The sequence below is a fragment of the Vibrio sp. 10N.247.310.24 genome (genome assembly GCF_041467175.1).
Lineage (GTDB): Bacteria > Pseudomonadota > Gammaproteobacteria > Enterobacterales > Vibrionaceae > Vibrio > Vibrio tasmaniensis_A.
The window spans coordinates 1-57671 of record NZ_JBFSUD010000011.1 but is presented as its reverse complement, the minus strand read 5'-3'; the positions used below and the strand labels follow the sequence as shown (position 1 = coordinate 57671).

51 protein-coding genes and 1 other annotated feature (1 of these 52 running past the window's edge) are annotated in these 57671 nt (G+C 44.5%); of the genes, 28 read left to right on the top strand and 23 right to left on the bottom strand.

Annotation, left to right across the window (positions count from 1 at the left end; genetic code table 11):
• Positions 1 to 805: the 3' portion of a formate transporter FocA gene (gene focA, locus AB6E08_RS05500; protein ID WP_009848790.1), read on the top strand. Its footprint begins 38 nt before the window's first position; 805 of the gene's 843 nt are visible here — the last part of the coding sequence; its start codon lies beyond the left edge, outside the window; its stop codon occupies positions 803 to 805.
• Between the two features lie 383 nt (positions 806 to 1188).
• On the opposite strand, the gene AB6E08_RS05495 is transcribed toward focA, so the two are convergent.
• Positions 1189 to 1983 carry an ABC transporter permease gene (locus AB6E08_RS05495; RefSeq protein WP_017100090.1) on the bottom strand — a complete coding sequence of 265 codons (795 nt, stop codon included), beginning with the start codon at positions 1981 to 1983 and terminating at the stop codon, positions 1189 to 1191.
• 436 nt (positions 1984 to 2419) lie between these two features.
• Between AB6E08_RS05495 and torE the strand changes: the two genes are divergently transcribed.
• From torE to torA, 3 genes are read left to right on the top strand one after another with little or no spacing between them, the layout of a single operon-like run.
• Positions 2420 to 2602: a trimethylamine N-oxide reductase system protein TorE gene (gene torE / locus AB6E08_RS05490; RefSeq protein WP_008222628.1), complete on the top strand. Its 183-nt coding sequence runs from the start codon at positions 2420 to 2422 to the stop codon at positions 2600 to 2602.
• 50 nt (positions 2603 to 2652) lie between these two features.
• The gene (gene torC / locus AB6E08_RS05485) at positions 2653 to 3834 is read left to right on the top strand and encodes a pentaheme c-type cytochrome TorC (RefSeq protein ID WP_009848788.1); all 1182 of its coding nucleotides are present in this window, start codon (positions 2653 to 2655) and stop codon (positions 3832 to 3834) included.
• A gap of 24 nt (positions 3835 to 3858) precedes the next feature.
• Positions 3859 to 6321 carry a trimethylamine-N-oxide reductase TorA gene (torA, locus tag AB6E08_RS05480; protein WP_017100089.1) on the top strand — a complete coding sequence of 821 codons (2463 nt, stop codon included), beginning with the start codon at positions 3859 to 3861 and terminating at the stop codon, positions 6319 to 6321.
• A gap of 326 nt (positions 6322 to 6647) precedes the next feature.
• On the opposite strand, the gene AB6E08_RS05475 is transcribed toward torA, so the two are convergent.
• Positions 6648 to 7862, bottom strand: coding sequence for a putative manganese transporter (locus AB6E08_RS05475; protein WP_009848786.1), 1215 nt, complete (start codon positions 7860 to 7862; stop codon positions 6648 to 6650).
• 201 nt (positions 7863 to 8063) lie between these two features.
• Here AB6E08_RS05475 and AB6E08_RS05470 point away from each other — a divergent pair, with 201 nt between their 5' ends.
• Together AB6E08_RS05470 and AB6E08_RS05465 are read left to right on the top strand one after the other, a co-directional pair.
• Positions 8064 to 8969 carry a manganese-dependent inorganic pyrophosphatase gene (locus tag AB6E08_RS05470; RefSeq protein WP_009848785.1) on the top strand — a complete coding sequence of 302 codons (906 nt, stop codon included), beginning with the start codon at positions 8064 to 8066 and terminating at the stop codon, positions 8967 to 8969.
• Positions 8970 to 9118: 149 nt separating this feature from the next.
• On the top strand, positions 9119 to 9508 hold the full coding sequence (locus AB6E08_RS05465; protein ID WP_054541039.1) for a DUF2750 domain-containing protein: 390 nt from the start codon (positions 9119 to 9121) through the stop codon (positions 9506 to 9508).
• A 267-nt stretch (positions 9509 to 9775) separates the two neighbouring features.
• Here AB6E08_RS05465 and AB6E08_RS05460 read toward each other — a convergent pair whose 3' ends face one another.
• From AB6E08_RS05460 to pspF, 7 genes are all read right to left on the bottom strand, one after another.
• Positions 9776 to 10555: a DUF2927 domain-containing protein gene (locus tag AB6E08_RS05460; protein WP_372063457.1), complete on the bottom strand. Its 780-nt coding sequence runs from the start codon at positions 10553 to 10555 to the stop codon at positions 9776 to 9778.
• Positions 10556 to 10591: 36 nt separating this feature from the next.
• Positions 10592 to 11374: an ATP-binding cassette domain-containing protein gene (locus AB6E08_RS05455; RefSeq protein ID WP_009848782.1), complete on the bottom strand. Its 783-nt coding sequence runs from the start codon at positions 11372 to 11374 to the stop codon at positions 10592 to 10594.
• The gene (locus tag AB6E08_RS05450) at positions 11371 to 12372 is read right to left on the bottom strand and encodes an oligopeptide/dipeptide ABC transporter ATP-binding protein (RefSeq protein ID WP_009848781.1); all 1002 of its coding nucleotides are present in this window, start codon (positions 12370 to 12372) and stop codon (positions 11371 to 11373) included. Before AB6E08_RS05450 ends, AB6E08_RS05455 begins: the two co-directional genes overlap by 4 nt.
• Complete coding sequence (gene sapC / locus AB6E08_RS05445) at positions 12372 to 13259, bottom strand: putrescine export ABC transporter permease SapC (RefSeq protein WP_009848780.1); 888 nt, start codon at positions 13257 to 13259, stop codon at positions 12372 to 12374. The genes AB6E08_RS05450 and sapC overlap by 1 nt, the downstream gene beginning before the upstream one ends.
• Positions 13246 to 14208, bottom strand: a complete 963-nt coding sequence (locus AB6E08_RS05440) for an ABC transporter permease subunit (protein ID WP_009848779.1) — start codon at positions 14206 to 14208, stop codon at positions 13246 to 13248. The genes sapC and AB6E08_RS05440 overlap by 14 nt, the downstream gene beginning before the upstream one ends.
• Positions 14208 to 15830 carry an ABC transporter substrate-binding protein SapA gene (sapA, locus tag AB6E08_RS05435; protein WP_372063455.1) on the bottom strand — a complete coding sequence of 541 codons (1623 nt, stop codon included), beginning with the start codon at positions 15828 to 15830 and terminating at the stop codon, positions 14208 to 14210. Before sapA ends, AB6E08_RS05440 begins: the two co-directional genes overlap by 1 nt.
• A 102-nt stretch (positions 15831 to 15932) precedes the next feature.
• Positions 15933 to 16955: a phage shock protein operon transcriptional activator gene (gene pspF, locus AB6E08_RS05430; protein WP_012604358.1), complete on the bottom strand. Its 1023-nt coding sequence runs from the start codon at positions 16953 to 16955 to the stop codon at positions 15933 to 15935.
• Between the two features lie 316 nt (positions 16956 to 17271).
• On the opposite strand from pspF, the gene pspA reads away from it, so the two are divergent.
• The 9 genes from pspA to AB6E08_RS05385 all read left to right on the top strand — a co-directional run bounded on the left by pspA (position 17272) and on the right by AB6E08_RS05385 (position 26194).
• Complete coding sequence (gene pspA, locus AB6E08_RS05425; RefSeq protein ID WP_010440091.1) at positions 17272 to 17943, top strand: phage shock protein PspA; 672 nt, start codon at positions 17272 to 17274, stop codon at positions 17941 to 17943.
• Positions 17944 to 17958: 15 nt separating this feature from the next.
• Positions 17959 to 18192: an envelope stress response membrane protein PspB gene (gene pspB, locus AB6E08_RS05420; RefSeq protein ID WP_009848775.1), complete on the top strand. Its 234-nt coding sequence runs from the start codon at positions 17959 to 17961 to the stop codon at positions 18190 to 18192.
• Positions 18185 to 18571, top strand: a complete 387-nt coding sequence (gene pspC / locus AB6E08_RS05415; RefSeq protein WP_029405178.1) for an envelope stress response membrane protein PspC — start codon at positions 18185 to 18187, stop codon at positions 18569 to 18571. Before pspB ends, pspC begins: the two co-directional genes overlap by 8 nt.
• 157 nt (positions 18572 to 18728) lie before the next feature.
• The gene (locus AB6E08_RS05410) at positions 18729 to 19763 is read left to right on the top strand and encodes an efflux RND transporter periplasmic adaptor subunit (RefSeq protein ID WP_372063452.1); all 1035 of its coding nucleotides are present in this window, start codon (positions 18729 to 18731) and stop codon (positions 19761 to 19763) included.
• Position 19764: 1 nt separating this feature from the next.
• Positions 19765 to 20850 (top strand): efflux RND transporter periplasmic adaptor subunit, encoded by a 1086-nt coding sequence (locus AB6E08_RS05405; RefSeq protein WP_009848772.1) that lies wholly within the window; start codon positions 19765 to 19767, stop codon positions 20848 to 20850.
• Positions 20843 to 23953, top strand: a complete 3111-nt coding sequence (locus AB6E08_RS05400) for an efflux RND transporter permease subunit (protein ID WP_009848771.1) — start codon at positions 20843 to 20845, stop codon at positions 23951 to 23953. The genes AB6E08_RS05405 and AB6E08_RS05400 overlap by 8 nt, the downstream gene beginning before the upstream one ends.
• 78 nt (positions 23954 to 24031) lie before the next feature.
• Positions 24032 to 24598 carry a DNA-3-methyladenine glycosylase I gene (locus AB6E08_RS05395; RefSeq protein WP_009848770.1) on the top strand — a complete coding sequence of 189 codons (567 nt, stop codon included), beginning with the start codon at positions 24032 to 24034 and terminating at the stop codon, positions 24596 to 24598.
• A gap of 109 nt (positions 24599 to 24707) precedes the next feature.
• Positions 24708 to 25730 carry a winged helix-turn-helix domain-containing protein gene (locus AB6E08_RS05390; protein ID WP_017100082.1) on the top strand — a complete coding sequence of 341 codons (1023 nt, stop codon included), beginning with the start codon at positions 24708 to 24710 and terminating at the stop codon, positions 25728 to 25730.
• Positions 25721 to 26194: a hypothetical protein gene (locus AB6E08_RS05385; RefSeq protein WP_009848768.1), complete on the top strand. Its 474-nt coding sequence runs from the start codon at positions 25721 to 25723 to the stop codon at positions 26192 to 26194. The genes AB6E08_RS05390 and AB6E08_RS05385 overlap by 10 nt, the downstream gene beginning before the upstream one ends.
• An 86-nt stretch (positions 26195 to 26280) precedes the next feature.
• On the opposite strand, the gene AB6E08_RS05380 is transcribed toward AB6E08_RS05385, so the two are convergent.
• Together AB6E08_RS05380 and cls are read right to left on the bottom strand one after the other, a co-directional pair.
• Positions 26281 to 27465: a cystathionine beta-lyase gene (locus tag AB6E08_RS05380; RefSeq protein ID WP_372063448.1), complete on the bottom strand. Its 1185-nt coding sequence runs from the start codon at positions 27463 to 27465 to the stop codon at positions 26281 to 26283.
• A 183-nt stretch (positions 27466 to 27648) separates the two neighbouring features.
• A complete protein-coding gene (gene cls, locus AB6E08_RS05375) occupies positions 27649 to 29103 on the bottom strand; it encodes a cardiolipin synthase (protein WP_012604351.1) in 1455 nt (484 codons plus the stop codon).
• Positions 29104 to 29470: 367 nt separating this feature from the next.
• Between cls and AB6E08_RS05370 the strand changes: the two genes are divergently transcribed.
• The 4 genes from AB6E08_RS05370 (at position 29471) to AB6E08_RS05355 (ending at position 34559) form a co-directional block, all read left to right on the top strand.
• Positions 29471 to 30904: a sodium-dependent transporter gene (locus tag AB6E08_RS05370; protein WP_012604350.1), complete on the top strand. Its 1434-nt coding sequence runs from the start codon at positions 29471 to 29473 to the stop codon at positions 30902 to 30904.
• 188 nt (positions 30905 to 31092) lie between these two features.
• Positions 31093 to 32709, top strand: a complete 1617-nt coding sequence (locus AB6E08_RS05365; protein ID WP_009848765.1) for a methyl-accepting chemotaxis protein — start codon at positions 31093 to 31095, stop codon at positions 32707 to 32709.
• A 198-nt stretch (positions 32710 to 32907) separates the two neighbouring features.
• Complete coding sequence (locus AB6E08_RS05360) at positions 32908 to 33606, top strand: TIGR01621 family pseudouridine synthase (RefSeq protein WP_122046352.1); 699 nt, start codon at positions 32908 to 32910, stop codon at positions 33604 to 33606.
• 8 nt (positions 33607 to 33614) lie between these two features.
• On the top strand, positions 33615 to 34559 hold the full coding sequence (locus AB6E08_RS05355; protein WP_372063445.1) for a class I SAM-dependent methyltransferase: 945 nt from the start codon (positions 33615 to 33617) through the stop codon (positions 34557 to 34559).
• A gap of 92 nt (positions 34560 to 34651) precedes the next feature.
• On the opposite strand, the gene AB6E08_RS05350 is transcribed toward AB6E08_RS05355, so the two are convergent.
• Positions 34652 to 35971 (bottom strand): dicarboxylate/amino acid:cation symporter, encoded by a 1320-nt coding sequence (locus AB6E08_RS05350; protein WP_347231067.1) that lies wholly within the window; start codon positions 35969 to 35971, stop codon positions 34652 to 34654.
• A gap of 410 nt (positions 35972 to 36381) precedes the next feature.
• Here AB6E08_RS05350 and AB6E08_RS05345 point away from each other — a divergent pair, with 410 nt between their 5' ends.
• A complete protein-coding gene (locus AB6E08_RS05345; RefSeq protein WP_372063443.1) occupies positions 36382 to 37788 on the top strand; it encodes a nodulation protein NfeD in 1407 nt (468 codons plus the stop codon).
• A gap of 69 nt (positions 37789 to 37857) precedes the next feature.
• A complete protein-coding gene (locus AB6E08_RS05340; protein WP_004729804.1) occupies positions 37858 to 38655 on the top strand; it encodes a slipin family protein in 798 nt (265 codons plus the stop codon).
• Between the two features lie 116 nt (positions 38656 to 38771).
• Here AB6E08_RS05340 and trpA read toward each other — a convergent pair whose 3' ends face one another.
• The 7 genes from trpA to AB6E08_RS05305 all read right to left on the bottom strand — a co-directional run bounded on the left by trpA (position 38772) and on the right by AB6E08_RS05305 (position 45929).
• A complete protein-coding gene (gene trpA / locus AB6E08_RS05335) occupies positions 38772 to 39578 on the bottom strand; it encodes a tryptophan synthase subunit alpha (RefSeq protein ID WP_017080965.1) in 807 nt (268 codons plus the stop codon).
• Positions 39578 to 40768: a tryptophan synthase subunit beta gene (gene trpB / locus AB6E08_RS05330; protein WP_010438034.1), complete on the bottom strand. Its 1191-nt coding sequence runs from the start codon at positions 40766 to 40768 to the stop codon at positions 39578 to 39580. The genes trpA and trpB overlap by 1 nt, the downstream gene beginning before the upstream one ends.
• A gap of 130 nt (positions 40769 to 40898) precedes the next feature.
• Complete coding sequence (gene trpCF / locus AB6E08_RS05325) at positions 40899 to 42350, bottom strand: bifunctional indole-3-glycerol-phosphate synthase TrpC/phosphoribosylanthranilate isomerase TrpF (RefSeq protein WP_372063440.1); 1452 nt, start codon at positions 42348 to 42350, stop codon at positions 40899 to 40901.
• 25 nt (positions 42351 to 42375) lie between these two features.
• Positions 42376 to 43371, bottom strand: coding sequence for an anthranilate phosphoribosyltransferase (trpD, locus tag AB6E08_RS05320; RefSeq protein WP_372063438.1), 996 nt, complete (start codon positions 43369 to 43371; stop codon positions 42376 to 42378).
• Positions 43372 to 43380: 9 nt separating this feature from the next.
• Positions 43381 to 44025, bottom strand: coding sequence for an aminodeoxychorismate/anthranilate synthase component II (locus AB6E08_RS05315; protein ID WP_102507490.1), 645 nt, complete (start codon positions 44023 to 44025; stop codon positions 43381 to 43383).
• 2 nt (positions 44026 to 44027) lie between these two features.
• Positions 44028 to 45617, bottom strand: coding sequence for an anthranilate synthase component 1 (locus tag AB6E08_RS05310; RefSeq protein ID WP_372063436.1), 1590 nt, complete (start codon positions 45615 to 45617; stop codon positions 44028 to 44030).
• Between the two features lie 125 nt (positions 45618 to 45742).
• Positions 45743 to 45857 (bottom strand) — a sequence feature (Trp leader region).
• Positions 45804 to 45929: a trp operon leader peptide gene (locus AB6E08_RS05305; RefSeq protein ID WP_009848753.1), complete on the bottom strand. Its 126-nt coding sequence runs from the start codon at positions 45927 to 45929 to the stop codon at positions 45804 to 45806. (Overlaps the previous feature by 54 nt.)
• 120 nt (positions 45930 to 46049) lie before the next feature.
• Between AB6E08_RS05305 and rnm the strand changes: the two genes are divergently transcribed.
• The 3 genes from rnm to rluB all read left to right on the top strand — a co-directional run bounded on the left by rnm (position 46050) and on the right by rluB (position 48775).
• The gene (rnm, locus tag AB6E08_RS05300; protein WP_286293102.1) at positions 46050 to 46904 is read left to right on the top strand and encodes an RNase RNM; all 855 of its coding nucleotides are present in this window, start codon (positions 46050 to 46052) and stop codon (positions 46902 to 46904) included.
• Positions 46905 to 46966: 62 nt separating this feature from the next.
• A complete protein-coding gene (locus AB6E08_RS05295) occupies positions 46967 to 47587 on the top strand; it encodes an L-threonylcarbamoyladenylate synthase (protein WP_009848751.1) in 621 nt (206 codons plus the stop codon).
• A gap of 159 nt (positions 47588 to 47746) precedes the next feature.
• Positions 47747 to 48775 carry a 23S rRNA pseudouridine(2605) synthase RluB gene (gene rluB / locus AB6E08_RS05290; protein ID WP_004729784.1) on the top strand — a complete coding sequence of 343 codons (1029 nt, stop codon included), beginning with the start codon at positions 47747 to 47749 and terminating at the stop codon, positions 48773 to 48775.
• Positions 48776 to 48936: 161 nt separating this feature from the next.
• On the opposite strand, the gene AB6E08_RS05285 is transcribed toward rluB, so the two are convergent.
• The 3 genes from AB6E08_RS05285 to yeiP form a co-directional block, all read right to left on the bottom strand.
• Positions 48937 to 49428 carry an RNA methyltransferase gene (locus AB6E08_RS05285; RefSeq protein ID WP_004729783.1) on the bottom strand — a complete coding sequence of 164 codons (492 nt, stop codon included), beginning with the start codon at positions 49426 to 49428 and terminating at the stop codon, positions 48937 to 48939.
• Between the two features lie 89 nt (positions 49429 to 49517).
• Positions 49518 to 49847, bottom strand: coding sequence for an HI1450 family dsDNA-mimic protein (locus AB6E08_RS05280; RefSeq protein ID WP_012604336.1), 330 nt, complete (start codon positions 49845 to 49847; stop codon positions 49518 to 49520).
• 10 nt (positions 49848 to 49857) lie between these two features.
• Complete coding sequence (gene yeiP, locus AB6E08_RS05275) at positions 49858 to 50427, bottom strand: elongation factor P-like protein YeiP (protein ID WP_009848748.1); 570 nt, start codon at positions 50425 to 50427, stop codon at positions 49858 to 49860.
• Positions 50428 to 50564: 137 nt separating this feature from the next.
• On the opposite strand from yeiP, the gene AB6E08_RS05270 reads away from it, so the two are divergent.
• Entirely contained in the window at positions 50565 to 51332 is a 768-nt protein-coding gene (locus tag AB6E08_RS05270; protein ID WP_065111105.1) for a nucleotidyltransferase, read from the top strand.
• A 133-nt stretch (positions 51333 to 51465) separates the two neighbouring features.
• Here AB6E08_RS05270 and AB6E08_RS05265 read toward each other — a convergent pair whose 3' ends face one another.
• Positions 51466 to 53829, bottom strand: coding sequence for a DNA polymerase II (locus AB6E08_RS05265; protein ID WP_372063432.1), 2364 nt, complete (start codon positions 53827 to 53829; stop codon positions 51466 to 51468).
• Positions 53830 to 54255: 426 nt separating this feature from the next.
• Between AB6E08_RS05265 and uvrY the strand changes: the two genes are divergently transcribed.
• Genes uvrY through pgsA form a run of 3 tightly spaced genes read left to right on the top strand, consistent with a single transcriptional unit; the run spans position 54256 to position 57352 of the window.
• Positions 54256 to 54900, top strand: coding sequence for a UvrY/SirA/GacA family response regulator transcription factor (gene uvrY / locus AB6E08_RS05260; protein ID WP_004729778.1), 645 nt, complete (start codon positions 54256 to 54258; stop codon positions 54898 to 54900).
• Between the two features lie 15 nt (positions 54901 to 54915).
• On the top strand, positions 54916 to 56748 hold the full coding sequence (gene uvrC, locus AB6E08_RS05255) for an excinuclease ABC subunit UvrC (RefSeq protein ID WP_029225627.1): 1833 nt from the start codon (positions 54916 to 54918) through the stop codon (positions 56746 to 56748).
• Positions 56749 to 56794: 46 nt separating this feature from the next.
• Positions 56795 to 57352 (top strand): CDP-diacylglycerol--glycerol-3-phosphate 3-phosphatidyltransferase, encoded by a 558-nt coding sequence (pgsA, locus tag AB6E08_RS05250; protein WP_012604331.1) that lies wholly within the window; start codon positions 56795 to 56797, stop codon positions 57350 to 57352.
• Positions 57353 to 57671 lie beyond the last annotated feature (319 nt).

Genomic DNA, 57671 nt, shown 5'->3' with positions numbered 1-57671 from the left:
AATGGCTGAGCGCGCTGCAGATATTGGCGTAGGTAAAGCAACCAAAGATCCAATCAAATCTTTTCTCCTAGCGATTTCTGCTGGCATACATATTGGTATCGCGTTTGTGTTCTACACAATCGTGACTACCGGCGCTGGTGATTTACCGTGGGGTATTACTCGCTTATTGGGTGGTCTAGCTTTTAGCTTAGGATTAATCCTTGTTGTTGTTACTGGTGGTGAACTGTTTACCAGCTCGGTGTTGACGCTTGTTGCTCGCGCAAGTGGCAAGATTACCTGGCGTACATTAGTTAAGAACTGGACCACGGTTTATGTCGGTAACTTAATTGGTGCATTGCTGCTGGTGGCCTGTATGCTTCTGACTAAACAGTACATGTTCGATCATGGGCAAGTGGGTTTGAATGCCATGGCGATTTCCCAACACAAAATGCACCATGATTTTATCCAAGCTATCGCGCTTGGCATCATGTGTAATGTGTTGGTTTGTATCGCGGTATGGATGACGTTTAGTGGACGTACACTGACTGACAAAATCGCAGTTATGATTTTACCTGTGGCGATGTTCGTATCAGCCGGTTTTGAGCACTGTATTGCCAACATGTTCCAAGTCCCTTTAGCTATCGGTATCAAAACATTTGCTCCCGCAGAATTTTGGACAATGACAGGCGCTAACCCTGCGGACTACGTTGATCTGAACATGATGGACTTTTTGATGAACAACTTGCTGCCCGTTACCATTGGTAACATCATTGGCGGTGGTATCTTTGTTGGTATGTGGTACTGGTTGATCTACCTACGTGACTAATAAGGGTGGCGTGATCCACCAAGCAAAGGTTTCGTGATTAATTCCGATTACGCGGTTAATCCAGTTTACGAGTTAACTGGGTAACTTGGACTCAGTGAAAACACTGAACTGACTTATGACATTTAAAAGACGGTCTGCATTGCAGGCCGTTTTTATTTGTGGAAAACCTACTTATTCATTTCTTAAATTATCATGTGAACGCTCAATAGCGAGGATCACCGTGTGTGTATATGTCTTTGAAAACACCCAAAGATCAAAGGTAATGATCTTTCCCTAGGTGGGAATGGACAAAAAAGGATCTATATTGATTTGGTTATCCACAATTTCTGTGGATAACCTGTCTCAAATTCAGTGAGTAACCAGATCTAAGTGGGGTAGGGAGGCTATTTCGAAGGCTGTATTTGCGCGAGAACTCGGCCTTCTTTAGTAAGAGATGTCTTCAATGAGAGCTGAAGTGCAAGTGCTAAAGAGCAGCTCATCATCACGAAGATAGCTAACATGATCATCAACTGATACTTAATCGCAATCATCGGTGATGCACCTCCTAAGATCTGTCCTGTCATCATTCCCGGTAGCGTGACTAAGCCTGTAGTTGCCATAGAGGCCATAATTGGTGACATCGCCTTCTGTATCGCATTACGAACAAAAGGCGCGGCTGCATAGGAAGGAGATGCGCCCAAAGCGATAGCCGCTTCGTACTCTGATTTCTGCGTTTCAAAAGCCCCAAACAAGTTCTGCAATGCCACGATATTACTGCTTAAGCTATTACCTAACAGCATCCCTGCAATAGGGATAAGGTACTGTGCGTTAAAAACCGGTGTCGGTTTAATGATGAAAAAGCAGATAAACAAGACAATAGGTACACAAGTTACAGCAAGGCTAACGGCTATAGGACCTAAAAGTAGGTTTTTGGAGAGCCTAGATTTTTCAACAATTGAGCTTGCCCCAACGATGATCATTGCAAATAGCCACAGTAAATTGACCCATAAGCTATTTAAGGTGAACAAGTATTCTAGGTAAAGTCCCACTAGAAATAGCTGAATAACCATACGGATTATGCTGACAGAAGCCTCTTTGCCAAGGCCGAGTTTTAACTTGTAGTTGATGGTAATGGGTAGCAAGAGAAGTGAGCTGAAGAACAATAACTGCCACCAAGATATATCAATAACGTCTTGCATAATGATTCCTTTTAAGTGGTCTCCATCATATCTGAAAGTGCCAAATGATGCATTTCACCTGTAAAGTCGCCAATTCTAAAAATGATCAATCATTTAACAAACAAAACACAAAATAGTGGTTGTTTGAGGCTTTTTTAGCTACTACTTAGTAGGTAAAAAGTTAAAATTGGTTGTCAGATGGTTGCGTGTATGTTGGTTTTTAACATTTGTGAAATATACTTAATTCTTCACATTTGTTAATACTTTTTAATAACTTTGTTTAACTGAAAACAAGTTTGGATGACCTCAAAAAAGTATTGATTAGCAAGGGTTATAACGGGGGATTTGATTGAACCCTACTTTGTGTATGGTCTAAAATTTGTTGTTAGATACTCAAGAACTTTAGCCCCATAGAATGGGTTACTCGAAATTACTAAATACAAAATAGGCAAAATGTATGAGTGATGTTAATAAAATTGAAACTGGCGAAAAACGCTCGTTGGAGTGGAAGTCTTTCCTCTTCATTGCGGTGGTTCTCTTTCCAATATTAAGTGTGGCTTTTGTAGGCGGTTACGGCTTCCTAGTTTGGGCACTGCAAGTGTTTGTATTCGGACCTCCTGGTGCTCACGGCGGCATGTAATGCCCTCTAGTAACAACATTTTTTAAAATCAATATTTAAGAGAGCTAAACATGAAATCATTTTTAGTTAAATTATGGCGCACAATGACTCGCCCTGCAGTACACATCAGTCTTGGTGTACTAACTATGGGTGGCTTTATCGCCGGTGTTATTTTCTGGGGCGGTTTTAACACAGCTCTAGAGCACACAAATACAGAAGAGTTCTGTGTAAGTTGTCACACCATGCGTGACAACGTGTACGTAGAACTACAAGAAACGGTTCACTGGAAAAACACTTCTGGTGTACGTGCTACTTGTCCTGACTGTCACGTTCCACATGAATGGACAGCAAAAATCGCTCGTAAGATGCAAGCATCTAAAGAAGTATTCGCTCAAGTATTTGGTGACCTAGATACACCTGAGAAATTCGAAGCTCGTCGTATCGAACTGGCTAAACACGAATGGGATCGTTTCTCTTCGAACAAATCTCTAGAGTGTAAAAACTGTCACAACTACGATTCAATGGACTTCGAGAACATGCGCCCAACAGCGCGTATCCAGATGAAGAATGCAGCAGAACGTGATCAAAGCTGTGTTGACTGTCACAAAGGTATTGCTCACAACCTTCCAATGGATATGGCATCAGCAAGCGGTATTGTTGGCGAGCTAGAAAATGTAGCAAGCAGCACATCTTACGCAAATGGTTCTGACGTGATCTCTATTCGTCACCTCCCAATGTACACGGATGAAACAGCAACAGTTGAAGCGGGTCTACTCAGCCCTGCAAGTAAAGTTGCGGTTATCGACGAAAAAGGCGACATGATCAAGATTCAAATCGATGGTTGGCGTAAAGCGAAAGGTTTCGGACGTGTAATCCAAGAAGACTTCGGTATGAATATCTCAACTGCAATCTTGACCAAAGAAGTATCTCAAAGTGACGTTATCACTGTTGGTGAGAAGAAAGAAGATGAGCTTACTGGCCTTCCATGGGAAGAAGTTAACCTAGCACTTTGGATGAAGAAAGAGTCTATGGTTGATAACTTCGATCCAATCTGGAACGCAGCGGGTCAAGCGTACCAATCTAACTGTTCAACGTGTCACTCACAGCCAGATGAAGCTCACTTCAGCGCTAACGGTTGGGTAGGCATGTTAGATGGTATGATTGCATTCGTTAACTTCGATACAGATACAGAAGCACTTGTTCTTAAGTATCTACAGAAGCACTCATCAGATTTTTCTGAAGGCCATCACTAATAAGACGTCAATTGGAGTAACACAATGGCAATTACAAGAAGAAGTTTTCTGAAAGGTGTCGCGACTACAAGTGCGGCATCGGTTATCGGTCCAAGCTTATTGGCGTCGGCATCAGTGTCTGCAGCAGAAACAGACGGCGCGTGGAAAGTCTCTGGTTCTCACTGGGGTGCATTCCGAGCTCGCGTTTATGCGGGTAAAGTACAAGAGATTAAACCTCTAGAAATCGATCAACACCCAACTGAGATGTTGAAAGGTATTAAAGGTATTATCTACAGCCCATCACGTGTGCGTTACCCAATGGTTCGCCTAGATTGGTTGAAGAAGCATAAATACAGCGCAGACACGCGTGGTAACAACCGTTTTATTCGTGTGACTTGGGATGAGGCACTAGACCTTGTTTACCGCGAACTAGAGCGCGTACAGAAAGATTACGGTCCATGGGCGCTTCACACAGGTCAAACTGGTTGGAGACAAACGGGTCAGTTCCACAGCTGTACTAACCATATGCAACGTGCAATGGCACTTCACGGTTACTCTGTGAAGAAAATCGGTGACTACTCAACAGGTGCTGGTCAAACGATCATGCCTTACGTGCTAGGTTCTACTGAAGTTTACGCACAAGGTACATCTTGGGAACTTATCCTAGAAAACAGTGACAACATTGTTCTTTGGGGTAACGATCCAGTTAAAAACCTGCAAGTAGGTTGGACATGTGAGACTCACGAGTCATTCGCGTACTTAGAACAGCTGAAAGAAAAAGTTGCTAAGAAAGAGATCAACGTTGTTTCTGTTGACCCTGTTAAAAACAAAACAGGCCGTTACCTAGAAAACGAGCAAATGTACATCAACCCACAAACTGATGTGGCGTTCATGCTTGGTGTTGCTCACGTTCTTTACAACGAAGATCTATACGACAAGAAGTTCATCGAAACTTACTGTCTAGGTTTTGAAGACTTTATCAAGTACGTTCAAGGTGAAACGAAAGATAAAGTTGAGAAGACACCTGAGTGGGCTTCGGCTATCTGTGGTGCAAGCGCGGACTCTATCCGTGAATTCGCTAAGATGCTGGTTAACGGTCGTACGCAGATTCTTGTCGGTTGGAGTATCCAACGTCAACAACACGGTGAGCAGCCTTACTGGATGTGTGCCGTTATCGCAGCAATGGTTGGCCAAATCGGTCTACCTGGCGGTGGTATCTCTTACGGTCACCATTACTCTGGTATCGGTGTTTCTTCAACTGGCTTCGCTGCTCCGGGTTCATTCCCGTTGAACATCGACCAAGGTCAATCGCCTAAGCACACTAACACTGATTACAACGGTTACAGCCGTGTAATCCCTGTTGCTCGTTGGGTAGATAGCTTGCTAGAGCCAGGTAAGAAGATCAAAGCGAACGGTTCAACGGTTACACTACCGGATATCAAGATGATGGTATTCAGTGGTAATAACCCGTGGCACCACCACCAAGATCGCAACAAGATGCGTAAAGCATTCAAGAGCCTACAAACTGTAGTGGCTGTTGATTTCGCTTGGACTGCAACTTGTCGTCACTCTGATATCGTGCTTCCTGCATGTACTCAGTGGGAACGTAACGATATTGATGGTTACGGCGCGTACTCTGGTCGTGGTTTGATCGCGATGCACAAACTAGTCGATCCTCTGTTCCAGTCTAAAACTGACTTCGAGATTATGTCTAGCCTAACTAAGCGTTGGGGTCGTTACGACGATTACACGCGTGGTATGGACGAAATGCAGTGGGTTAAATCTCTGTATGACGAATGTCGTGCATCAAACGAAGGCAGCTTCGAAATGCCTGAGTTTGCTGAGTTCTGGGAGAAAGGTTTCCTAGACTTCGGTAAAGGTAAGCCATGGACTCGTCACGCTTCATTCCGTGAAGATCCAGAGATCAACGCACTAGGTACGCCTTCTGGTTTCATCGAAATCACAAGCCGTACTGTTGGCAACATGGGTTACGAGCACTGTCAAGAACACCCAATGTGGTTTGAGAAATCTGAACGTTCACACGGTGGTCCAGGCTCTGATAAACACCCGTACTGGCTACAATCTTGTCACCCAGACAAGCGTCTTCACTCTCAGATGTGTGAATCTGAAGAGTGGCGTGCGACTTACGCGGTACAAGGCCGTGAGCCAATCTACATCAACCCAATCGATGCTAAGAAGAAAGGCATCAAAGATGGCGACGTAGTACGTGTGTTCAATGACCGTGGTCAACTACTAGCAGGTGCTGTTCTAATGGATAGCTACGCACCTGGTGTTGTTCGTATCGAAGAAGGCGCTTGGTACGGCCCGATCAACGAGAAAGTGGGGGCGCTAGATACATACGGCGATCCAAACACACTAACTCAAGACATCGGTACGTCTGAACTTGCTCAAGCAACGTCAGCAAACACATGTTTGGTTAACTTCGAGAAGTTCCAAGGCAAACTGCCTCCAGTAACTTCATTCGGTGGTCCAATCGAAGTTTCTTAAGTCTTGTACTTAAGAACCAAGATTAAAGCTTGAATTAAAGCCCCTGTAAGCACTCTTACAGGGGCTTTTTGTTTTTCTAGCCTGTGTGCGGGATTTCTAATTAAGCATTGTCATAACGCTAAGAGGGGGCGTTTTTGAGACAGGCGATAACGACGTGCCGTTTGAGATAGGCTGTAGAACTATGAACTATGAACTATGAACAATGAACAATGAAGCAGGAAGGGAGTGTAAAAAGAATCTGTTGTAAGGACTTAGGCAGACGGAAACAAAAAGGCCGATACAAAGTATCGACCTAATAGAGACCTATGGAATTGAATCAGCTTGAGTTAAATCTCGAACATAAACCAATAACCGTATGCACAGATTAATGCGGGTATGCCTGAATATAATGTGGCTACAAGGGCGGCTTTCGGTGCCATTGCGATAGCAGGGAATAAAGCATCACCATCATTTGAAATTGCGTTACCGACCTGAGCTGAAAGTGGCAGTGCACCTGAAAGGTAAAGGCTAGTGACCAACAATTGCGGACCACACCCCGGCAGTAAGCCCATCAACACACCCGCCAGGGGGAGCATCATCCCCCAGCTTGAGAATAGCGTCGCAAAATCGACATTTGCAAGCACAGAGCCAAACTCGAAGAAAAGAAAAGCGACCACCACCCATGCAGTGACAAAGTTTGTATCTTGAGCGGTTTTTTGTAGTGGGTGAGAACCTATACATTTTTCATCTTCACTTACGGCCGATTTGTAATCCTCAATTTCACGAGTAAGCCCCCACAAAAACATCGAGCTGATCAGTAAAATCGTTCCCGTCCATTCCATAGACATCTCAGGCAGTGTCAGCAACTGGTTTACATCGATTTGAAAAGAGCCAAGCAGGGCAACAGCGGCTCCCGGAATAATAAGCACAGACCATAGGTAACCCTGAAGGTTTATCGCTTTTTTAGAGACAGGGCTTTGATCTTGAGGTTGTGAGGTACAGCTGTTTTCCGCTTCATTTCTCTCTGCCTGTTTCGGGCGTAAAAAGTCGTCTGCGTGAAACAAGTTTATGATTCGTCCTGAGGCGGTACCCACGATTACACCCATCGCCATCATGGCTAAACCTGTTTTGGGTTCGCTAGCAATTAACAGGAAGGCCGCGTCACCCATGGTTGAGACGAGTACAGCCACAACCGCACCAAATCCGAGTTTGCCTGAAATAAATTGTGTGGTGACCACAATCGCTCCCCCACAGCCTGGCAATGCGCCCATTAGCGCGGCGAATACAACTTGGTTTGAACGAGATTGATGGACGAGCTTATTGAAGACGTTATCTTTGTTGATGTATAGACTTAACCAGTGGTAAATCGCTAGGGTTAGCGCAACGTAACATGACACTGCCCAGAAGGCGTCAGACAAGGTAGTGACCGTCAATTCTCGCGTAGCAGGAGCTGCAACTAACGCCGCAAGTGAAATAGGTAAAAGCAGGCGCTTAAAAGACAGTGAAAACTGAGTTGTTTTCGCAGCGCTGCTGCTTGGCAAAAAAGAGATTAGTCGATCCATAAGTGTCACTCAAAATTTGTGTATTAAGATAATCATATACGAATGATAATAATTATCAATTGCATTCGTTGTTTTTTTATCTTTTGTTACCATTGGCCAAACCCACGAAACATGACCAATCTAAAAAAATGAGGTAAAGTATGCCTAATAAAGAGAGACTCTAAAGGTAGAGTCATAATTGTTAGTGTAATAGGAAGAAACATGATTTTAGTTGTTGGTCACAAAAACCCTGATAGTGACAGTATTTGTAGTGCGTTAGTTGCAACTGAGCTTCTTAAAGCTCGTGGCGAGGAAGCGACACCAATTCGCCAAGGCGAGATCAACCGCGAAACTCAACACATTCTAGAAGTCGCTGGTGCTGAAAAGCCAGAACTTCGTACTTCTGTTGCTGGTGAGAAAATCTGGCTAGTAGACTACTCAGATCTTGCACAAGCACCAGACGATGTAGCTGATGCTGAGATCGTAGGTATTGTCGATCACCACCGTCTAGGTGACGTGATGACAGTTAACCCTATGGAAGCTTGGATCTGGCCTGTTGGCTGTACAAATACAGTACTTTTCAACATGTTTAAGATTGAAGGTCACGCTATCTCTCAACAAATCGCTAAACTGATGATGTCTGCAATTCTTTCAGACACAGTTGGTTTTGCTTCTCCAACATGTACTCAAAAAGACAAAGACGCGGTTGCTGAGCTTGCTGAAATCGCTGGCGTAACAGACGTTGATGCATTTATCAAAGCGCTTCTAATTGCTAAGACAAACATCGAAGGCCTATCTGCTGCACAGTTAGTAGAAAAAGACCTTAAAGGCTACCCATTCAACGGTCGTGATGTTGTCGTTGGTCAAGTTGAGCTTGCGACTCTTGAGCAAGTAGACGGCATGATCGAAGCTCTAGAAGCTGATCTTGAAGCGCGTTGTGAGAAAGATGGTCTAGCGTTCGCGGCAGTAATGCTGACAGATATCACTACAGCTCAAACTCGTCTTCTATACAAAGGTGAGTGGGCTGATAAGCTGGTTAAATTCGAGAAAGACGGTGTATTGATGATGGAAAATACATTGAGCCGTAAGAAGCAAGGTTGGCCTTGGCTTCAAGGCGAGCTTGTTTAACCAAGTCGCTTAATTATAAACGCCTGCTAATTTAGCAGGCGTTTTTCTTTGAAGTAGGCTTTCTTCTTCATCGATAGTGTTTGAAGTTAAAAACACTCGGCATAAAATAGCTTTAAGAACATAGTTACTGACTAAAGTAGGAAATTGAGATGACTACACAGCTAGACGATAAAAAAATCGCTGAAATCAATAAGTATACGGGTGAGCAACGCCTGAAGTACTGTGTGAAAGAAATCGTAGCGAACCGTGAAGTATGGATCTTAACCGATGAACACGGTTGTGTAATGCTGAACACAGAAGATGAAGACTGTGTTCCTGTATGGCCAAATCAAGAGTTTGCGGAGTCTTGGGCGACGGGTGATTGGTCTGAGTGTAAAGCTGAGTCTATTTCACTAAACAAATGGCATAGCCGTTGGACTAACGGTCTAGAAGACGACGAGCTTGCAGTTGTTGTGTTCCCGAACGAACAGGAAGAAGGTGTTATCTTGTTCCCGGATGAGTTCGATTTTGAATTGAAGAAACAAGCCTCTAAGCGCTAATACTTTTTGTTTAATACCAATCACAGTAAGTAAGTGATCATTAATTGCGAAGGAAAAAAGCTTAAGAACAAGGCTGAAATTTTCGATAAGTAGTTATTCTACAATCAAAATTTCTAACGCAGTTATTGAGCGTTTTAACCAGCTAGGATGAGCAGTTATTTACTACGAGTGGTATAAGTAACACAGTAACATTCTAATTCAGCGTTGCCTTTGAGGCGGCGCTATATTCCTACTGCTCCTGTCTAAGCTATTTTCAACGCATTTTCGTCAGTACCCAATCAATTGATACAAGGGTGCTTGTTGAGCGGCTTCTGAAGCTTGCTGAAGTACACCTGTTTTGCTGTATCTTTTCAGTATTTTTCGCACAACTGGTTTTGCCTGTTCTTTTGTCATTCCCACTTTCAATTGAGGTTCATACAGTAGCTTTAGCAGCACTACATCTAAGGGGGATAACAAGTCTTCTGGCGTGTGATCATTGAAAATAGAAGGGTAGGCTTTATCTGAGTCATTGGGTAACCCAAGTACCTGTGTGATCTCTTCAACAATACATGCGACCAGCTTTCCTCTTGCTCTCGCTTGATCTACTGGGATCACAATTCCTGCATATACAATCTCCCCTTTGGAATTAGTTCGATAACCTGCAGTACAGATAGCGCTGTTTAGATGCTGTGTCGATTTCAGTTTGAGTACAGTTTTGGCTTCAGCTATCCACTGACTCTGCCTTGTGTATATCCATTTAACGTTTGCATCCGATTCTCGTGTGACGATTTTAATCGGATGTTGGGTGACTTGCGATAGGTGCTGGACGTGCAATTCGGTGAGTTCTTGATGAAGCTCTTCGTCGCCGACTCGGTGATCGATCCATATCTTAATAGGTTGTTTCCATTTAGCGAGTAGCTTGTCGCCTTGTGAATATTCGTGTTGAAGTGCGACGTGATAAAAGGCAGTTTCGACGAAGGTTCTATCTAGCCATGTGAGTGGTGTGCTTGCTGCATTAAAGGACAGCAGCGCCAACAAGAGGGAAAGCATTGAAGCTCTTGGTAACATATCTTTCCCCTTTGCGGAATATAGCGCGATCACCGATTAATGGCTTGGTGCTTTATAGAAGTGGCTCTCAACTAACCTTTGTGTGATTTGGTGAGTTGGGTTAGTCAGTACTTCATGTGTTTCGCCACTTTCAACCACATTGCCTTCGTGCATGACGATGATCTTATCTGTGATGTGTTTAACAATGCCGATGTGTTGGGAAACATAAACGAACGATACGCCCATCTCTTCTTGAAGTTCTAGGAACAGATTGATGATTTGCGAACGCATCGCCATATCCAAACCATTCAACGCTTCATCAGCCACAATGATGGAAGGCTGAAGTATCAATGCGCGAGCCAAACAAACCCTCTGCTTCTGGCCTGCAGCAAGCATCTGAGGATAGAAGTAAGCATGTTCTGGTAGAAGCCCAACACGTAATAATGTGTCCTTTACGCGGCGCATGCGGGCTTCTGGTGGCATGTTGGTATTTCGCTTCAACGGTCCTTCAAGGATTCGACCAATCTGGATGCGTGGGTTTAGCGAGGTGTTCGGATCTTGGAAGATCATTCGAATCAGTTTGCAGCGAGTTGAGTAGTCTTTGTGCTCTAGCTTTTCACCGTTCACTCGGATCTCACCTGCTGTTGGTTCCACCATACCCGCTAGCATTCTTGCTAATGTCGATTTCCCCGACCCATTCTGACCGATAAAACCAATAGTCTGTCCCGCTTCAAGGGAAAAGCTGACTGGCTTCACTGCCTGATGAATCTTTTTACGGAAAAGACCAGAGCGAGTCGTAAAGTCTTTAGATAAATCACTGACCTCTAATAATGCACTCATGATTTCTTTTTCTTCTCCATATTCAGAGGGAAATGACAGTTAAATTTGTGGGTCTTTATACGCTTAGTATGCGGGATCTCGACACACTGTCTTTGCGCGTATGGACAACGTGGTCCAAGTCGACAACCAATCGGGAGGTGCTGCAGCGGCGGAATTGACCCTGGTAAAGATTGCAGTTTTTCTTTATGGGGAATCCAGTCGTTAAAATCGGGCATCGCTTTTAGCAGTGCAACGGTGTAAGGATGCTTTGGTACATCCAACAGTTTTGTCGTATCTGCAGACTCAACGGACTGACCACAGTACATCACGGTTATTCGTGTCGCCCATTGAGTGATAGTCGTTAAATCGTGCCCAATGAGGAGAATTGTCGTGTTATGAAGTTGATTCATTCGGCTCAATAAGCGCAATATTTGAGACTGCGTAATCGGGTCTAAATCGTTGGTTGGCTCATCGGCAATTAGCACTTTTGGCTTGGCAGCGATCGCCATGGCGATCATGACTTTTTGACACTCACCATCGGTCAACTCATAAGAATAACTGTCCATTAGGTGAGAGTGATTTTTGATCCCCACTTTATGCAGTAATGCTATTGCTTGCTTTTTTCGCCACTTAAACCGTTGCCACCATCGACCTTCAAATGAACGCGAAGGAATCGCCTCTATTAGCTGGCGTCCCACTTTTTCGGAAGGGTCAAGACACGTCGATGGTTCTTGGAAGATCATCGCGATATCGCGAGCGATCACACGGCGTCGTTCTTTGGGCGTCAGTTGTAGCAGGTCGATATTGCCAAGGCGCATTCGGTCGGCAGACACTTTCCAGTTTTCTTTGCAAACACCAACGATCGCTTTTGCAACCAAGCTCTTACCAGAACCTGATTCACCTACTAAGCCACGAATTTCTCCCTCATTGAGGGTAATACTCATTCGATCTACTGCTTTAACCATCCCTTGAGGGGTCTCAATCTCGATAGTTAGATGTCGAATATCAAGTAACGGCATTATTCGATTCCTGCATTTAGCGCTTGGCGAACACCTTCACCGACAAGGTTAATCACGATCACTGTAAACATAATGGCTAAGCCGGGTAGAGTTACTGTCCATGGCGCAAGGTAAATCAGCTCTACAGAATCACCCAAAATTGAGCCCCATTCGGTACTTGGTGCTTGAGCGCCAAGCCCTAAGAAACCCAAGGCCGTGATATCAAGAATGGCGACTGACAATGCCAGTGTAATTTCAAGTGCCACTACAGTAAGAATATTAGGAAGGATTGAATTCCATAACAGGTAGAAGTCATTCGCACCATCAAGGCGAGAAGCCAAAATATAGTCTTTTTCTACTTCTGCATGCACGGCAATGTATACCGAACGAATAAAGCGTGGAATCAATGCCAAACATAAGGCTAGCAAGATATTAAACTCGCCAAAGCCAAGAAATGCCACGAAGATAATCGCAAGTAGCAACGACGGAATAGACATTACCGTGTCAAGCAAGTGGTTTAGCGTGCTTGATAGCAACCCACGAGTCATACCTGCAAGTACGCCAATCAGACAACCGATGACTGCTGCGATAAAGGTAATCACTACTGCGGCACCAAATGTCAGCTGAGAGCCAATAATCAGACGGGATAGAATATCTCGCCCTAAATCATCAGTGCCTAGAAAATACTCAACTGTTCCAGCCGGATCCCAAGAAGGAGGTGTTAGTAGGTGCCCCGTCTGCTCTTGAGCATCATGTGGTGCTAGCCATGGTGAAGTGATGGTGATCAAAATGATCAAGACCAAACACCATAGTCCAAACATTGCGAGATTATTGCCACGGAAGCTGCGCCAGAAACGCTCGAATTGGGTTGGAATCTGTTCTTCTTGGTAGACGTTATTTGTTAGCATACCATTCCTTCCTTACCAGAGGATTGACCATCGCGCCCAGTAGATCGGACAGTATATTCGCGGTCAAAACCAAGGTTGCTACCACAATTACACCAGCTTGAATTGAAACGTAATCTTGATTGGATAATGCATCCAGCAACCAGCGGCCAATACCCGGCCAGTTAAAGATAGACTCGGTGATGATAGCGAGCGTTAACATACTGGAGAGTTGAACGCCGACCTTAGGAATAATCGGTGGTATTGCATTTCTTAATACGTGTTGAGTGACGATCTCTCTTGTTGAAAGACCTTTGATTCGTGCGGCACGGATGTAGTTTTGAGCCATCACTTCAGCCACTGACGCTCTCATTAGTCGGATAACCTGGGTTGTTGGAGCGAGCGCCAAAACAAGGCAAGGTAACGCCATATGGTCTATTACGCTCTGTAGGGCGTGTGCTCGATAGTTACCTTCGGCAAAGAAGGCATCAATCATTGCAAAGCCAGTCACGTGTTCAATTTCGTAAAGTAGATCGTATCGCCCCCCAACAGGGAACATCTCGAAGTGCAGTGAGAACACCATGATCATTAGCAATGCGACCCAAAATATAGGTGCTGAGTAGCCTGCCATTGAAGTAAACGATATGGTGGTATCAACAAACTTACCTTGTCTCATGCCGGCAATTGTGCCGAAAGGGATGCCGATAAACAGTGCGAGTAGAAAAGCAAAGAAGCACAATTCTAACGTCGCAGGAAATACCACGACAAGCTCTTCGATGATAGGAACACCGTGTTTGCTCAGGCCGAAATTCAGCGTCGATAATTCGGTGACGTAGCTAAGCCAGCCGGGCCAAAAATCTTGAATTGCCCAAGGTGAGGTTTGGTCTAATCGAAGTAGAGCAAAGCCCACTAAAGTCAGAATTCCAAGTGTAATAATGAATAAGTTTACACGTCTTAATGTATACCAAAACATCAGTTCACCTCCCTTCTGACTTGATCAAAAGGTTGAGCATTAAAAGGACTACGTTTAAAACCTGTTAGCGAACGATCGTGCACACGGAATTGCACGCCATGAGCGAGAGGTATCACAGGAACTTCTTCATTAAGAATGTTTTGGGCTTGTCGATACAAGTTCACGCGATGCCTTTGTTGATTAATCTCTAATGCCAAGTCGAGAAGGAAATCAAAGTCTGAGTTGCACCACATAGAGACGTTTAATCCCGCGCGTTCCGAACTACATGATAGAAGTGGACGTAAGAAGTTGTCTGGGTCGCCCGTACTGCCAATCCAACCTGTGAGTAACAAATCTGTTGAGGAAATTGAAGACAGCTGTGTTCGGTCAAATCGGTCGTCGGTATAGAGTTTCAATTCAATACCAATATCAGCCAAGTTTGCTTGGATCAGTTCTGCCGTTTTTCTTGGACTTGGATTGTATGCGCGTGGCTCTAGTGGCACCCACATTGAAAGCTCTAACCCTGGTTCTACACCGGCCTCTCTAAGAAGTGCGAGTGCGTAGTTTCGATCATAGCGAACTTGAACGCTGTCTTTTTGATAAGCCCAAGAAGTAGGGGGAAGTAACGTGTAGGCTTTTGTACCTGTACCGTAGTACACAGAATCAAGAATGTTCTGACGGTTAATAGCCAAGTTCAATGCTTTACGTACTCGTGCGTCACGCAATGCAGGGTGTTCTGTGTTTAGCGCGATGAAAGAGACATTTACTGCAGGTGTGGCAGAAATCTTCAATTCTTCATGAGCTTGAATAATAGGGATCTGGCTAGAAATTGGTGAGTTCAACACGTCACACTCACTGCGGAGAAGCTTGGCAAGTGTGCCTGTACCGCGTTGTGAAGTATCAAATACGACTTGGTCCATTTGTACTTCACCCTTCCAGTAATGCTTGTTCTTTTTCAAGCGAACAAGATCATTAATTTGATATTCATCCAAGTAGAAAGGGCCTGTGCCTACGGGCTTGGAGTCTATTTCATTTTTTTCATCTGTGGTAATCAGCTTGTTGGCATACTCTTTGGAGTGGATGACCGCATAACTGGTGGCGATATTGTTAAGAAATGAATTATCTGGGCGACTTAACTGGAACTTCACCGTTAGGTCATCCTCCGCCGTGATTTCAACAATCAGGTTTTGAAAGTCGATGCCAGCGAACCATGGATATAAACCGCCACCCACATAATGAAATGGGTTTGAACTATCAATAATTCGTTCAAAACTAAAGACCACATCCTGTGCATTCATGGTACGGGTTGGGGTAAACCAATCTGTGGTTTGAAACGCAACATTTGGGCGCAGCTTGAAAGTGTACTCTGTACCTGATTCATCGACAGACCAGCTTGTTGCCAAGTTCTGTTTTGGTCGGTAAGTCATTGGATCAAGAGTGAGCAGGGTATCGAAAATTTGAGGGCTCAGCGATTCTGAGGTAATGCCACTATCAACCAATTGTGGATTGAAGGTACTAGGATTACCTTGGCCGCAATAAATGAAGCCTTTTTCACGGATTTGCTCGTGAGTGACACTTTCACCACATCCAGCTAAAAAGCCAAGCGTGCAGATGCTAAGTGATAGTCTTATTAGTGCTTTCATAAAAAGAAATACTTTTCGAAACGAGGCGTTAGAGGAGCCTCAAGATCCCGACAATTTAACATTTTATTTATTAGGCTCCAAATAATAATCAAGTGTGGACAGCTATTTATCGTTAGCTTGCCCTACAATCGCGTACTTCCTCACCATTCCTCGTAATTGGTTATAGGTTAACCCAAGTAATTCTGCTGCTTGCTTCTGGTTATACTTGCTCTGTTTTAGTGCTTGATTGAGTAATTTAATGTCTTGCTGTTCTTGCCATGCTTTATAATCAAGCGGCAAAGAAAATGAGTGCTCTAATGGAGTATGGCTGTTGGACAGATCATTGCCAGTTTCGTGCGTGGAATCTTGATCTATTTGCCATGTTGGTTTAAAGGGGTTAAACACCAAAGATTCAATAGGATATGGATCTTTACCGTGCTGGTAGATAGCTCGTTCAACGACGTTTTTGAGTTCTCTCACATTTCCCGGCCAAGAATAATCCAATAGTGCCTCAACAGCAGATGGAGCAAAACCGACAAACAGCTCCAATTCTAACTCTCGACACATCTTAATGGCGTAGTATTCTGCTAGCAGCGTGATGTCTTCTTTTCGTTCGCGAAGAGGTGGGATAGTAATGACATCAAACGCCAGTCTATCTAATAAATCGGGTCTGAATTCGCCTTTTAACGCCATGTCTGGTAAGTCAGCATTGGTCGCACACACCAGTCTTACATTGGCACTTAGCGCCTTTTGTCCGCCAACACGCTCATATTGCCCGTATTCAATAACACGCAATAGCTTCTCTTGAACGGCAAGGGGGGTGGTCGCTAGTTCATCTAAGAACAGAGTTCCACCTTCAGCCCTTTCAAAACGACCTTGATGACGACCTTTTGAACCGGTAAAAGAACCTGATTCATGACCAAACAACTCTGAATCAATCAACCCTTCGCTAAGGGTTGAGCAGTTCAGTGAGATCAATGGCTGGTCCCAGCGCCTTGAAAGGTAATGCAGCCTTTGAGCGATTAACTCTTTACCTGTACCACGCTCCCCGATGATCAGAATCGGTCTTTCGATTGGTGCGAGTTGAGACACTTTATCCAAAACAGAGAGAAAACTAGGGGATTCACCAATGAGATTCTGCTGCATAAATGGGTCCTTGTATGGTCTGATTTCCAATGGGCATGATATAGAGAGCTTTATTTACATCACTTGATGTAAATAGCATTAATCACAAAGTTGTAGTGGTGAAAAATACCAACACTTGGCTAAATTCATCATAGCATGGTTCGGGTTAATCAACATTTTATTGTAAGTATTTGATAAACAATGGCTTAAAAGTTGGCACGCTACTTGGATTACTTATGGTAGGTTTAACAACAGACGTAGATTTTTGAGCAAGTGGATTGAGAAATCGAAAACGATTTAAAACCTATTTGCCATTATTGCAATTAAGGAGTTTCTTATGGGTATTTTTTCTCGCTTTGCAGACATTGTAAATTCAAACATCAGTGCACTATTAGATAAGGCTGAAGATCCTGAAAAGATGATTCGCCTCATTATTCAAGAAATGGAAGACACGCTGGTTGAGGTTCGTACTAACTCAGCAAAAGCCATTGCAGACAAGAAAGAGCTAGCACGTAAAGTTGAAGCTATCGAAACTCAGATTCTAGATTGGCAGAATAAAGCGACATTAGCCCTGACTAAACAACGTGAAGATCTGGCTAGAGCGGCACTAATCGAAAAGCAAAAACTTGAAGATATCATCAAGAGTCTTCATACCGAACAAACCTTGGTTCATGAAACCATCGAAAAACTAACCAGTGAGATCGGTAAGCTTGAAACCAAAATCGCCGAGACACGTGCAAAACAGCAAGCACTAATGATTCGTAATAACGCAGCAAGCAATCGTCGCGATGTTCAAAAACATCTGCATTCAAGCAAAACCAACGAAGCAATGGCGAAGTTTGAGCAATTCTCACGTAAAGTGGATGAACTAGAAGCTGAAGCTGACGTTTACGCAAAAACCGGTAACGCAAAATCTTTAGACCAAGAGTTTGCAGAGCTACAAGCTCAAGACGAGATTGAAAAAGAGCTGGCGAAACTGAAGCAACAAGTTGAAAACCGCGATAAATAATTTTAGGAGTTGTCTATGTCAACATTTCTAATTGCAGGTCCACTGATTGTCTTTTTGATCTTCGTGGCACCGCTATGGTTATTCTTACACTACCGCAGCAAGAAGAAATCCAGCAATGGTCTTTCAGAAACGGATCTTCAGCGTCTGCATAAGCTTTCTGAGCAAGCTGAGTCGATGCAAGACCGAGTGAAAACGTTAGAAAAAATACTGGATGCGGAGTCACCTAACTGGAGACGAAACTATGAGTAGAGAACTGTATCGCGATCCGATTAACGGTAAATTGTCTGGCGTGTGTGCCGGATTAGCGAACTATTTTGGCCTTGAAGTTTGGTTGGTTCGTATCTTAGTGATCTCAGCCGCACTGCTAGGTGGTAGCTTTTTGGTGTTATTAGCGTATTTAGCTTTGACATTTATGCTGGAAAAACAACCACCTCAATATGTCGATCAGATGAAAGCTAAACAAGAGCACACACTCAAGCAAAAACCCTGGGAAAAAGGGCAAACAGCAGAGTCTTTGTTGGGCACTTTAGAGGGTGATTTCCAGAAGTTAGAGACCAGTGTACGCAATATGGAAGCTTATGTGACTTCGGACACTTTTAAAGTCGACCGTGCATTTAAGAACATGTAGTGGTCAAGCCTCAAAAAGATTAGATAACGGTTTAGGAAAATTTATCCCAAGCCGTTATTTTTTTTAATAATTTTGTCTAAATAAATCTTACGATAACTGGTAAGTTACATGTGATTAATCTATGTTAATAAAATATTTATAGATATGGATGATCGCAATGTACAAAGCCTCCCTAGTCCTATTGGTGACCTTATCCGGGTTATCTGGGTGTGGTAAGGAGCTCCCTCCGGTTCCAGAACCCGAATCACGACCAGCCAAACTCTTCACTGTCTCCGTAGGTAGTAATGCCTTTGAACGTAGCTTTCCTGCCACCACTGAAGCGGGTGACAAAGCCGTACTGGCCTTTCGTGTTCCAGGGCTACTTCAGACTATCGATGTCACATCTGGTCAACAGGTCAGTAAAGGTGAAGGGCTTGCAACGCTCAATCCTGACGAATATCAACTGCTAGAGAAGCAAGCAAGAGCCAACTTTAAGCTTGCTGACGTTCAATACCAACGTTCCATCAAGCTACGTAAGGATAGAGTGGTTTCTGAGCAAGATTTTGACCAAGCGAAAGCAAATCATAACTCTGCGAGAGCGGTTTTAAATCAAGCAAAAGCTAATCTTCGCTACACCACACTTGTTGCGCCTTATGAGGGTACTATTTCTATTATTCCTGCTGAAAACCACGAATACATCGCGGCTAAGCAAGGTGTAATGAATATCCAAACGAATCAGATCCTCAAAGTTGTCTTCTTATTGCCTGATCAATTAATTGCACGCTTTTCTGCAGGGTTTGAGACAGACGCAACTATGGTATTCGATGCCTTCCCTGAACATTCTTATGTCCTCACCTTTCAAGAAGTCGATACCGAAGCCGATCCTAAAACCGGTTCATACAAGGTCACTATGGTAATGGAGAGACCGACTGATATCGGCATCCTGCCGGGTATGTCTGGCACGGTTAACCTTGTTTCTTCACAAGCAGCGGCGACAAAAATTCCAACCTCAGCAATGATGACCAATGGAGATGATGTCTCAGTATGGCGCGTTAACAACGATGGTATCGTCGAAGAAGTCGCGATAGTCATTGATGAAAAACGTCATATTATTTCGGGTCTTAACGACGGAGATCGCGTTGTGACCTCGGGCGTTAATGGATTAGAAACTGGTGTCAAAGTTCGTGAGTGGATCAAGGAAAGGGGGCTCTAACATGAAGACAGTATCAAAAGCCATCGGCCTATCATGTTTGGCGTTGTTGACAGCCTGCAAAGACAAAGGTGTCACTGAAGTCGAAAAGCTTCCTCTTGTTAAAGCCATTGAAATCTCCGTCTTAGACTTTAACGATAAACTCTATTTTCCAGCAGTGGCTAATGCTGCTGAGAAAGCGCACCTAAGTTTCCGTGTCGCTGGTGAGATTTTTAAACTTGATGTCAAAGAAGGTGAACAAGTTAAAAAGGGTGATGTTCTTGCCGAGTTAGATCCAACAGATTATCAGTTGGACGTTGATAACGCTCAAGCTAGATACACAGTGATTAACAGCCAATACAGACGTTCAAGTCCGTTGGTCAAAAAGGGGTTATTGGCTAAGTCTCAATTCGATGAGATTGCCGCTCAGCGTCAAATCGCTTATGCCGAGTTAGAATTGGCAAAACTGCGTTTGTCATTTACTAAGCTTCGCGCACCGGTTGATGGAATTATCTCTCGTGTCAGTGTTGACCAATACGAAAATATTCAGGTTGGCCAACAGATTGTGAATATTCACAGTGTTGAGGATGTTGAAGTTGTTATCCAATTGCCTGACCAAATCTATGTAAATCAACCAAATGAAGCGACTATCTCGAATATTGAGGCAGTAGTTAGAGTTCCAAGTGGGAATGAATACAGTGCGGGGATAAAAGAGTTTACGACTGAACCCGATCCAAACACAGGTACATTTACCGTCACGCTTGCTTTACCTATGCCAGAAGATGATTTGATTCTTGACGGTATGGCCGTTGAGGTCACGTCAAATGGGCGTGATATCGGGTTGAAATTAAAAGCCGGCGTACTTATTCCTATTGAGGCTGTGTTTAATGCCGATGGGGATGAGTTAACTCGTCAAAACTCTTACGTGTGGATTCTTAATGACGACAATACAGTATCTAAACAGCAAGTCGTATTAGGCAAAGCGAATCAGAAAACATTGCAGATAATTAAAGGATTAGAAATGGGGCAGCATGTCGTTGTTGCAGGCGTATCGCGATTGCGAGATGGGATGACAGTGGAAGTATTGTCTCAGGAGACGAACAATGAGTGAAGTCAATAACAAGCCCCAAAGTGATGATCAACAGGGTGATGACCAAATCACTGGAGTGGCGGCTTATTTTATACGAAATAAGGTCATTAGCTGGATGCTATCACTGATCTTTCTTATTGGTGGTGTGTCTGCATTCTTTGGTTTGGGCCGTTTAGAAGATCCTGCCTTTACCATCAAAGATGCCATGGTAGTGACCTCTTATCCGGGAGCGACGCCTCAGCAAGTGGAAGAGGAAGTGACTTACCCATTAGAGAAAGCGATTCAACAGCTTACCTATGTTGATGAAGTTAACTCTATCTCTAGTCGTGGCCTGTCTCAGGTTACGGTAACGATGAAGAATAATTACGGCCCTGATGATCTTCCACAAATTTGGGATGAACTTCGACGTAAAGTGAATGATTTGAAAGGTCAACTTCCACCAGGGGTAAATGACCCTCAAGTCATAGACGACTTTGGTGATGTTTACGGTATTTTGCTTGCCGTAACGGGGGACGGTTACAGTTACAAAGAGTTACTTGATTACATTGATTACCTAAGGCGAGAGCTAGAACTTGTTGATGGGGTCAGTAAAGTCTCGGTATCTGGCCAACAACAAGAGCAAGTGTTCATTGAGATATCGATGAAACGGATCAGCTCTCTGGGTTTGTCTCCAAATACTGTATTTAACCTTTTATCCACTCAGAATATTGTTTCAAGTGCAGGTGCTGTCAGGATTGGTGATGAGTACATTCGAATCCATCCAACAGGAGAGTTCCAGAATGTTGAACAGCTCGGTGATTTGATTCTTACGGAAGGTGGTGCTCAAGGGCTTATCTACCTAAAAGATGTGGCGAATGTAACTCGTGGTTATGTTGAAGTGCCTACTAACATCATTGGCTATAACGGGAAGCTCGCACTTAACCTTGGTGTTTCTTTTGCACAAGGCGTGAACGTGGTCGCAGTGGGTGAAGCCTTTGACCGAAGGCTCGCCGAGCTGAAATACCAACAGCCCGTAGGTATTGACATATCTGAGGTTTATAACCAACCCAAAGAAGTCGATAAGTCAGTTAGTGGATTTGTAGTGAGTTTAGGACAAGCGGTTGCGATCGTAATCGTAGTGTTGCTGTTCTTCATGGGATTACGATCGGGTTTGTTGATTGGTTTGATACTGCTATTGACCGTTTTCGGTACCTTCATTTTCATGCAGTACTTCAAAATCGATCTTCAACGTATTTCATTGGGCGCGTTGGTTATCGCGCTGGGGATGCTGGTGGATAATGCCATTGTGGTGGTGGAAGGGATATTGATCGGCACGCAGAAGGGGCGAACTCGAATGCAGGCCGCCACGGATATCGTTACCCAGACTAAATGGCCACTGCTTGGTGCAACGGTTATTGCGGTCACCGCTTTTGCCCCAATCGGTTTGTCTGAAGACTCAACGGGCGAATATTGTGGCACCTTGTTCACGGTTCTACTTATCTCCTTGATGCTGAGTTGGTTTACGGCCATCTCACTCACGCCATTCTTTGCCGATATGTTCTTCAAAGGCCAGAAAGTCGATCCAGATAGTGAAGGTAAAGACCCATACAACGGGATGGTTTTTGTTATCTATAAAAACTTCCTTGAGTTCTGTATGAAGCGTGCGTGGCTCACGATGTTCGTTCTGATTATTGGTTTGGGTGCGAGTGTTTACGGCTTTGGTTTTGTAAAACAAGCCTTCTTCCCATCTTCGACTACGCCAATGTTCCAAGTGGATGTTTGGATGCCGGAAGGTACCGATATTCGTGCGACCAACACTAAGCTTAAAGTGCTTGAAGGTTGGTTAGCAGAGCAGGACGAAGTTGAGCACATCACGACAACGGCAGGTAAAGGCCTACAACGTTTCATGCTGACTTATGCGCCAGAGAAAAGTTATAGCGCATACGGTGAGATAACGGTTCGTGTGAAGAGTTATGAAGTACTTGAAGGTTTGATGTTGCGCTTTCGTGAGCATGTAAACGGCCAGTTCCCTGAAATTAATTACAAACTTAAGCAGATCGAATTAGGTCCTGGTGGCGGTGCTAAAATTGAAGCGCGAATTGTGGGTTCTGATCCAACGGTTTTACGTTCAATCGCAGCTCAAGTTATGGACATCATGCGTGCTGACAATGGGTCGTTTAACGTTCGTCACGATTGGCGTGAAAGAACTAAGGTACTGGAACCTCAGTTCAACGAAAGCCAAGCGCGTCGTTATGGTATTACCAAATCTGACGTTGATGATTTCCTAGCGATGTCTTTCTCTGGTAAGTCGATTGGTGTGTATCGTGATGGTACTACGCTGATGCCTATTGTGGCTCGTTTACCTGAAGATGAGCGAATTGATATTCGCAACATCGAAGGTATGAAGATTTGGAGCCCGGCATTAAGTGAATACATCCCACTACAACAAGTAACACTAGGCTACGAATTGGAATGGGAAGATCCACTGATCATCCGTAAGAACCGTAAGCGTATGCTGACGGTAATGGCGGATCCTGACCTACTGGGTGAAGAGACAGCATCAACTTTACAGAAACGCTTACAGCCACAAATAGAAGCGATTGAGATGCCACCGGGTTATTCATTGGAATGGGGTGGTGAATACGAGTCGTCAGCTGACGCTCAAGCGTCACTGTTCACAACTATGCCGTTAGGCTACTTGTTCATGTTCTTAATCACGGTGTTCTTGTTTAATTCGGTGAAAGAGCCCCTGATTGTTTGGTTAACGGTACCACTCGCCTTGATAGGGGTAACGACAGGCTTGCTAGCCTTGAATACACCGTTCGGTTTTATGGCGCTTCTGGGCTTCTTGAGTTTGTCTGGAATGCTTCTGAAGAACGGTATCGTACTGCTTGATCAAATTGAGATTGAGATGAAGTCAGGTAAAGACCCATATATAGCGGTTGTTGATGCGGCATTGAGTCGTGTACGTCCTGTATGTATGGCGGCTATCACAACGATTCTCGGTATGATTCCATTGTTACCGGATATCTTCTTCAAGCCAATGGCGGTAACCATCATGTTTGGTTTGGGCTTCGCCACCGTACTGACGCTAATCGTGGTACCTGTGCTGTATCGTCTATTCCATAAAATTGAAGTCTCGTAAGACGAGTGAGTCTTTGAATTAATGCCCCTGTTTAGGGGCATTATCATTTCTGAGTGATTTAAAATAGGTAGCAATAACATGGAAACAAACACTGAAGGTAGAACGTGTGCATGGGCACTGAAGCACGAACTGGAAAGGGAGTACCACGACGCAGAGTGGGGCGTGCCTGTTTATGATGACCAAGTTCTGTTTGAGTTCATTACTTTAGAAGGCGCTCAGGCGGGCCTGAGTTGGATTACGATCCTTAAAAAGCGCGAAGGCTATCGTGCTGCCTTTGATAATTACGATCTAAACAAGTTAGCCGAATTGAATGAAGACAATGTGCCACACGTCATAGAGAACTTTGATGTGGTTAAGCATAAAGGCAAGATTGCCTCTGTGTATAACAACGCTCGAGCAACGCTTGAACTGCAGAAAGAGTTTGGTTCTCTTTCAAACGCCTTATGGCAATTTGTCGATAACAAGGTGATCGAAAACCACTGGATTGAGATGACTCAAGTTCCAGCTTCTACCGAGCAATCCAAAGCGATGAGTAAGTTTTTGAAGAAGAGAGGCTTTAAGTTTGTTGGGGAAACAATCTGTTACGCGTTAATGCAAGCGACAGGTATGGTTAATGACCATTTAGAAGGTTGCCCACATAAATAAAGGTGTTATTTCTCGACGCGAAATAATTGTGTGTAAATTGAAAAATTCACTGGTCATTTATAAACTTTTCAATATTATATGCGACCAAATTCAAATGTAGACAACGATAGTGAATCAACAAAACTACCAAATATGTGATGCTAACTATGATCCCTTGCTTAGGCAGTTTATGCGTGAGGATGGCCACGTAGAAACTATCGCGCCGCTAGAAGGTAAAGTGTTCCTATTCTTGCTTGAAAATACAGGCGAATGCATTGAGCGAGGCCTGATCTTTGATAGATGTTGGGGGGATGTGATTGTCTCTGAGCAAGCGTTGACCAACGTGATATCTAAGCTTAGAAAAACACTGAACAGAGTGACTTGTGGTTGCGCCACGATTCGTACCGTCAGTAAAATGGGGTATTCTCTGGAGATAGAGGAATCATCTCAACCTCAAAATACAGAGCCTAAAGCGACAGTCCCTGAGGCGGATTTAGTATCAGAGTCTCCTCAAACGATAGGATTATCGCAAGCCGAACTTAACCCATCATCAATAACGACAAATCAAACACAAACCTCAGGCGAGTCACCTGAGAAAAAGCCGCAAGATGAGCAGGCTCATGTTATGCCTGCATCAGTAACACAAAGCGTTGAAGGCGACATGGAAATGCCATTGTCCACAGTTAGCCCGAGAGGTTCAGTCAACGCGGTACCACCTAGCTTTAAGCTTTTTGTTCATCGTCATTTAGCCTGCGTGGGCTACTTTTTAGCCTTTACCTGTGTGTTGATCTCTTTGTTTAATATATTTCAGGCTTACTATCAGCCATTGCCATACTTTGTTGATAAAAATGAGTATCACGACAGCTTCGTAGATGAAACTAATCACTACTTTTTCCATATTGTTCGCAATGAAGCCTACTCGTTGCCTGCGATCACTGAGAGACTGATACAAGTTATACCTAGCCACTGTAATGTTGATGTTTTTGTTCGCATTTATCCATCTGTCAACCAACCTGAAAATGATGCTTTGTATATGCTGATTGAGAGAAAGGATGGCGAAGCTCTTAATTACTTGTCATCTATTTTTGAAGTTGAGTCATCTTTTGATTCGTTTGTGAATTACATGGCTCAAAGGAGTTACTTTTGCGAATAATTGGTTTGCTATTGGTATTAGCACTCACAGCTGCAAGTTTCATGATTGATAGAAACGTATTAGCGGGCACTCGTTGGCACTGTAAAACCATCAAAACGGGCTTTATGACGCAGGCATTTCAACCTTATCAATCGTTGTATGAACGTATGACTTTTACCTTCCAATCAGACAATACGTTTATGATTGCAGAGGCGGTGAAGATTGAAGAGAAGAATGGTCAGGTGAGTAAATTGGAGCACCACTCCTCAGGTCGTTATTCGTTAGAAGATGGCGAGTTGTCTATCTCTATCATTGATTATTCGCCGACAACTGAAACTGATGATCCTGTTATTAATCGAGAGTATAGCTCGTATAAGGGGCTGAATATTGATTACTCAGTTGTTGTCACCGATGACTCACTCTATTTATTTAATAAAAATCGTTTCGAAATTTTTAATTGGGTATGTTTTAAGGTTCAGAAGTAGTCATATAACTTCTACACCAAGAGCTTACCGAACTAAAAAAGGCAGGTTGTCCCTGCCTTTTTGTGGAAACTTGTTTATTGTTTTACTTAAACCAGAGCGTTGTAACGATCTAGTCCAGCTTCTAGATCCGCAATCAGGTCATCGACGTCTTCTAAGCCGATATGAACGCGTATCAAGGTTCCTTCGAAGTTAGGGTTCGCTACCGTTCTCAAGCTATTAAAGCTGCTCGGTTCGTTCGCTAGAATCAAACTTTCAAATCCACCCCATGAGTAACCCATACTAAAGTGCGTCATACCATCAAGCAGAGCAGTCGTTGCTTTTGTGTTTGAGTTCTTCAGTACGAAAGAGAACAAACCATTACCGCCAGTGAAGTCTCGTTTGAAGAATTCATGACCAGGACAAGACTCAAGGGCAGGGTGACGAACATGGTCAACCTCAGGGCGTGTTTCTAACCACTTTGCTACTTTAAGGCTGTTTTCAGCATGTTGGCGAAGTCGAACGTCAAGAGTGCGAATACCGCGAAGACCAAGATAAGCGTCATCTGGAGATACGCACTGTCCCATCAAGTAACTCTGCTCTCTCAGTTGATCCCAACATTTTTCGTTGGCTACTGCCGTTCCTAGCATCACATCAGAGTGACCAACAATGTATTTAGTCGCCGCTTGAATTGAGATGTCGACGCCAAAATCGAACGGTGAGAAGTTAACACCAGCCGCCCACGTGTTATCGAGCATTACAATGATGTCATGTTCATGGGCAATACGTGCGAGTGTTGGGATATCTTGAACTTCCATGGTGACTGAACCCGGAGACTCAGTAAATAGAACCTTAGTATTTGGCTTAATAAGGTCTTGGATACCTTCACCGATCGTTGGCTCGTAGTAAGTGGTCTCTACACCCATCTTTTTCATTATGGTGTCACAGAAATCACGAGTGGGTTCGTAACAGGTATCGACCATCAGAATATGGTCACCTGTTTCAACAAAAGAGAGGATGGCATTAGAGATGGCTGCCGTACCACAAGGGTAAAGTGCGCAACCTACACCACCTTCAACTTCAACCATTGCATCTTGAAATGCGAAATGAGTCGTGGTGCCACGGCGTCCGTAGAAAAGTGTCTTGTTAGCGCGGTTGATGGTCGCTTTGCGTTTCTCTTCTACTGTGTTGAACACGACAGTTGAAGCGCGTTGTACTGGTGGGTTAACGACACCATTAGTCCACTTCTTATCACGACCTGCAGTGATCAGTTTAGTGGTTTTGTTCTCGGACATGCTGTGAATTCCTTATCAATCGGTTATGTCCTATTTAAAACATGCCAATAGCCTTCAAAGCAAGAGGAGAGCGGGAGTTTTTGCGCTTTTCTTTTGCTTTTTAACCTTCCACGTCGTTTATCGTGAAAGGTTTAAAATCCGATAGTCGGCGAGTGATGAGCCGCGGTGGACGCATTGATGGAATTAAAGCAGCGGGTTGAATAAGTAAAACAACCTTTCGAAGAAGCGGTTGCGTAGGTTTCTCTGCTCCCATTGCTCCAATTCCACTGGATGAGATGATTCAATATAGGATTGCTGCAAATCAAACAGTTGCTTGGTGAAGTGCACATCATCAACGGCTAGCGTTACTTCGAAGTTAAGCCATAGGCTGCGCATGTCGATATTGACCGTTCCGATTAAGCAAAACTCTTCATCAATCACTACCGATTTGGTGTGAAGAAGCCCGCCGTAAAACTCATATATCTTCACTCCGGCTTCAAGCAGTTCGGTATAGAAGGCGCGAGAAGCCCATTTAACCATTAATGAATCGTTGTTATGTGGAATGATTAATTCTACGCTGACACCACGTTGTGCCGTCATTTTGAGTGTTTCTAATAAGTCGGCACTCGGTACAAAGTAGGGTGTTGTAATACGAACTGAATGGTTTGCTTGATTAATCGCAATAGTAAGAACTTGCAGAATCAAATACTCCGGCATGCCCGGCCCAGATGGCACTACTTGAACTGGATGATGCGTCATTATTTCTTCAACCGGGCACTCTGGTAAATCAGGAAGAATGCGTTCACCGGTTTCCACTTCCCAATCCCAACCATGAATTGCTGACAACACGTTAACGGTTGGCCCAGTGACGCGAACCATGACATCAATCCATTGGCCGACACCTGAGCTCTGTTTGAAATGAGCTGGATCTACCATATTCATTGACCCGGTATAGGCGATGGACTCATCAATCACGATGATCTTCCGGTGCTGCCTTAGATCTAAACGGCGTAAGAAAATACGCCAAGGACTAACCTCTAATGCTTGGACAACGTGAACGCCAGCGTCTTTCATCATTGAACGCCAGTGACTTTTGAAAAAGCGCGGGCTACCTGCAGAATCGAGTAAAACTTTAACATCGACACCACGTTTTGCTGCTCGAATAAGTGCGGAAGCAACGGAGTCAGTTAAGCCGCCGGGGTGCCAAATATAGAAAACCATTTTGATACTAGTCTGGGCGTTTTCTATATCTTCGATAATTGCGTGTAGGATCTCATTAGGAGAAGCCTGCAGTGAAAGTGTGTTTCCGCTGAGCGCTGGAATGCCCATCCGATTGTTACAAAGCTCATCAATTTTGTGGATAGGCGAGCCGACTTTACCTGGAAGGTGGACTTGGCAATCATTTAATTGGCGGAACCAATCACCAAAAGGCGTAAACATGCGATGTGCCCGCTCAGCCCTCTTTCTACCAAGATTTAGCTCTCCGAAAAGGAAGTAACAAGCGACGCCAACAATAGGGATAATGTAGATAACCATCAACCATGCGAGAGAAACGCTGACAGAGCGTCGTTTTAGTACGACACGAAAAGTCACACCGGCGACAAGGACCCAGTATAAAGCGACAGAAGCTAAAGTTAAAAAATGGTAGAGCTTTTCCACATTGAATACTCGAAAAAAGAGACACTTAGATAGTAATGCTATTTTACGGATATGGGAATTTAAGGAATCAACTATTTACAAAATAGAGCAAAAGCTGTAAACAGGTTAAAGTTGTTAAGTTTTAGTTAACTTAAGACGAATGCAATTGTTTTGTATGAAAAACCGGCATTTAACCATAAAGATTTACATTGATAACGAAATATATACGGTTCGGGCTTCCAATTGTATTCTTAAACTGGTTTACTTGCTAGATAACGAGCGTCAATCAAATCTTTTAATGGTGTAAATTATTATATACACCTTATCTTTTAATGACGCCACACAAAGCAAAATACAACATCACATAACACAAAAGTTTGGAGTAAACGTGGCTACTAGTAATACAACCACTACACCCCGCGATACCTGGGGTTCGAAATTAGGATTCGTAATGGCTGCAGCAGGTTCTGCTGTTGGCTTAGGTAACATCTGGAAATTCCCATACACAGCAGGTGAAAGTGGCGGCGGTGCATTCGTTGCAATTTATCTGTTTTTTGTAATCTTCATCGGTTTTAGTGTGATGCTGACTGAATTTGCGATTGGCCGTCATACGCAAAAATCAGCAGTAGGTGCATTTAAATCAACTGACCGTCGCTGGACGTTCGCTGGTGTTATTGGCGTAGTCAGTGGTTTACTTATCATGGGTTTCTACCCTGTAGTAGGTGGCTGGTCTATCGCATACATCGGTAAAATTGCTGGTGGTCTACTAGACGCACCTGAAGCAATTGGCGACAGCTTCGGTGGCTTTATCTCAAACCCAGTTCAGCCACTAATGTGGATGGGCCTATACCTACTACTTAACGTTGTCATCGTTATGAAGGGTATTTCTGGCGGTATTGAGAAAGCGGGTAAGATTCTGATGCCACTTCTTTTCATCATCCTTATCGTGGTATCAATCAAAGGCCTAATGCTTCCGGGCGCGATGGCTGGTCTTGAATTCCTATTCAGCCCTGACTTCTCTAAAGTAGACAGCGGTGTAATCCTAGCCGCACTAGGTCAAGCATTCTTCTCACTATCTCTTGGTATGGGTTGTATGTTGACTTACGGTTCTTACCTTAAGAAGAAAGAGAACCTAGTTCAAACTACAGCTATGGTTACGGCGATGGATACAGGCGTTGCTATCCTAGCTGGTGTTGCAATGTTCCCTGCAATGTTCGCATTCGGTATGGAACCTGCAGCAGGTCCTGGTCTAGTATTCGTTGTTGTTCCTCAGCTATTCGCTGAAATGGGCGGCGTAGTTGGTCTTCTATTTGCTCTTATGTTCTTCGTTGGTCTAAGTGTTGCGGCACTGACTTCTTCAGTATCTCTACTTGAAGTTGTTGTTTCGTACCTAATCGATGAGAAAGGCATGAAGCGTGTAACAGCTGTACTGTCTGCAAGTGTCGTAATGGCGATTCTATGTATCTTCGCTTCTCTATCACTTGGCGGTTTCGGTCCAACACTGTTTGGTACTGGTGCATTTGATATCTTCGACTTACTAACGGATAAAATCTTCCTAGCAGTTGGCGGTATGTTGGTATGTATCTTCGCTGGTTGGAGACTAAACCGTGCTGACCTAGAGAAAGAAATCACTAACGACGGTGAAGTATCTTTCCCACTATTCGGTCTATGGTACACACTCGTTAAGTACATCATCCCAGTAGCTATCGCTATCGTAGCGTTCATGGGTATCTCTTCTGGCTTCGACAGCGGTAAAGGTGCAATCATGCTACTAGGTATTGGTATCATTGCCGGCTCTGCGCTTATTTCTAAGAAGCTATAATTCTTAGAAACTCTAATCGCAAACTAAAGTTAATTGATAAGCGGGAGCCATTGGCTCCCGTTTTTTATGCGACGTACTTATTGTTTTTCGAGAAATAAAAACATCGTCCCCTAAAGTTATCCGTGTGGTGGCCGATATATCTTTCGGTTAGGCTATATCGGCCTGTATTTATTTTAGGTAGGTGTTCTGTGAAATTGTCAGTGAGAAAAAAACTATATTTGGGTTTTGGATCTATATTGGCGGTGCTTGTCACGTTAGTAGGGATTGTATCGATAGAAGTGATTGGGGCTCACGAGAGCTCTGATGAAATTAGACTGGATGATGTTCCAGGAACTGTTACCTACCTTATATTGATCGATGAAGCTGGTGATGTTTACCGTGATGCTTTGGGCGCGGTTGTTCAGGGCGGTAATGCGCTCAATGATTATCGAGCTAATAAGACTCAATTTTCTCAAGCAATTGAAGAAGCAAAGCGTTTAGAGAGTAAAGGCTCAGAGGACCATCGTCGTGTTCAGCGAATTGAAGAGCTAATGGGGCGCTTTACTCAAGAGTTTGAATCGAAGCTCGTACCTATGCTTAATGATGAAACTGCATTGTTATCAAATATCCAGCAGCTTCGCTCTTTGTATGAGAGTAATCTTATCCCGATTGAAAATTTGCTTGATCAAGCATCTGAAAGTGAGATTGCTGATACAGAGCGAGCTCTGCTAACACTAACGGATTCGTTTATTACAATCGAACGCACGATTATGGTGTTGACTGCGGTTGCGATTGTGTTTGGCTGTGTAATTGCGTTTGTATTGTCTAGCTCTATTACTAATCGCTTAACTCGTGTAGAGCAAGTTGCACGACGCGTAGCAAATGGTGATCTAACGGCAGGTGACATTGTTGATGATTCTGGTGATGAGTTGGCTGACCTTGCTCAATCGATCAACCAGATGCAAAAGTCATTGGTCGATCTCCTCGGTTCTATCTCATCAGTGACTACCCAAGTTCAATCCGTTACTGGTGAGCTATCATCAATCAGCCACGACATCGTATCTGGCGCCTCTGCTCAAGCAGATAAAGCGACATTGATTGCGACTGCGGCAGAAGAACTAAGCTTAACCATTTCTGAAGTAGCGCAACAAGGTACTTCTACTTATGAAGAAGCGCGCCGCTCAGAAACGTCTGCAGAAGACGGTCGTAAAGTGATCGTGGAGATGGTTGCGAGCATCCAACAAGTGTCTACTCAAATGAGCGACATGTCGTTACAAATGAACACGCTGGGTTCACATGGCGAGCAGATTGGCAGTGTTATCAAGGTAATCGAAGATATCGCAGAACAAACCAACCTCTTGGCTCTGAACGCGGCTATTGAAGCTGCGCGTGCTGGTGAGTTCGGTCGTGGTTTTGCCGTGGTAGCTGATGAAGTACGAGCGCTAGCGGAGAGAACGACTAAAGCAACACAAGAAGTGTCTGGTATCATCCAATCTATTCAATCAGGTACTCAAGAAGCGGTGACTTACACTCAAGACAACTGTCGTTTAGTTGAAATTGGTGTAGAGCAAAGTACAGGGGCGGTATCGGCTCTAGAAGCAATTGTTAGCGGTGCGGGCAACGTACAAAGCATGGTTAACTCAATTGCGACTGCGGCAGAAGAACAGACAGCGGTGACAAAAGAAATCGCAGCGGATATTACGGCAATCAGTGATATCTCTGAACAGTCATTACAGTTAGCGACTCGCAGCTCTGAGAACACATCAGGTTTGAATGCTAAAGTTGCCGAGCTTGAAGGTTTAGTAGGTAAGTTCAAACTTGCTTAGAGCTTAGAGCTTAGAGCAGGATCATAAGTCTAGAACATAAGCTTAGAGCGAATTGATTAAAGACTTCCCAGTGAAAGTTACCTATTGAAACATAAGCCCAACGATTCAATGTTTATTGAACTCGTTGGGCTTTTTCGTAGCTGGAATCTGGATTCAGACACGGTATACTCCACGTTCTACAATGGAGCTAGCCTTTATATGTTCGACATTCTTCTGAATCACTCTGATTTTTTACTTATAAACAAACATCCAGGCGTCAGCGTCCATAAAGACGATGGTGATACGATGTTATTGCAAGAAGTTGCTAAGGCAATCAATGAACCGAAGCTATATTTAGTCCATCGTCTCGATAAAATGACGTCAGGAATTCTACTGCTGGCAAAAAATGCCCCAGCAGCGAGTGAGCTTTCACAGTTGTTTGCAAAGCGTGAAGTAGAGAAGTACTACCTTGCGATAGGCTCCAAGAAGCCGAAGAAAAAGCAAGGGCTGATCTCAGGAGATATGGAGCGTTCACGACGCTCAAGTTGGAAGCTACTGACAACCAAAGAAAACCCAGCGATTACCCAATTTTTATCTGCAACGGCTGAACCCGGTGAGCGTCTACTTTTATGTAAACCCTATACGGGACGAACTCACCAGATCCGTGTCGCGATGAAGTCCATCGGCTCGGCTATTGTTGGTGATCCTATTTACAATCCATCGAACGAGGCTGACAGAGGCTATCTGCATGCCTTCGCGATTCGATTTACCTATCAATCACAAGCCTACGAATATGTCTGCGATCCAAGAAACCTCGACTCTTTGGGTGAGAAATGGCATCAAGAGATCGTGTCTAATGGTTTAGACAGTTGGCTTGAACCTTGGTCATTAACGTGGCCAAAGCTAAACACTAAGTGAGTGAAATAATGGAAGCATCAGCTTTACCTCTGTTTTTTAGTTATATTGAACAGCAATTGAATGAAGTGCCGAATGAACTACGTCGTATTTTTCACGGGCGTGGCAAGTTTTGGCCCGGCCTAGAACAACTCACTTGTGATTGGGTTGATGGACAGTTATTGGTTAACGTGTTTAAAGAAGTGGACCAAGCGTTCTTATCATCTCTAAAGACTGGATTGGTCGACCTCACTAACAAAGATATCTGGCAAGTAAAACAGGGCACAAGCATTGTGCTGCAACACCGTTATGCTGATGGCGCGCCCTCTGAAGTGTTGTGGGGTCAATTGAACGACTCACCAGTCGTGGTTGAACATGGGCTTAAGTACCAACTAGACATTGGCCGCAATCAGAACTTCGGTCTGTTCCTAGACATGCGTAATGGTCGTCAGTGGGTACAAGATAATGCTAAGAATAAGAACGTCCTTAACCTGTTCGCATACACTTGTGGTTTCTCTGTGGCGGCGATTGCGGGTGGCGCTCGACAATGTATGAACGTAGACATGTCTCGCGGATCACTGAACAAAGGCCGTGATAACCACCGCTTGAATGAGCATGATATGCGCTCGGTGAACTTCCTTGGCTACGATATCTTTAAGTCGTGGGGAAAAATCAAGAAGGGTGGCCCATATGAGCTGGTTATTATCGATCCGCCTTCGTTCCAAAAAGGCAGCTTTGCACTTACTAAAGACTACAAAAAGATCTTACGTCGTTTGCCTGAGCTTCTAACCGAAGGTGGTGAAGTGATTGCTTGTGTTAACTCACCAGCAGTGTCACCAAACTTCTTGATTGAGACGATGGTAGAAGAAGCGCCAAGTGTTGAGTTTATCGAGCGTCTAGATAACCCACCTGAGTTTGTCGATGTTGACCCCGATTCAAGTTTGAAAGTCCTGAGATTTAAAATTAACGTTTCTTAAGACGCTTAATTTAGAGTTAACAAATATCAACGTTTGAAAGTAAAAAAGCCAACTCAATGAGTGGCTTTTTGGTCTTTAGGTTTCGAAGAAGTTTAAGCTTGTTGTTTCTCTAGCTCAGCTTCTTTCACTTCGTCTTTGATTAGAGAATCAACGATTACCGCACATGCTGCATCACCAGTGATGTTAAGAGCAGTACGAATCATGTCGAAGATACGGTCTAGAGCGAACAACAGAGGTAGACCTTCGATAGGGATACCAGCTGCTAGAAGAACCGCAACCACTAGGAAAGAAGGACCTGGAACTCCTGCTTGACCAACTGCGCCTAGCGTAGAGGTTACGATGATAGCAACGTAAGCGCCCATAGACAGGTCGATGTTGAACAGCTGTGCGAAGAAGATAGCAACTAGGCCGTAGTAAATTGCATTACCAGACATGTTGATCGTCGCACCAAGTGGCAGAACGAATGAAGCCGTAGAGTTGCGAACGCCAAGTTCTTTCTCTACCGTTTCCATTGTTACTGGTAGTGTCGCCATTGAAGATGCTGTTGATAGTGCAACCGCTTGAGGCTTCTTCATTGCCACTAGGAACTTCTTAGCTGAAGTCTTAGTGAAGATTTGAATCATCAGTGGGTAAGCAACAAAGCCGAAGATAAGAATCGCAGCGATGTAAACAATGAACAGCTTGAACACGACCATAAGCGCGCCAAAACCAAACGTACCTACTGCTTCAGCCATTAGGCCGAATACGCCAAGTGGTGCAATGATCATAACTTTGTTGATCATCCATACCATAGCGTCAACGATAGCATTTACACCGTTGATGATAGGGTCACGTTTCTCTTTTGCTTGTTTAGAAATCGCAATACCAAAGAATAAGCAGAAAACGAGAATTTGCAGAATGTTTGCTTCATTCAGTGATTGGAAAACGTTGGTAGGGATCATGCCAGTGATGGTTGCCCAGAACGTTGGAAGTTCGCCTTTCGCAGCGTATTCTGAAGAGAACATGCCTTCAACGCCAGAAACATCGATACCACGCCCCGGTTCGAACACTTCACCCATTACAAGCGCTAGTGCTACAGCAAGTGCAGACGTTAGTGCAAAGTAACCCAGTGTTGTTACACCGACTTTACCAGCCGATGAGCTATTACCTAGACCTGCAGCACCTGAAATTAGGGCAACCGCGACTAGAGGAATAACCAGCATCTTGATCAAATTGATGAAGATAGCACCCAGTGGAGCGAACATAGTTGCGCTGTCACCCATCATCGCGCCGACTGCGGTACCGATGATCATTGCAATAACGACTTGAATGCCAATATTGCTTAGTAAACTCTTTTCTTTTAACACTTCCATAACCTCTGTGCTACTAAATATAAAAATCCCAGAACTACTCACCAATGTACGATGTACCATTGGATTAATATTTCGCGACGAGTTTTACACGTATCCTTTACATTTATCAATATGAGCAGAGGTGAAAGTCTCTGAAAAACAGGTGGTCTAATGTCATTTGTTGATTTTGCACAATAATGCAATCGTTTGCCTTGGTTTTTTATAGCGATGTTATTTGTGGAATTTATAAAAGCTTTTTCGCTGGAGGTTTTGTGAATGATTTACAATCGTTAGTGTTGAAAACGTCCCATTAACATTTTGATTTCATTTGCGAGTGTTTTTTGAACGTTTATGTTGGGGTAAATCCACAGGTACGTGTTGTGTGAAATTTAGCCTGAACTATGCTTAAGGTATCTATTTATTACCAAGATGTTACCTCTGCGCTTTAAATAAAACGTCTATCTAGCATCTCAGTTGTAAGGAGAGGGGCTATGACTTTTATATTAAAGTACTTGTTTGCGTTTCTTCTGTTGTTCAGCTCTGTGTTCGCTCAGGCCGATGATGTCTGGGTGATTGAGGTGAACGGAGGGATAGGTCCGGCGACCAGTGATTACCTCACTAGAGAAATAGAACAAGCTCACGATGAGCAAGCAAAACTCATCATTTTGAAAATGAATACGCCTGGCGGGTTAGATTCGTCGATGCGTGACATTATTCGATCCATCACCACCTCACCAATTCCAGTCGCTACTTGGGTTGGGCCTGCGGGTTCGCGAGCAGCGAGCGCCGGAACCTATATTTTACTTGCCAGCCACGTTGCTTCCATGGCGCCCGGAACTAATCTAGGTGCAGCAACCCCTGTGTCTTTCGGCGGTGGCAAAGCGCCGACTAATCCCTTGTCGCCTCAAGACGATACCGATAAAGATGATAACACTTCTGCGAGTGAGCAAGACGCAACCAAACAAGAGAACTCAGACCAAGTAAAAGCCACCACTGCGATGGAAAAGAAAGTCATTAATGATGCAGCTGCCTACATCGTCAGTTTGGCTAAGCTGCACAAACGTAACGAAGAATGGGCAGAAAAAGCGGTAAGAGAGGCAGCCAGCTTGGATTCTGAGAATGCACTGACTCTTAACGTGATTGATTTTATTGCCAGCGATCTTCAGCAATTGGTTGAACTGAGCAACGGACGCACCATCACCATCAACGGTGTCAGTCAGGAAGTCCAACTTAGTGATGTTGCTTTTGTCGAGCGAGAACAAGACTGGCGCTTTAGTTTGCTGTCAGTGATCACGAACCCGAACGTTGCATATATTTTGATGCTGATTGGTATCTACGGTTTGTTACTCGAATTCTATAACCCTGGCGTCGGGCTACCGGGTGTATTGGGGGGGATCTGTCTGTTACTGGCAATGTACTCCTTACAAATGCTGCCGGTGAGTTACGCAGGCCTTGCGTTGATTCTGCTTGGAATTGCCTTAATGGTGGCAGAGGCCTTTAGCCCGAGCTTCGGGATTTTCGGTTTGGGTGGCGTCGCCGCATTCACATTGGGCTCGATCATGCTGATGGATACCGAAGTGCCGGGTTATCAAATCGCATTGCCGTTAATTATCGGCATTAGCCTATTCTCTGTCGCTTTTATCGTTGTAACGATCTCTATGCTAGTCCGGGTGAGAAACAAGCCGGTGACTACGGGGATGGAAGCGGTTGTCGGCGACACTGGCAAAGTGGTAAGCGGCTTCCCCGGTACGGGTCGAGTATTGGTTGAAGGTGAGATCTGGCAAGCCAAATGTGCGAGTGAATTGCAAGCGGGGCAGCTTATTAGAGTGACCAAACTGACTGGGTTGTTGTTGGATGTTGAGGCGTTGCCCGATGAGACATCATCGAAATCTAGCTAGCGCGACATGCTAGAACAAACTTGATTGAATTATTTATTGCTTAACCATCGTTACCATTAGGGGGCGGTTATGTTTATACACACTATAGGTATTGTCATTGTGCTCGTTATCTTGCTGATAGCCAGCATGTTCAGAGTGCTGCGCGAGTACGAGCGTGCAGTGGTGTTCTTCCTCGGGCGCTTTTACGGCGTCAAAGGGCCGGGGTTGATTATCATCATTCCTTTCATTCAACAAATCGTAAGAGTGGATCTACGAACTATCGTGTTGGACGTGCCGACGCAAGATTTGATCACACGCGATAACGTGTCAGTGAAGGTGAATGCCGTGGTCTATTTTCGAGTGCTGGATCCGAAGATGGCGATCAATAACGTAGAGAACTACCTCGAAGCGACCAGTCAACTGTCACAAACAACGTTGCGTTCAGTATTAGGACAGCATGAGTTGGATGAATTGCTGTCTGAGCGAGAAGAGCTCAATAGAGACTTGCAAGCGATACTGGATCAACACACCGATAACTGGGGGATCAAGATTGCCAATGTCGAGATCAAGCATGTGGATCTTGATGACAGTATGGTGCGAGCTCTAGCTAAGCAAGCCGAGGCGGAACGTTCACGTCGAGCTAAGGTGATCCATGCAACAGGGGAACTAGAAGCATCAACCAAGCTGAAAGAGGCTGCAGAGGTTCTTAATCAAGCGCCAAATGCGATTCAGCTGCGTTACATGCAAACACTAACAGAAGTAGCGAATGAGCGAACTTCCACAATCATATTCCCAATGCCCATCGATCTGGTCGAGAAGATAACCGACCCGATCAAAGCGACGCTCAATGAGGCTGCGATTAAGAAAGCGATGAAAGCTGATGAGTAGTTAGCGTGAATGACGAGTTATAAAAAAGGCTCCACAGTTGTGGAGCCTTTTAGTATTTGAATCGCTGGTTTTATTTAACGACTATTGATTACGAACGTCTATTTAATGACCGTCGATTATTTCTGCGTTGCCGCTTTCATTGGCGTAACAAACTCCGCAAGTGCTTTAAGCATTGCTTCTGGTTGTTCAACGTTGTTTTCAATGATTTTCACAACCGCTGAGCCAGAGATAGCACCTGCAGCGCCCGCTACAATCGCTTCTTTCACTTGTTCAGGAGCAGAGATACCGAAACCAAGCAGTGCTGGTGGCGCATCAAACTTGTTCAAGCGATCAAGTAGGGCAGTTACAGGCATGTTTGCTTTTGTTTCTGCACCCGTTACGCCTGAGCGAGAAAGTAGGTATGTGTAACCGCCACCTAGCTCAGAAACTGATTGAAGTGTTTCATCGCTTGCTGTTGGCGGAGCAATAAAGATTGGGTGAACTCCAAACTTCTTCGCAGCAGCAACAAATTCGCCGCTTTCATTGGTTGGTACATCAGCAATCAATACTGAATCGATACCTGCTTTTGCGCAGCGTTCGTAGAAGTTCTCAATACCACGTGCGTAAACCAAGTTCGCGTACATCAGTAGGCCGATTGGCAGCTCTGGGTATTTAGCGCGAATTTGACCAATAAGATCAAAACACACATCTGGCGTTACTTTAGAATCTAAAGCACGAATGTTTGCGCCTTGGATTGTTGGGCCATCTGCAAGCGGATCAGAGAATGGAATACCAAGCTCAAGTGCGTCAGCACCCGCTTCAACTAGCGTTTCCATGATCTTAAGTGATTGCTCAGGGTTAGGATCGCCAACCGTTACGAATGGTACAAATGCGCCCTGATTCTTTTCAGCTAAGCGAGTGAAGAGTGATTGATAGCGATCCATTATAATGCTCCTTTCTCTTTAAGAATGTCGTGTACAGAGAAAATGTCTTTGTCACCGCGACCAGATAAGTTAACGACTAATAGCTGTTCTTTCTCTGGGTCGTCGTGAGCCATTTTAACAGCATGAGCCACAGCATGAGATGACTCTAGCGCTGCAATTATACCTTCTTTACGTGCAATCAATTGGAACGCTTCTAGCGCTTCGTCATCGGTCACGTTGTCGTATTCAGCACGGCCAATCGCATTTAGGTGCGCGTGTTGAGGACCAACTGATGGGAAATCTAGACCCGCAGATACAGAGTAAGACTCTTCTACTTGGCCGTTCTCATCTTGCATCAGTGGGGCTTTCATACCGAAGAAAATACCGGTTTTACCGTGTTTAAGCGGCGCGCCGTGTTGGTCAGTATCAATACCTTTACCAGCAGGCTCTACACCGATTAGGCGAACAGACTCTTCTTCAATGAAATCAGCGAACATGCCGATAGCGTTTGAACCACCGCCAACACAAGCGATAACGGCATCAGGAAGGCGACCTTCACGAGCTAGAATTTGGTTTTTCGTTTCTTCACCAATCATGCGTTGGAAATCACGAACAATCGTTGGGAATGGGTGAGGACCCGCTGCAGTACCCAATAGGTAGTGCGCGTCTTCATAAGTTGCAGACCAGTCACGTAGCGCTTCGTTACATGCATCTTTTAGCGTTGAAGAGCCAGAATGAACAGGGATAACCTCTGCGCCCATCAACTTCATGCGGAATACGTTCGGGCTTTGACGCTCAACGTCTTTTGCTCCCATGTAAACGCGACACTTAAGGCCTAATAGAGCACACGCTAGAGCAGTGGCAACACCGTGTTGGCCAGCTCCTGTTTCAGCGATGATTTCTTGCTTACCCATACGTTTTGCTAGCAGCGCTTGGCCAAGTACTTGGTTTGTTTTGTGAGCACCGCCGTGAAGTAGATCTTCACGCTTTAGGTACAGTTTGGTTTTTGTACCTTTAGTCAGGTTACGCGTTAGCGTTAGTGCCGTTGGACGACCTGCGTACTCTTGCAGAAGCGTCATGAATTCACTGCGGAACTCAGGATCTGCTTGTGCATCGATAAATGCTTGTTCTAGTTGGTCTAGTGCTGGCACTAGGATCTGCGGTACGTATTGACCACCGTATTCACCGAAGTAGGCATCGAGTTTAGCCATTGTGTTATTCCTTCAATTCTATTGATGTGTCTTCACACCAAGTCATTTAATCTTGCTTGAGCTTCGCAAAAGGCAAAGCCCACAAATATGTTTTTAGTTTCTGCTTTCTAATTTCTAGCGCGAGCTTGTGCTAGTAATTACGAATCGCTGCAAAAGCGCGTTGCAGTTTGTCTGCGTCTTTTTTACCTGGAGCGGATTCAACGCCAGAGTTTAGGTCTAATCCTAAACAACCTAACTTAGCGGCTTGGTTAGCGTTTTCTGGGTTTAAGCCACCCGCTAACATAATTGCGCTTTGGTTGTTGATTAGGCTCCAATCGAACGCTTGGCCAGTACCACCCGTTTGAGAACCCACTTTAGTATCTAGCAGGTGACGAGTCACGTTGCTTTTCAGTAATTCTGGTAGCGCGCTTTTAGCACCGTTTTCACCACCAGAAGCCACACCGTAAGCTTTCCAAATCTCAACGCTTTCAGGTATTGATTGTTTTAACTCATCAACAAATGCTTGAGACTCATCACCGTGCAGTTGCACAGCGAATAGGCCTAGCTCAGATACCGTTTTCGTAACGTCTGCTACGCTGTGGTTTTGGAACACACCCACGTAGTTCAGCGGTGCGCCACTCATGGTTAAACGAGCCGCTTCGATATCCACATGACGCTTAGACGCTTCAACGAAAATCAAACCACCGAACACCGCACCAGCTTGATGAGCCTTCGCGGCATCGTCAGAGTGAGTTAAACCACACACCTTGTTTTCACCGAGTGTTACTTTACGCACTGCAAGCTCTAGGTTCTTTTCAGCCATCAGAGAGCTGCCGATTAAGAAACCATCTGCAAACGTTGAAAGGTCTCGAACTTGTTGATGTGTGTAGATGCCAGACTCTGAAATCACGACTGCGTTTGGAGCCAGTTCGCGAACCAGCGGAGCCAACTCTTTAGTACGGTTCAAATCCGTCGAAAGGTCACGCAGGTTACGGTTATTAATACCGATCACTTTTGCTTTTAAAGCGACTGCACGGTGAAGCTCTTCTTCGTTACTGACTTCGGTTAGGACACCCATGTTGAGCGAGTGAGCAACTTCCGCCAGTGCTTGGTACTCTTCGTCATCTAATACCGATAGCATCAACAAGATAGCATCTGCAGAGTAGTGACGAGCTAAGTAAACTTGGTAGGTATCAACCATGAAGTCTTTACACAGGATAGGCTGCTTAGCAATGCTGCGAACCTTAGGTAAAAACTCAAAGTCACCTTGGAAGTATTTCTCGTCTGTCAGCACTGAAATCGCGTTGGCGTGGTTGTTGTAAACCGATGCAATGTAGTCCAAATCAAACTCGTCACGGATTAAACCTTTAGACGGAGATGCCTTCTTACATTCAGTGATGAAAACGGTTTGTTCTCCGCTCAGAGCATCATAAAAGCTGCGGTCTGTTGCGGTTAACGCCGCTTTAAACTCGTCCAGTGGTTGGGTCTGCTTACGCGCTTCAACCCATTGGTATTTGTCACGAACGATTTTTGCTAGTACTTCCGCCATTTCAGCTTCTTTGACTGAAACGTGGGTCGACAGTTTATCGGTAGTCTGTGTCATGTTCTTTGTCTCAATTCGTCGTTCGTTAGGCGTGCGAAGCAAGCTTTTGGACAAGCTCGTACGCTTTGCCAGAGTTCATCGCGTCAATCGCTTGCTGTGCGTTGGCTTTTAGATCTTCGTGACCAAATAGACGCATCAATAGAGCAACGTTGACGGCCACTGCGCCAACTTGAGCATCAGTGCCTTTACCCGTAAGGATATCGGTTGTGATGGCTTTGTTCTCTTCTGGCTCGCCACCCTTGATTGCTTCAAGAGGGTGAGTGTTCAAACCAAAGTCTGCCGGTGTCACTGTGTACTCGTGAATTTCGCCATCTTTAATTTCAGCAACGATGGTTTCGCCGTGAATAGCTACTTCATCAAGGCCGCTACCGTGAACAACTGCCGCGCGCTTCATACCCATTTGCAGCATGGTTTCCGCGATAGGGCGTACTAGCTCTTTGCTGTAAACACCCATTAACTCGATGTTAGGGCGAGCAGGGTTAATCAGTGGGCCAAGGATGTTGAAGATAGTGCGTGTTTTCATTGTTTGACGAACAGGCATCGCGTGACGTACACCGACGTGATATTGCGGAGCAAATAGGAATGCTACGCCAAGCTCGTCGACTGCAGTACGAGTGTCTTCTGCTGTCATCGCTAGGTTAATACAGAACGAATCCAGTAAGTCAGAAGATCCTGATTTGCTCGATACGCTGCGGTTGCCGTGCTTAGCTATTTTTAAGCCACACGCTGCTGCTACAAATGCAGAAGTTGTAGAAATGTTGATGGTGTTGTGACCGTCGCCACCTGTACCTACGATGTCAGCGAAATCGTAATCAGGGCGTGGGAACGGGTTTGCATTGGCAAGCAGTGCTTTCGCCGCGCCAGCGATCTCATCAGGCGTTTCGCCTTTGATTTTCAATGCAGTCAGAGCAGAAGCCATCAAGATTGGGTCAAGTTCACCCTTGATGATCACATCAAATAACTGTTGGCTTTCTTCTTGAGTAAGAGACTGCTGTTCGTAAAGTTTATTAATCTGTTCCATGATCGTTTCCTAGTTAGTCTTTTGGTCAAGAGTGGCTGTCTTCTCAAGGGGAGAGCTTTTCTCTAAATGAATAGGTTTCTCAAGAGCCCATTCGATAGCGTTCGCAAGAAGCGTTGCACCGTAGGTCGTCATAATTGATTCAGGGTGGAATTGGAATCCACAAACCTTGTCTTGTTCTTGAACCACAGACATTACCAAATCATCGACTTCAGCGGTCACCGTTAGGCTATCAGATACATGCGTTGCTACTAAAGAGTGGTAGCGAGCGATAGCCAGCGGCGAAGGTAAGCCTTGGTAAGTCGCATGATTTTGGTGTTCCATCATCGACACCTTACCATGAATGATTTCGCCAGCGCCTGCAACGGTGCCACCGTAGGCTTCAACAATCGCTTGGTGGCCTAAGCAAATACCAATCATTGGCACTTTGCCTTTTAGTAGCTGAATCAGCTCAGGCATGCAGCCCGCATCAGCCGGAGCGCCTGGGCCTGGCGAAAGCAGTGCAACAGGGTTGTCTAGTTCGTTGATCGCCGCTTCAACAACCTTTGCCGGAATGTTGTTACGGTAAATTTTCACGCTGTGACCCAGTGAACGAAACTGGTCTACAAGGTTGTAAGTGAACGAGTCGAAGTTATCGATGAATACAATATCAGCCATGATTACGACTCCTTATTACTTGTTAGGTTTTTAGTATGAGCTGCTTGAATCGCAGAGATGACCGCTTGAGCTTTGCCGCGCGTTTCATCTGCTTCTGCTTGTGGGTCAGAGTCGAACACCACGCCCGCGCCCGCTTGTACTTGTGCTACGCCATCTTCAACGTAAGCAGAACGAATTACGATACAAGTATCTAAAGTGCCTTCACCGGTTAGGTAACCGACTGCACCACCGTAGCTACCACGACGCGTTTTTTCTACGTCACGGATAAGCTGCATTGCGCGGATTTTTGGTGCACCCGTTAGCGTACCCATGTTCATACAAGCTTGGTAAGCGTGTAGGGCATCTAAGTCTTCACGGAGCTGACCAACAACACGAGAAACCAAGTGCATTACATGGCTGTAGCGATCAACTTTCAGCAAGTCTGCTACGTGGCGAGTGCCAGCTTCTGCGATACGTGCTACATCGTTACGTGCTAGGTCGACCAGCATCATGTGTTCAGCGTTTTCTTTCTTGTCGGTACGCAGTTCAAGTTCAATGCGGCTATCTAGGTCGAAATCAATTTGACCATTCGGGCGCTTACCACGACGACGAGTACCAGCAATTGGGTAAATTTCGATTTGGTTGGTATCAGTTTCGTACTTCAGTGCACTTTCTGGAGAAGCACCAAACAGAGTAAACAGCTCGTCTTGCATGTAGAACATGTAAGGGCTTGGATTACTTTGCTTGAGTTCTTTGTAAGCCGCCAGTGGAGCAGGGCAAGGTAGCGTAAAGCGACGTGAAGGTACCACTTGGAATACATCGCCTTTAACGACGTATTCTTTTAAATCACGAACCGTTTGGCAGAAGTCTTCATCTGAAACGCTTGGTACAGCGTCAACATTGTCGAGCGGCGTAACTTCTGTGATGGCTTTCAATGACTGACATTGAGTCTGAATGTCGACTAGGCGGTCTGTTAATTGCGCTTTGATGCTTTCATCTTGAGCAAACAAGCTCGCGTGAAGCAGGCCTTCGTTTTCTTGGTGGTCGAAACGTAATAGTGTTTCAGCTACGTAGAAGACAAAGTCAGGACAATTGTTGGTTGCTTCAGCATCACCGAGTGGCTCAAAGTTTGCCACGATGTCGTAAGCGAATAGACCCGCCATGAATAGCGCGTGTTTGTTATCCACGTCTTGCTCAAAGCTGTGCTGAACCAAACGCAGTGCATCGAATGAAGACGCTTCTCTTAAACGTGAATCTTCGTCTAATTCGTTGCTTGGTTCGACAAAAGTCAGCGTCAATACGTTATCCGTAAGGTCAGATTTTATCTCTGTTTTAACGTTTTGAGCTAGGTGTTCGATTAGCGCTTGACCATTTTGAGTCAACGCTTGAAAGGTTACTTCATGTCCGCGACATACGATGCGAACAGCAGAGTCGATAAGGAGTAGGCTTGTCAGGTTCTGTTTAGATTCAATCTCAGCCGATTCCAACAGCAAACTGTCTGTTTTGTTTTCACACAGGGTATGAAAAACGCTGGTTGGATCTTGCGAGTAAGGAACGGAAGAATTGATGACCTCAATGGTTCCCAGCTTTTTGATTTCAATGGCCTTGTTCACAAGACCTCCTTTATGATTCTTTAAATTTCCTGCCGTACATAGTCGCATAAAGATACCTTTCACCCAATCTAGAATATGGTCAATTCGTTGATTTGTTAGTCAGTTGAATGTGAGATGTTCGACAAATTAAAAAGCCCGCTATGAAAGCGGGCTTAGTGATAACTTTTTTATAAACAAACTGTTTAATTAGAAGTACACGTTGGCCCACCAAGAACTTGTCCAAGTGCGCCACCAATTAAGCTCTGAACTTGCTTCTACTGAAGAAAGTTCTAAAACTTTATCTTTATGGTTTTGGTTAAATTCTTGTAACATAGTGAACCTATCAAATGTGATACTTCGTATTTGTGTACTAGTTAACTAGTTTTACTCTTGAAGGTCAAGTGCGTTGACACAAATATAACGATAAAAATTGAAAACAATGAAAAAGAATATATGAGAATTGATCTACATAGTCATACAACAGCCTCAGATGGCCGACTTACTCCACCTGAACTGATTGACCGAGCGCTAGGCTTTAACATCGAAGCGTTAGCGATTACAGATCATGATACGACTGATGGGCTTGCAGAAGCACGCAGCTATATTGCTGATAACAATCTTCCTATTCAGTTGATTAACGGCATCGAGATCTCAACCGTTTGGCAAAACAAAGATATCCATATTGTTGGGTTAAACGTCGATCCTGAATCACCAGAATTGAAAGCATTAATTGAACAACAAAAGCTTCATCGTATTGGGCGTGCTGAGATGATTGCTCAGCGACTCGAGAAAGCGACTCGTGAAGGTGTGTTAGAAGAGGTTAAGTTGATTGCAGGTGATGCACCAATTACTCGAGCACACTTTGCGAAATGGTTAGTCGACAATGGCTACGCGAAAACCATGCAGCAGGTGTTTAAAAAGTTTCTTACGCGCAACAATCCAGGTTATGTGCCGCCAACATGGTGCTCAATGAGTGATGCTGTCACGGCTATTCATGCGGCTGGTGGTCAAGCGGTATTAGCTCACCCTGCGCGATATGGCCTTACTGCCAAGTGGGTTAAACGCCTTCTCGCTGCATTTGTTGAAGCAAATGGTGACGCTATGGAAGTGGCTCAACCTCAGCAAGCACAACAAGAAAGACGCACACTTGCGGATTATGCTATACAATACAAACTATTAGCCTCCCAAGGCAGCGACTTCCATTACCCATCCCCATGGATGGAACTTGGACGTAATCTCTGGCTACCTTCTGGGGTCGAAGAAGTATGGAAAGATTGGGAGTTTCAAACGGTTTCACCATCTGAATAGTCTTTAGGTGAACCAGCTCCTTCTGATGATAGAGTCGAGAGATTCGATAACGAGGATCAACAATGAGCCAGTTTTTTTATGTACACCCAGATAACCCACAAGCACGCTTAATTACTCAAGCGGTTGCGATTATTCGCAATGGCGGCGTTGTGGTTTATCCAACAGATTCAGGTTATGCACTGGGTTGTCAGCTTGAGAATAAACAAGCACTCGAACGCATCTGTAAAATTCGTCGAATCGATGATAAGCACAATTTCACTTTGTTATGCCGTGATCTTTCTGAGTTGTCACTGTATGCACGAGTCGATAACGTGGCTTTCCGCCTGCTTAAGGCGCACACGCCAGGTGCTTACACGTTTATTTTCAAAGCAACAAAAGAAGTGCCAAAGCGTTTGATGAACGCTAAGCGTAAAACGATCGGTATTCGTGTACCGGACAACAAAATTGCCCTAGATCTTCTAGAAGCAATGGGCGAGCCATTGATGTCGACGTCTCTGATTCTTCCGGGTAACGAGACCACTGAATCGGATCCAGAAGAAATTCGCGACAGCCTAGAGCATGCGGTTGATGTCATTTTGAATGGCGGCTACTTAGGTGAACAACCAACCACGGTTATTGACTTCAGTGACGATGACGCCGTTGTTTTACGTCGTGGTGCCGGTGATCCAGCGCCGTTTGAATAATAGCGTTACTGATTAACAGTCTGTAACGAAACAGCAAACCTGCCACAGTAAATAACAAGTGCTTTTTGGCAGGTTATTTGCGATAATACGCGACCGCGATTTGGTCGCGAAAAATTCATTCGACGTCTGTGAAGACGACAATTAGGTAGAAAAGAGTAAATGAGCGAAAAATTACAGAAGGTTTTAGCGCGAGCTGGTCACGGTTCTCGTCGTGAACTAGAAGGTTTAATCAAATCTGGTCGTGTAAGTGTTAACGGTCAAGTTGCGAAATTGGGTGAGCGTCTTGAAGACGAGAACTCAGTGATCCGTATCGATGGCCACACTATTACAGGCAAAGCCTCTGAAGAAGTGGTTTGTCGTGTACTTGCTTACTACAAACCTGAAGGTGAGCTTTGTACTCGTCACGATCCTGAAGGTCGCCGTACTGTTTTCGATCGTCTACCTAAGATCCGTGGTTCTCGTTGGATTTCAGTTGGTCGTCTTGATGCAAACACATCAGGCCTACTGTTGTTCACAACCGATGGTGAACTAGCTAACCGCCTAATGCACCCAAGCCGTCAGGTTGAGCGTGAGTACCTAGTACGTGTATTTGGTGAAGTAACTGAGCAAAAAGTTAAGAACGTGACTCGTGGCGTTCAACTTGAAGATGGTATGGCTCGTTTCGAAGATGTGGTTTACGCTGGCGGTGAAGGTATGAACCATACTTTCTACGTAGCAATTAACGAAGGTCGTAACCGTGAGGTTCGTCGTCTTTGGGAATCACAAGAAACAACAGTAAGCCGTCTGAAACGTGTACGTTACGGTGATATCTACCTTGATAAGAAACTGCCTCGTGGCGGTTGGAAAGAGCTAGATCTTCAAGAAGTAAACTACTTGCGAGAGCTTGTTGAACTTCAGCCAGAAAAAGAGACACTGTTGGATCTTGATCCTGCAAACACTTCTCGTAAGCGTGAGCGTTCTCGTAGCCAAAAAATTCGTCGCGCTGTTAAGCGTCACGAAGAGCGTGCAAATGCTCCTAAAGGCCGTAGCAACCAGACTAAGCGTAAGAAGCCTGCAACTCGCGGTACTACAACACCTGATTCAGGCCGTAGTGCTCCAGCGACCAATGGCAAACCTCAGGCTACCAAAAAGCCTAAACTGAACAACGGACGCCCGGCTAAACCGGCTAAGCCAAGATCACGTAAGTAATTACGTGGATTCTGAAGCTTAATCCAACGTTTCGAATACAAAAAAACCTGCTAACTTAGCAGGTTTTTTTATGTCTTGAATATGGCGCAGTTCAAATCATGTGGGAGTGCTTGATCAGGTAGAAGTGCTTAGCCAACTCGGCTGACTCGCTACGATTGATATTAGGTCACTTTCAAATGATTAGAGAAATTGTCACCCTTCGCCATGCGGTCATACAGAATAACATTAACCGCAGCAGCAAGGTTCATGCAGCCATTAGTCGGAACGTAGATGGTTTCACGACAGAAGTCTGTGATCTCTTTTTTCAGAGTCCCATCTTCAGGGCCGAAGATATAAAAAGCACGAGGTGGGTGCTTATAATCAGGCAGAGGCTTAGCGCCTTCTATTAAATCAACTGCGATGGGCACGCAGCCAACAGGAATAATATCTTTAAGATCTTCAACACCAATCAAAGGCAACTCAAGATGCTTTTCTTTGGTGTCGGTATGAAATTGTCGAGCGTGGTCATAACGGGTGCCAGTATAAAATACAGAGTTTGCTCCGTAGCAACCAGCTGCTCGCATTACTGAGCCAACATTTTCAGGGGTTTTGGGATTTACTAATCCAACACAGGCATAGCCTTTGGATAGGGTATCTGTCTTTGCTTTGGTCATAATTTTGTAGAGTTGCAGTTTGGTAAAGTGATGAGGCTATGAAGTCGTAAGAAAACCAGCTCAGTACTCTGAGCTGGTTTAAGAAGAGCCTAGTCGCGTTTCCACAACATGTGACAGAACTTGTGTTCAGGGTCACGGCTGATCAGTAGACGAGCGAATACGTCATCTAAGACATCATCAGCTTCATTTACAAGACCAATGCGTACTTCAGCGTAGATCTCTTTGTCGACTTCAAAGCCAACATGTTCAACCCAATCGTCACCAGTTTCAACAAGTTCTGCAGCGCCACGATCTTCAAACTGAGCCGTGAATAAGATCACGTCTGCAGGTTCAAGGTTATCAGCAGCCATCTCTAGAAAGATGTCGTATGCAGTGTCAATTGCGTCGTCGTAAGACATTAGGTCGTTAGCTTCGGTCATAATAAATATCTTAGCTTGCGCGGTTCATGTATTTACGTTCAGCTGTGTTCACAACAACTTTGTCGCCAGTTGCAATGTACTCAGGAACTTGAACAGTAAGGCCTGTAGACAGACGAGCTGGCTTAGTACGAGCTGAAGCAGATGCACCTTTGATTGAAGGGTCTGTCTCTTCGATTACTAGCTCAACTGAAGTTGGTAGCTCAAGAGTCGCCGCAGTACCGTCGATAAGAATCGCGTACATACCTTGCGTATCTTCGTTGATGAACAGCAGTTCGTCTTCGATCATTTCACCGTTGAAGATGAATTGTGTGTAATCTTCGTTATCCATGAAGATGTACTCGTTGCCATCAACGTAAGAGAACATCACTGCACGCTTAGTTACGTCGATCGTTTCAACGATTTCGTCAGCCTTGTGACGAACTTCTGTTTTAACGCCAGTTGCTACATCGTGACCACGGAAGCGGTAAATCTTTTGACCGCCACGGCCACCTGGTGTTGTTACTTCGATATCTTTAACTAGTACTGTTTTGCCATCAACATTGATCGCAAAACCTTTTTTAATCTCACTTGCTCTAGGCATTTTGTGTTTGTCCTTATTGGGTCTATCCGGTGATTATATCTCGTAGATGCTATAAATAGGAATAGCTTGAATCATAAAGTCACCTAAGCGATCATAGAGAGACAGTTAAATCATTATTTTATTTACCGAAACGACCTATGCAGCTACCTGTTATTGACCCAACTCAGCCATTTCAACCTGAATTTCAACCTGTGGTTAACGATCTGATTACCTTTCTAAAAGGTGGGTTAGGTTCTAATCTGCACAGTGTCTATGTTTATGGCAGCGTGGCACGCAAACAAGCCGTTGTCGGTCGCTCGAATCTAGATGTGGTTGTGGTTACCCATCGTCCTTTCCCAGATCAACGAACCACGCTGCTGAATACCATCAAATGGCGCTTCCAAAAGAGCTTCCCTCAGGTCACTCAAGTGGCGATCAAAACCACCTTGGTGAGCGAGATAGTTGATTTCGACAATATCTTTACCTGGGGCTTCATGCTTAAGCATTTAGCTGTGTGTGTGCATGGTGAAGATTTATCAGACTGCTATGGCGATTTCGAAACGAGTTGGGAAATTGCCAAACACTGGAATATGGACGCGGAGAATTGGTTAGCGGTTTATCGTAATAAGATTGCCCGAGCAACAACGCCAGAACAACAAGTCGCCGCGCAGGTGATTATTGCCAAGAAGCTTCTGCGAGCCAGTTACTCTTTGATTATGTACCGAGATAAGAACTGGTTCGATGCGCCTATGGAGTGCGGTCAACAGTTCTTGAGATATCATCCAGAGAAAGAAGTTGAGATTCAAAGGTTGGGTATATTGCTGTCTGGGCGAGCGATTCCAAAACGTTCAGTGATAGGAATTCTTGATGGTTTTGGTGAATGGCTGGTTAAGCAGTATCAGAAAACTGAGTTTCGAATCGGGTAGAGCTTCGTAAGCTATCCATTGATATGAAAAAGCAGAGCGAGTTAAGCACTCCTCTGTTATTTTCGTTTTTATGTCTGGCTCGAGCTTTAATAGATATCTCGAGTCTCATGTCGCTTCGAAAAGAGAATTCAATCTAGAACAGACCTAGCTGCTGCCCGCTAACTCTTTCAAAATCCAATCCTATAAACGGCAAAATTGCTTCTGCGACCGGTTTAATCTGCTTGTCGATGTAATGTTGATAATCGATACCGCTCTTCAAATACTCCTTGGGCTCAGGGCCACTCAGCGTAATCAAATATTCAATACGTCCTTTGTTTTGGTATTGAAGTGGGCGACCGAGCTGAGCATTGATCTCATCGGCTAATCTTGCTGCGCGAACCTGTGGCGGAATGTTCTTCTGGTATTCATGCAATTTACGGCGCAAGCGCTTTTGATAAACCAGTAGGTCATCGTGTTTGCCTGCGGATGTTTCATCGACAAACTGTCTAACATAATCACTTGGATCTTGGTCGTGAAAGACCATCTCATACAAGGTTTGTTGGAACTGTTGTGCGAGAGGCGTCCAATCGGTTCGTGCACTTTCAAGGCCTTTAAAAATGATCTTCTCTTGGTCACCTTGATTGATTAAGCCTGCATAACGTTTCTTCGATCCTGTCTCAGAGCCCCGAATTGTCGGCATTAGAAACTTGCGATAGTGAGTTTCGTATTCCAATTCAAGTATCGAGGTGAGGTTGTAGACCTCTTTCAGGTGATTCGTCCACCAGTCGTTGATGTAAGCCACAAGAGAGTGACCAATCTCGTCTGCTTGTTCTTGCTCAAAACTGCCATTAAGAGACACGAAAGTTGAATCGGTATCTCCGTAAATTACTTGATACCCTTTATCTTCGATCAGAACCTTGGTTTGCTTCATGATCTCATGACCACGCATGGTGATCGATGACGCCAATCGAGTATCAAAGAAACGACAACCAGAAGAACCCAGCACACCATAGAAAGAGTTCATGATGATCTTAATCGCCTGAGAAAAAGCTTTCTCGTTATTTTTCTTTGCGACATCACGCGCTGCCCAGAGATTTTCGATCATCTCTGGTAGAAAGTGCTTAGAGCGGTGGAATTGACCGCCACGAAACCCAGCCACTGCTTGGTCTTCTTCAGAGCCTAACTCTAACTTTAGTCCTTCAATTAACCCCATCGGGTCAATTAAGAAAGAACGAATGATCGATGGGTAAAGGCTCTTAAAATCGAGTACCAACACAGAGTCATAAAGGTTGGGAATCGAATCCATCACATAACCACCGGGGCTAGCGATCCAGTTCTCAGGCTCTAAGTTCGGCGCGACGTAACCCGCTCGGTGTATCTGAGGCATGTATAAGTTAGTAAAAGCAGCGACAGAGCCGCCAACGCGATCAAGTTCAACACCAGTTAAGCGAGAACGTTCAATAGCAAAATCGAGTAGGTGAGTGTGTTCGAAGATTCGGTTTACTAGCACACAGTCTTGAAGGTTGTACTTGGCAAGTGAAGGTTTATCGAACTTAAACATTCGATTGATTTCATCCATGCGGTCATGAACATTATGAATGTCTTTGCCTTCGCCCAGTAACTCTTGTGACACCGATTCAAGAGACCATGACCTGAAATGGTAGGTTGCTGTTTTAAGCGTATCGATACCATCTAAGACCACGCGACCAGGAATGGTAATGAATCCCTGCTGGTTTTGTGCGGAGCTGCGAAAGAAGCTCGGTTGATTGTCGCGACCAATACTGAGTTTCACTTCGTTCCATTCTGAACGTTTGTGCAGCAGCCTAAAGTCGAAATCAATGACATTCCAACCGATGATGATGTCTGGGTCAAACTCAGAGAACCACGCAATCATAGCTTCAAGCAGCGCTTTCTCGTTAGCAACCCATTGGATATTGGTGTCTGCTTCTTGTGGATCGCCAATCATGATCACTCGGCTATCCATTGGACTGTCTAGGCCGATGGAATAAAGCACACCTTTTTCCGAACACTCAATATCAAGCGAAACCACAGACAAGTTTGGCAAGTAATCGCCAGCTCGGCATTTTGCGTTCGATACTCTGCGATGCTGTCTTTTTGGAGTGATAGTGCCTGTGAATTCGATACTGCCCTTGATAAAGCGTTCCATCAGATATCGATCGGCGAGTCGAATATCGCTTTCAAAGATCTGAATTTCTTCGCTGTGAAAGGCTTGCGCTAAACCAAAGCTACTTCTCGACAGAGAGGTGTAACATGCGGCGAGAGGTGTTTGGTCAAATGTTGCTAGCTCCAAAGGCTTTAACTGGCAATTGATAGACTCTTTCGCTGCGATAGCCTGACATGCTTCAACATCAGTTTGCGCGACAAAAAATACAGGCTTTTCATTTTGAATAGTCAGTAGCGTAGGGCCTTGAGGGGTGCTTAACCACAAGTCGATTTGTGTGCGCCCTGAAAAGTCTCTTGCTTGTCTTGTGAGTACAAAGCCTTGCTGAATATCCAATGTAGTAACCTATTGAAATTGGGAATCGAATACTACCACCTAGCGACCCTCAGCGCATAACAGGCAGCAAAAATACTAACTAAATTCTAGTTAACAGAGGCAAATAACGGGACTCTATAAGCAAATAAGTGAAATTGTCGCGAATGGCTATTCAATGGTATTGAAAATATCTTTATCTTGTGTAATTTTATTGGGTGTTGTTTTAACTGGTTGATTTTTAGAAAAAGCTTGTTGTTTTAGTTTGCTTATTTGTTAATAAGTACTTGCTAAAGTTCGTGTTTCAGCACATATTCAACAGAGCTTTTTTTTAGTAATTAAGTTAAGATATACTCAATGCTGCGATTCACTGTTCCTTTGTTCAATTGTTTCAAACAGATGAAATGACACAGTGGTTGCAGAGCCAATTAATAGTGTGGAGATACAAGTTTGATAAATGTTTTCCTTGTAGATGATCACGAGCTGGTTCGCACAGGGATACGACGTATTATTGAAGACGTCCGTGGAATGAACGTAGCAGGGGAAGCTGAAAGCGGTGAAGATGCTGCAAAATGGTGTCGTACTAACAATACTGACGTTATTTTGATGGATATGAATATGCCTGGTATTGGTGGCTTAGAAGCAACCAAGAAAATCTTGCGTTTCAACCCTGATGTTAAAATCATCGTTTTAACTGTTCATACGGAAAATCCGTTTCCAACTAAAGTGATGCAAGCTGGAGCTGCTGGTTACCTTACTAAAGGGGCAGGTCCGGATGAAATGGTAAATGCAATTCGAGTGGTTAATAGTGGCCAACGATACATTTCGCCAGAAATTGCGCAGCAGATGGCTTTGAGCCAATTCTCGCCTGCGTCTGAAAATCCATTCGCAGACTTATCTGAACGTGAACTTCAAATCATGATGATGATTACCAAAGGTCAGAAAGTGACGGATATTTCAGAACAACTCAATCTAAGTCCTAAAACAGTCAACAGTTACCGCTACCGCTTGTTCAGTAAGCTGGATATCAGTGGCGATGTAGAGCTGACGCATTTAGCGATTAGACATGGAATGTTAGACACTGAGACCCTTTAACACTGAGATCGTATAGTGACCAACTTGTTTGACTCAGTCTCATTCCTCAAGACAGTAACAGAGCAGCCCGGCGTTTATCGAATGTATAACGCCGAGGCTGTTGTTATTTACGTCGGTAAAGCTAAGAACCTCAAAAAACGCCTTTCCAGTTATTTCCGTAAAAAAGTCGACAGTGAAAAAACACGCGCTTTAGTCAGCAATATTGACAAGATCGATGTCACTGTAACGCACACGGAAACAGAAGCGCTCATCCTTGAGCATAACTACATCAAGCAGTACTTGCCTAAATACAACGTACTTTTGCGTGATGATAAGTCGTACCCTTATATTTTTATTAGCGGTCACAAGCATCCTCGCTTGTCGATGCATCGTGGTGCTAAAAAGAAAAAGGGCGAATACTTTGGTCCTTACCCTGATTCCGGCGCTGTGCGTGAGACGTTGCACCTACTACAAAAAATCTTTCCTGCTCGCCAGTGTGAAGATACGGTTTATGCCAACAGAACGCGCCCGTGTTTGATGTATCAGATTGGCCGTTGTGCTGCGCCATGTGTCAGCTCAATCATCTCTGATGAAGAGTACAGTGAACTTATCGACTACGTTCGTCTGTTCTTGCAAGGGAAGGACAAGTTAGTCCTTGAGACGCTCATCGAAAAGATGGACACAGCAAGCCGAGAGCTTCGCTTTGAGCAAGCTGCCGCGTTCCGTGACCAAATCCAAGCGATTCGACGCGTGCAAGAACAACAATATGTATCCGACGATTCAATGGAAGATATGGACGTGTTGGGCTTTGCTCAAGAGAATGGCGTAGCGTGTATTCATATCTTGATGATTCGCCAAGGCAAGGTTTTAGGCAGTAGAAGCCATTTCCCTAAAATTCCCAACAATACGGTGCGAGAAGAGGTTTTTTCGAGCTTTTTAAGCCAATACTATCTTGCGCATAATGAAGCGAGAACCATCCCAACTCGTTTGATTCTCAATGCCGATTTGATGGAAGATGTCACTCCGATTCAAGAAGCCTTGTGTGAAGTGGCGGGTCGTAAGATTCACTTTAATACCAACCCTTCAGGTACTCGAGGTCGTTACCTTAAACTGTCGAATACCAATGCATTGACGGCTATTACCACCAAGATTAATCACAAGATGACCATCAACCAGCGCTTTAAAGAGCTTCAAGAAGTGTTGTCGATGGATGCGATTAAACGAATGGAATGTTTCGATATCAGTCATACCATGGGTGAAAGCACAATTGCGTCTTGTGTGGTGTTCAATCAAGAAGGGCCGGTTAAACCCGAATACCGTCGTTACAACATCACCGGGATTACTGGTGGTGATGACTATGCGGCCATGGCTCAGGCTCTTGAGAGGCGTTACTCGAAGCAACTTGATGTCGATAAAATTCCAGACATCATTTTTATCGACGGTGGTAAAGGTCAGCTCAACCGCGCTCATGAGATCATTTCTCAATATTGGGGTGATTGGCCATTTCGACCAAGAATGATGGGTATAGCCAAAGGGGTTACGCGTAAACCGGGTTTAGAAACCTTGGTGACTCTTGAAGGCGAAGAGTTCAATTTACCCAGTGATGCGCCAGCGTTGCACCTTATCCAGCACATTCGTGATGAAAGCCATAATCACGCGATAGCAGGGCACAGAGCGAAACGAGGTAAAACTCGCCGAACCAGTGCTTTGGAAGGCATTGAAGGGGTAGGGCCGAAACGTCGTCAATCTTTGTTGAAATATATGGGTGGCTTACAAGAACTTAAGCGTGCAACTGTCGAAGAAATAGCCAAAGTGCCGGGCATTAGTCATTCTTTGGCAGAAAACATTTATCAAGCATTGAAACAATAGTAAAAATCCCGCACCATTAAAGCGCAATTGATAAGAGCCTAATAATATGCGTTTGAATATACCTAACATTTTGTCCTTACTGAGACTATTTTTAATCCCAGTATTCGTTGTTGTTTTTTACCTACCTTATGAATGGGCTCCTTTTGCTGCTGCAATGGTGTTTTGGGTAGCGGGTTTTACTGACTGGCTAGATGGCATGCTGGCTCGTAAACTAGGACAAACGTCTCGCTTTGGTGCCTTTATTGACCCCGTGGCGGATAAAGTGCTCGTTGCTACTGCTCTTATCTTAGTTACCGAGCACTATCACTCGATCTGGGTGACTATTCCCGCGGTGACCATGATTGGTCGTGAAATTATCATCTCGGCGCTGCGTGAATGGATGGCTGAAATCGGCAAACGTGCAAGCGTTGCGGTATCTTGGGTTGGTAAAGTGAAAACCGTTTCTCAGATGTTCGCTCTTTGGGTACTTATCTGGCGATACGACGACTGGATGGTGTGGGTAGGTTACATTGCGCTCTATGTTGCAACCGTTCTTACCTACTGGTCAATGGCGCAATACTTGATGGCTGCCAAAGACGATTTGTTAGACGAAAAACATCATTGATGAAGAAGCGAGCTGAGGCTCGCTTTTTTGATCTTTAACCTAAGGTTAAGTTATCAATAGTGGATATCTAATGTGATATAGATCGCCTTTGAATAGCCTGTCCACAAAGTGCTTTGCACACAAAGTCAGCCATTTAGCCTGTTTCGTATAAAATCTATTCAAACGAATTAAAAATACAAAAATAATATTGACTCAAACGCTCGAATCCGTAGAATGCATCCCGTACCCAAGAGGATGGCAATAAGCGATTCGATTGGAGTTATTAAGGCGCCTTGGCAGAGTGGCTATGCAGCGGATTGCAAATCCGTGGACCTCGGTT

Bases quoted from the DNA above. Each gene is read 5' to 3' on its own strand.
- AB6E08_RS05360 (WP_122046352.1), top strand. From the start codon at position 32,908: ATGTTCGACATTCTTCTGAATCACTCTGATTTTTTACTTATAAACAAA.
- AB6E08_RS05280 (WP_012604336.1), bottom strand. From the start codon at position 49,847: ATGACCGAAGCTAACGACCTAATGTCTTACGACGACGCAATTGACACT.
- AB6E08_RS05465 (WP_054541039.1), top strand. From the start codon at position 9,119: ATGACTACACAGCTAGACGATAAAAAAATCGCTGAAATCAATAAGTAT.
- AB6E08_RS05400 (WP_009848771.1), top strand. From the start codon at position 20,843: ATGAGTGAAGTCAATAACAAGCCCCAAAGTGATGATCAACAGGGTGAT.
- pspB (WP_009848775.1), top strand. From the start codon at position 17,959: ATGTCAACATTTCTAATTGCAGGTCCACTGATTGTCTTTTTGATCTTC.
- sapA (WP_372063455.1), bottom strand. From the start codon at position 15,830: ATGAAAGCACTAATAAGACTATCACTTAGCATCTGCACGCTTGGCTTT.
- trpB (WP_010438034.1), bottom strand. From the start codon at position 40,768: ATGGCTAAACTCGATGCCTACTTCGGTGAATACGGTGGTCAATACGTA.
- AB6E08_RS05440 (WP_009848779.1), bottom strand. From the start codon at position 14,208: ATGTTTTGGTATACATTAAGACGTGTAAACTTATTCATTATTACACTT.
- AB6E08_RS05455 (WP_009848782.1), bottom strand. From the start codon at position 11,374: ATGAGTGCATTATTAGAGGTCAGTGATTTATCTAAAGACTTTACGACT.
- torA (WP_017100089.1), top strand. From the start codon at position 3,859: ATGGCAATTACAAGAAGAAGTTTTCTGAAAGGTGTCGCGACTACAAGT.
- trpA (WP_017080965.1), bottom strand. From the start codon at position 39,578: ATGGATCGCTATCAATCACTCTTCACTCGCTTAGCTGAAAAGAATCAG.
- AB6E08_RS05270 (WP_065111105.1), top strand. From the start codon at position 50,565: ATGCAGCTACCTGTTATTGACCCAACTCAGCCATTTCAACCTGAATTT.
- torE (WP_008222628.1), top strand. From the start codon at position 2,420: ATGAGTGATGTTAATAAAATTGAAACTGGCGAAAAACGCTCGTTGGAG.
- AB6E08_RS05470 (WP_009848785.1), top strand. From the start codon at position 8,064: ATGATTTTAGTTGTTGGTCACAAAAACCCTGATAGTGACAGTATTTGT.
- AB6E08_RS05405 (WP_009848772.1), top strand. From the start codon at position 19,765: ATGAAGACAGTATCAAAAGCCATCGGCCTATCATGTTTGGCGTTGTTG.
- AB6E08_RS05460 (WP_372063457.1), bottom strand. From the start codon at position 10,555: ATGTTACCAAGAGCTTCAATGCTTTCCCTCTTGTTGGCGCTGCTGTCC.
- AB6E08_RS05295 (WP_009848751.1), top strand. From the start codon at position 46,967: ATGAGCCAGTTTTTTTATGTACACCCAGATAACCCACAAGCACGCTTA.
- pspF (WP_012604358.1), bottom strand. From the start codon at position 16,955: ATGCAGCAGAATCTCATTGGTGAATCCCCTAGTTTTCTCTCTGTTTTG.
- AB6E08_RS05380 (WP_372063448.1), bottom strand. From the start codon at position 27,465: ATGTCCGAGAACAAAACCACTAAACTGATCACTGCAGGTCGTGATAAG.
- AB6E08_RS05340 (WP_004729804.1), top strand. From the start codon at position 37,858: ATGTTTATACACACTATAGGTATTGTCATTGTGCTCGTTATCTTGCTG.
- AB6E08_RS05345 (WP_372063443.1), top strand. From the start codon at position 36,382: ATGACTTTTATATTAAAGTACTTGTTTGCGTTTCTTCTGTTGTTCAGC.
- AB6E08_RS05410 (WP_372063452.1), top strand. From the start codon at position 18,729: ATGTACAAAGCCTCCCTAGTCCTATTGGTGACCTTATCCGGGTTATCT.
- AB6E08_RS05450 (WP_009848781.1), bottom strand. From the start codon at position 12,372: ATGCCGTTACTTGATATTCGACATCTAACTATCGAGATTGAGACCCCT.
- yeiP (WP_009848748.1), bottom strand. From the start codon at position 50,427: ATGCCTAGAGCAAGTGAGATTAAAAAAGGTTTTGCGATCAATGTTGAT.
- AB6E08_RS05355 (WP_372063445.1), top strand. From the start codon at position 33,615: ATGGAAGCATCAGCTTTACCTCTGTTTTTTAGTTATATTGAACAGCAA.
- torC (WP_009848788.1), top strand. From the start codon at position 2,653: ATGAAATCATTTTTAGTTAAATTATGGCGCACAATGACTCGCCCTGCA.
- trpCF (WP_372063440.1), bottom strand. From the start codon at position 42,350: ATGACACAGACTACCGATAAACTGTCGACCCACGTTTCAGTCAAAGAA.
- pgsA (WP_012604331.1), top strand. From the start codon at position 56,795: ATGCGTTTGAATATACCTAACATTTTGTCCTTACTGAGACTATTTTTA.
- AB6E08_RS05285 (WP_004729783.1), bottom strand. From the start codon at position 49,428: ATGACCAAAGCAAAGACAGATACCCTATCCAAAGGCTATGCCTGTGTT.
- AB6E08_RS05495 (WP_017100090.1), bottom strand. From the start codon at position 1,983: ATGCAAGACGTTATTGATATATCTTGGTGGCAGTTATTGTTCTTCAGC.
- AB6E08_RS05475 (WP_009848786.1), bottom strand. From the start codon at position 7,862: ATGGATCGACTAATCTCTTTTTTGCCAAGCAGCAGCGCTGCGAAAACA.
- AB6E08_RS05350 (WP_347231067.1), bottom strand. From the start codon at position 35,971: ATGGTACATCGTACATTGGTGAGTAGTTCTGGGATTTTTATATTTAGT.
- AB6E08_RS05315 (WP_102507490.1), bottom strand. From the start codon at position 44,025: ATGGCTGATATTGTATTCATCGATAACTTCGACTCGTTCACTTACAAC.
- AB6E08_RS05395 (WP_009848770.1), top strand. From the start codon at position 24,032: ATGGAAACAAACACTGAAGGTAGAACGTGTGCATGGGCACTGAAGCAC.
- pspA (WP_010440091.1), top strand. From the start codon at position 17,272: ATGGGTATTTTTTCTCGCTTTGCAGACATTGTAAATTCAAACATCAGT.
- rnm (WP_286293102.1), top strand. From the start codon at position 46,050: ATGAGAATTGATCTACATAGTCATACAACAGCCTCAGATGGCCGACTT.
- AB6E08_RS05305 (WP_009848753.1), bottom strand. From the start codon at position 45,929: ATGTTACAAGAATTTAACCAAAACCATAAAGATAAAGTTTTAGAACTT.
- trpD (WP_372063438.1), bottom strand. From the start codon at position 43,371: ATGGAACAGATTAATAAACTTTACGAACAGCAGTCTCTTACTCAAGAA.
- pspC (WP_029405178.1), top strand. From the start codon at position 18,185: ATGAGTAGAGAACTGTATCGCGATCCGATTAACGGTAAATTGTCTGGC.
- rluB (WP_004729784.1), top strand. From the start codon at position 47,747: ATGAGCGAAAAATTACAGAAGGTTTTAGCGCGAGCTGGTCACGGTTCT.
- sapC (WP_009848780.1), bottom strand. From the start codon at position 13,259: ATGCTAACAAATAACGTCTACCAAGAAGAACAGATTCCAACCCAATTC.